Annotated in this window: 58 protein-coding genes, 1 pseudogene and 1 riboswitch (1 of these 60 cut by a window edge); of the genes and pseudogenes, 34 read left to right on the top strand and 25 right to left on the bottom strand. The window is 53.6% G+C overall.

What is annotated here, in order from left to right:
- The 4 genes from T260_RS132390 to T260_RS132395 all read left to right on the top strand — a co-directional run.
- Positions 1 to 152 carry the 3' end of a PX domain-containing protein gene (locus T260_RS132390; protein WP_021321838.1) on the top strand. 418 nt of this gene lie to the left of the window's left edge, so only the last 152 of its 570 coding nucleotides appear in the window; the start codon falls outside the window, past its left edge; the stop codon is at positions 150 to 152.
- 205 nt (positions 153 to 357) lie between these two features.
- A complete protein-coding gene (locus T260_RS0119960; protein ID WP_031206072.1) occupies positions 358 to 999 on the top strand; it encodes a precorrin-2 dehydrogenase/sirohydrochlorin ferrochelatase family protein in 642 nt (213 codons plus the stop codon).
- Between the two features lie 315 nt (positions 1,000 to 1,314).
- Positions 1,315 to 2,628, top strand: coding sequence for an RNA-guided endonuclease TnpB family protein (locus T260_RS1000000140210; protein WP_050582925.1), 1,314 nt, complete (start codon positions 1,315 to 1,317; stop codon positions 2,626 to 2,628).
- A 147-nt stretch (positions 2,629 to 2,775) separates the two neighbouring features.
- Positions 2,776 to 3,423, top strand: a complete 648-nt coding sequence (locus T260_RS132395) for a PhzF family phenazine biosynthesis protein (RefSeq protein ID WP_069304004.1) — start codon at positions 2,776 to 2,778, stop codon at positions 3,421 to 3,423.
- Between the two features lie 182 nt (positions 3,424 to 3,605).
- Here T260_RS132395 and bshB2 read toward each other — a convergent pair whose 3' ends face one another.
- Both bshB2 and T260_RS132405 read right to left on the bottom strand, forming a co-directional pair.
- The gene (gene bshB2, locus T260_RS132400; RefSeq protein WP_023633711.1) at positions 3,606 to 4,259 is read right to left on the bottom strand and encodes a bacillithiol biosynthesis deacetylase BshB2; all 654 of its coding nucleotides are present in this window, start codon (positions 4,257 to 4,259) and stop codon (positions 3,606 to 3,608) included.
- Between the two features lie 13 nt (positions 4,260 to 4,272).
- Positions 4,273 to 4,620, bottom strand: coding sequence for a YojF family protein (locus T260_RS132405; protein ID WP_011229912.1), 348 nt, complete (start codon positions 4,618 to 4,620; stop codon positions 4,273 to 4,275).
- Positions 4,621 to 4,785: 165 nt separating this feature from the next.
- Here T260_RS132405 and T260_RS132410 point away from each other — a divergent pair, with 165 nt between their 5' ends.
- Positions 4,786 to 5,553: an arginase family protein gene (locus T260_RS132410; RefSeq protein ID WP_021321836.1), complete on the top strand. Its 768-nt coding sequence runs from the start codon at positions 4,786 to 4,788 to the stop codon at positions 5,551 to 5,553.
- 162 nt (positions 5,554 to 5,715) lie between these two features.
- Here the strand turns inward: T260_RS132410 and T260_RS132415 are convergent, their stop codons facing one another.
- From T260_RS132415 to T260_RS132450, 7 genes are all read right to left on the bottom strand, one after another.
- Complete coding sequence (locus T260_RS132415) at positions 5,716 to 6,000, bottom strand: acylphosphatase (protein ID WP_011229915.1); 285 nt, start codon at positions 5,998 to 6,000, stop codon at positions 5,716 to 5,718.
- Between the two features lie 88 nt (positions 6,001 to 6,088).
- Positions 6,089 to 6,835, bottom strand: coding sequence for a sirohydrochlorin chelatase (locus T260_RS132420; RefSeq protein WP_013146355.1), 747 nt, complete (start codon positions 6,833 to 6,835; stop codon positions 6,089 to 6,091).
- A 10-nt stretch (positions 6,836 to 6,845) separates the two neighbouring features.
- Positions 6,846 to 7,622, bottom strand: a complete 777-nt coding sequence (gene cobA, locus T260_RS132425) for a uroporphyrinogen-III C-methyltransferase (RefSeq protein WP_011229917.1) — start codon at positions 7,620 to 7,622, stop codon at positions 6,846 to 6,848.
- 148 nt (positions 7,623 to 7,770) lie between these two features.
- A complete protein-coding gene (cysC, locus tag T260_RS132430; RefSeq protein ID WP_011229918.1) occupies positions 7,771 to 8,382 on the bottom strand; it encodes an adenylyl-sulfate kinase in 612 nt (203 codons plus the stop codon).
- Between the two features lie 12 nt (positions 8,383 to 8,394).
- Positions 8,395 to 9,555 (bottom strand): sulfate adenylyltransferase, encoded by a 1,161-nt coding sequence (gene sat, locus T260_RS132435; RefSeq protein ID WP_011229919.1) that lies wholly within the window; start codon positions 9,553 to 9,555, stop codon positions 8,395 to 8,397.
- A gap of 273 nt (positions 9,556 to 9,828) precedes the next feature.
- Positions 9,829 to 10,536: a phosphoadenylyl-sulfate reductase gene (locus T260_RS132445; RefSeq protein WP_023633710.1), complete on the bottom strand. Its 708-nt coding sequence runs from the start codon at positions 10,534 to 10,536 to the stop codon at positions 9,829 to 9,831.
- Positions 10,537 to 10,661: 125 nt separating this feature from the next.
- Positions 10,662 to 10,766: riboswitch (SAM riboswitch) on the bottom strand.
- Between the two features lie 129 nt (positions 10,767 to 10,895).
- Positions 10,896 to 11,120 carry a DUF1128 domain-containing protein gene (locus tag T260_RS132450; RefSeq protein WP_011229922.1) on the bottom strand — a complete coding sequence of 75 codons (225 nt, stop codon included), beginning with the start codon at positions 11,118 to 11,120 and terminating at the stop codon, positions 10,896 to 10,898.
- 349 nt (positions 11,121 to 11,469) lie between these two features.
- Between T260_RS132450 and T260_RS132455 the strand changes: the two genes are divergently transcribed.
- Positions 11,470 to 11,958 (top strand): low molecular weight protein-tyrosine-phosphatase, encoded by a 489-nt coding sequence (locus T260_RS132455; protein ID WP_013146347.1) that lies wholly within the window; start codon positions 11,470 to 11,472, stop codon positions 11,956 to 11,958.
- 51 nt (positions 11,959 to 12,009) lie between these two features.
- On the top strand, positions 12,010 to 12,843 hold the full coding sequence (locus tag T260_RS132460; RefSeq protein WP_011229924.1) for a YihY/virulence factor BrkB family protein: 834 nt from the start codon (positions 12,010 to 12,012) through the stop codon (positions 12,841 to 12,843).
- A 345-nt stretch (positions 12,844 to 13,188) separates the two neighbouring features.
- Here the strand turns inward: T260_RS132460 and T260_RS11215 are convergent, their stop codons facing one another.
- Both T260_RS11215 and T260_RS132465 read right to left on the bottom strand, forming a co-directional pair.
- Positions 13,189 to 13,335 carry a BH0509 family protein gene (locus T260_RS11215; protein WP_011229925.1) on the bottom strand — a complete coding sequence of 49 codons (147 nt, stop codon included), beginning with the start codon at positions 13,333 to 13,335 and terminating at the stop codon, positions 13,189 to 13,191.
- 124 nt (positions 13,336 to 13,459) lie between these two features.
- Positions 13,460 to 14,593: an MFS transporter gene (locus T260_RS132465; RefSeq protein WP_011229926.1), complete on the bottom strand. Its 1,134-nt coding sequence runs from the start codon at positions 14,591 to 14,593 to the stop codon at positions 13,460 to 13,462.
- A 146-nt stretch (positions 14,594 to 14,739) separates the two neighbouring features.
- Between T260_RS132465 and cax the strand changes: the two genes are divergently transcribed.
- Positions 14,740 to 15,792 carry a calcium/proton exchanger gene (gene cax / locus T260_RS132470; RefSeq protein ID WP_011229927.1) on the top strand — a complete coding sequence of 351 codons (1,053 nt, stop codon included), beginning with the start codon at positions 14,740 to 14,742 and terminating at the stop codon, positions 15,790 to 15,792.
- Between the two features lie 152 nt (positions 15,793 to 15,944).
- Positions 15,945 to 16,733 (top strand): YfkD famly protein, encoded by a 789-nt coding sequence (locus tag T260_RS132475; protein ID WP_011229928.1) that lies wholly within the window; start codon positions 15,945 to 15,947, stop codon positions 16,731 to 16,733.
- A gap of 29 nt (positions 16,734 to 16,762) precedes the next feature.
- On the opposite strand, the gene yfkAB is transcribed toward T260_RS132475, so the two are convergent.
- Positions 16,763 to 17,887, bottom strand: a complete 1,125-nt coding sequence (gene yfkAB / locus T260_RS132480; protein ID WP_011229929.1) for a radical SAM/CxCxxxxC motif protein YfkAB — start codon at positions 17,885 to 17,887, stop codon at positions 16,763 to 16,765.
- 229 nt (positions 17,888 to 18,116) lie between these two features.
- Here yfkAB and T260_RS132485 point away from each other — a divergent pair, with 229 nt between their 5' ends.
- The 9 genes from T260_RS132485 to T260_RS132530 all read left to right on the top strand — a co-directional run bounded on the left by T260_RS132485 (position 18,117) and on the right by T260_RS132530 (position 27,187).
- Positions 18,117 to 19,664: a fumarate hydratase gene (locus T260_RS132485; RefSeq protein WP_020279477.1), complete on the top strand. Its 1,548-nt coding sequence runs from the start codon at positions 18,117 to 18,119 to the stop codon at positions 19,662 to 19,664.
- Between the two features lie 182 nt (positions 19,665 to 19,846).
- Positions 19,847 to 20,638 (top strand): delta-lactam-biosynthetic de-N-acetylase, encoded by a 792-nt coding sequence (pdaA, locus tag T260_RS132490; RefSeq protein ID WP_014194895.1) that lies wholly within the window; start codon positions 19,847 to 19,849, stop codon positions 20,636 to 20,638.
- Positions 20,639 to 20,816: 178 nt separating this feature from the next.
- A complete protein-coding gene (locus T260_RS132495; RefSeq protein ID WP_020279475.1) occupies positions 20,817 to 21,683 on the top strand; it encodes a DNA-3-methyladenine glycosylase family protein in 867 nt (288 codons plus the stop codon).
- Positions 21,680 to 23,083, top strand: a complete 1,404-nt coding sequence (gene rlmD, locus T260_RS132500; protein ID WP_031212499.1) for a 23S rRNA (uracil(1939)-C(5))-methyltransferase RlmD — start codon at positions 21,680 to 21,682, stop codon at positions 23,081 to 23,083. The genes T260_RS132495 and rlmD overlap by 4 nt, the downstream gene beginning before the upstream one ends.
- A 641-nt stretch (positions 23,084 to 23,724) precedes the next feature.
- Positions 23,725 to 24,084: a lmo0954 family membrane protein gene (locus T260_RS132510; protein ID WP_011229934.1), complete on the top strand. Its 360-nt coding sequence runs from the start codon at positions 23,725 to 23,727 to the stop codon at positions 24,082 to 24,084.
- A 27-nt stretch (positions 24,085 to 24,111) separates the two neighbouring features.
- On the top strand, positions 24,112 to 24,735 hold the full coding sequence (locus tag T260_RS132515; protein ID WP_011229935.1) for a PspA/IM30 family protein: 624 nt from the start codon (positions 24,112 to 24,114) through the stop codon (positions 24,733 to 24,735).
- Positions 24,736 to 24,799: 64 nt separating this feature from the next.
- Entirely contained in the window at positions 24,800 to 25,531 is a 732-nt protein-coding gene (gene liaF / locus T260_RS132520) for a cell wall-active antibiotics response protein LiaF (RefSeq protein WP_020279776.1), read from the top strand.
- The gene (locus tag T260_RS132525) at positions 25,528 to 26,562 is read left to right on the top strand and encodes a sensor histidine kinase (protein ID WP_011229937.1); all 1,035 of its coding nucleotides are present in this window, start codon (positions 25,528 to 25,530) and stop codon (positions 26,560 to 26,562) included. The genes liaF and T260_RS132525 overlap by 4 nt, the downstream gene beginning before the upstream one ends.
- Positions 26,555 to 27,187, top strand: coding sequence for a response regulator transcription factor (locus T260_RS132530; protein WP_013146334.1), 633 nt, complete (start codon positions 26,555 to 26,557; stop codon positions 27,185 to 27,187). Before T260_RS132525 ends, T260_RS132530 begins: the two co-directional genes overlap by 8 nt.
- A 192-nt stretch (positions 27,188 to 27,379) precedes the next feature.
- On the opposite strand, the gene T260_RS132535 is transcribed toward T260_RS132530, so the two are convergent.
- Complete coding sequence (locus T260_RS132535; protein WP_020279779.1) at positions 27,380 to 27,880, bottom strand: hypothetical protein; 501 nt, start codon at positions 27,878 to 27,880, stop codon at positions 27,380 to 27,382.
- 193 nt (positions 27,881 to 28,073) lie between these two features.
- Here T260_RS132535 and T260_RS132540 point away from each other — a divergent pair, with 193 nt between their 5' ends.
- From T260_RS132540 to T260_RS132575, 8 genes and pseudogenes are all read left to right on the top strand, one after another.
- A complete protein-coding gene (locus T260_RS132540; protein ID WP_021321826.1) occupies positions 28,074 to 29,531 on the top strand; it encodes a protein adenylyltransferase SelO in 1,458 nt (485 codons plus the stop codon).
- 80 nt (positions 29,532 to 29,611) lie between these two features.
- Positions 29,612 to 29,896, top strand: coding sequence for a hypothetical protein (locus T260_RS132545; protein WP_011229941.1), 285 nt, complete (start codon positions 29,612 to 29,614; stop codon positions 29,894 to 29,896).
- A 112-nt stretch (positions 29,897 to 30,008) separates the two neighbouring features.
- On the top strand, positions 30,009 to 30,797 hold the full coding sequence (locus T260_RS132550) for a MerR family transcriptional regulator (RefSeq protein ID WP_031206060.1): 789 nt from the start codon (positions 30,009 to 30,011) through the stop codon (positions 30,795 to 30,797).
- Between the two features lie 249 nt (positions 30,798 to 31,046).
- On the top strand, positions 31,047 to 32,753 hold the full coding sequence (locus T260_RS132555) for an ABC-ATPase domain-containing protein (RefSeq protein ID WP_011229943.1): 1,707 nt from the start codon (positions 31,047 to 31,049) through the stop codon (positions 32,751 to 32,753).
- 431 nt (positions 32,754 to 33,184) lie between these two features.
- Complete coding sequence (locus T260_RS132565) at positions 33,185 to 33,553, top strand: Na-translocating system protein MpsC family protein (protein ID WP_011229945.1); 369 nt, start codon at positions 33,185 to 33,187, stop codon at positions 33,551 to 33,553.
- A gap of 333 nt (positions 33,554 to 33,886) precedes the next feature.
- Positions 33,887 to 35,392 carry an NADH dehydrogenase subunit 5 gene (locus tag T260_RS132570; RefSeq protein ID WP_023633706.1) on the top strand — a complete coding sequence of 502 codons (1,506 nt, stop codon included), beginning with the start codon at positions 33,887 to 33,889 and terminating at the stop codon, positions 35,390 to 35,392.
- Positions 35,385 to 37,959, top strand: a pseudogene (locus T260_RS01000000137895) (DUF2309 domain-containing protein). The gene T260_RS132570 and the pseudogene T260_RS01000000137895 overlap by 8 nt, the downstream one beginning before the upstream one ends.
- A 151-nt stretch (positions 37,960 to 38,110) precedes the next feature.
- Entirely contained in the window at positions 38,111 to 38,428 is a 318-nt protein-coding gene (locus T260_RS132575) for a DUF3870 domain-containing protein (protein ID WP_011229948.1), read from the top strand.
- A gap of 84 nt (positions 38,429 to 38,512) precedes the next feature.
- Here the strand turns inward: T260_RS132575 and T260_RS132580 are convergent, their stop codons facing one another.
- Together T260_RS132580 and T260_RS132585 are read right to left on the bottom strand one after the other, a co-directional pair.
- Entirely contained in the window at positions 38,513 to 39,712 is a 1,200-nt protein-coding gene (locus T260_RS132580; protein WP_023633705.1) for an acyl-CoA dehydrogenase family protein, read from the bottom strand.
- 109 nt (positions 39,713 to 39,821) lie between these two features.
- Positions 39,822 to 41,006: a CaiB/BaiF CoA transferase family protein gene (locus T260_RS132585; protein WP_011229950.1), complete on the bottom strand. Its 1,185-nt coding sequence runs from the start codon at positions 41,004 to 41,006 to the stop codon at positions 39,822 to 39,824.
- 484 nt (positions 41,007 to 41,490) lie between these two features.
- On the opposite strand from T260_RS132585, the gene T260_RS132590 reads away from it, so the two are divergent.
- Positions 41,491 to 42,321, top strand: a complete 831-nt coding sequence (locus T260_RS132590) for a glycosyltransferase family 8 protein (protein WP_011229951.1) — start codon at positions 41,491 to 41,493, stop codon at positions 42,319 to 42,321.
- Positions 42,322 to 42,430: 109 nt separating this feature from the next.
- Here T260_RS132590 and T260_RS132595 read toward each other — a convergent pair whose 3' ends face one another.
- From T260_RS132595 to T260_RS132605, 4 genes are all read right to left on the bottom strand, one after another.
- Complete coding sequence (locus tag T260_RS132595; protein ID WP_011229952.1) at positions 42,431 to 42,616, bottom strand: YfhD family protein; 186 nt, start codon at positions 42,614 to 42,616, stop codon at positions 42,431 to 42,433.
- Between the two features lie 89 nt (positions 42,617 to 42,705).
- Positions 42,706 to 42,834, bottom strand: coding sequence for a YfhE family protein (locus T260_RS1000000138655; RefSeq protein WP_011229953.1), 129 nt, complete (start codon positions 42,832 to 42,834; stop codon positions 42,706 to 42,708).
- 130 nt (positions 42,835 to 42,964) lie between these two features.
- On the bottom strand, positions 42,965 to 43,519 hold the full coding sequence (locus T260_RS132600; RefSeq protein ID WP_011229954.1) for a GNAT family N-acetyltransferase: 555 nt from the start codon (positions 43,517 to 43,519) through the stop codon (positions 42,965 to 42,967).
- A 244-nt stretch (positions 43,520 to 43,763) separates the two neighbouring features.
- A complete protein-coding gene (locus T260_RS132605; RefSeq protein ID WP_014194913.1) occupies positions 43,764 to 44,681 on the bottom strand; it encodes a TIGR01777 family oxidoreductase in 918 nt (305 codons plus the stop codon).
- 93 nt (positions 44,682 to 44,774) lie between these two features.
- Here T260_RS132605 and recX point away from each other — a divergent pair, with 93 nt between their 5' ends.
- Positions 44,775 to 45,584 carry a recombination regulator RecX gene (recX, locus tag T260_RS132610; protein WP_011229956.1) on the top strand — a complete coding sequence of 270 codons (810 nt, stop codon included), beginning with the start codon at positions 44,775 to 44,777 and terminating at the stop codon, positions 45,582 to 45,584.
- 169 nt (positions 45,585 to 45,753) lie between these two features.
- Positions 45,754 to 46,095 (top strand): YfhH family protein, encoded by a 342-nt coding sequence (locus T260_RS132615; RefSeq protein WP_011229957.1) that lies wholly within the window; start codon positions 45,754 to 45,756, stop codon positions 46,093 to 46,095.
- 75 nt (positions 46,096 to 46,170) lie between these two features.
- Here the strand turns inward: T260_RS132615 and T260_RS1000000138650 are convergent, their stop codons facing one another.
- The 5 genes from T260_RS1000000138650 to fdhF all read right to left on the bottom strand — a co-directional run bounded on the left by T260_RS1000000138650 (position 46,171) and on the right by fdhF (position 51,609).
- A complete protein-coding gene (locus T260_RS1000000138650; protein ID WP_011229958.1) occupies positions 46,171 to 46,332 on the bottom strand; it encodes a YpzG family protein in 162 nt (53 codons plus the stop codon).
- Between the two features lie 67 nt (positions 46,333 to 46,399).
- On the bottom strand, positions 46,400 to 46,561 hold the full coding sequence (locus tag T260_RS132620) for a small, acid-soluble spore protein K (RefSeq protein ID WP_011229959.1): 162 nt from the start codon (positions 46,559 to 46,561) through the stop codon (positions 46,400 to 46,402).
- Positions 46,562 to 46,668: 107 nt separating this feature from the next.
- Positions 46,669 to 47,652, bottom strand: a complete 984-nt coding sequence (locus T260_RS132625; protein ID WP_011229960.1) for a metal-dependent hydrolase — start codon at positions 47,650 to 47,652, stop codon at positions 46,669 to 46,671.
- A 512-nt stretch (positions 47,653 to 48,164) separates the two neighbouring features.
- Positions 48,165 to 48,653 (bottom strand): helical membrane plugin domain-containing protein, encoded by a 489-nt coding sequence (locus T260_RS132630; RefSeq protein ID WP_011229962.1) that lies wholly within the window; start codon positions 48,651 to 48,653, stop codon positions 48,165 to 48,167.
- A complete protein-coding gene (gene fdhF, locus T260_RS132635; protein ID WP_020279371.1) occupies positions 48,646 to 51,609 on the bottom strand; it encodes a formate dehydrogenase subunit alpha in 2,964 nt (987 codons plus the stop codon). The genes T260_RS132630 and fdhF overlap by 8 nt, the downstream gene beginning before the upstream one ends.
- A gap of 266 nt (positions 51,610 to 51,875) precedes the next feature.
- Between fdhF and T260_RS132640 the strand changes: the two genes are divergently transcribed.
- The 4 genes from T260_RS132640 (at position 51,876) to mutY (ending at position 55,763) form a co-directional block, all read left to right on the top strand.
- Positions 51,876 to 52,223 carry a Na-translocating system protein MpsC family protein gene (locus T260_RS132640; RefSeq protein ID WP_011229964.1) on the top strand — a complete coding sequence of 116 codons (348 nt, stop codon included), beginning with the start codon at positions 51,876 to 51,878 and terminating at the stop codon, positions 52,221 to 52,223.
- A 260-nt stretch (positions 52,224 to 52,483) separates the two neighbouring features.
- On the top strand, positions 52,484 to 53,275 hold the full coding sequence (gene fdhD / locus T260_RS132645; protein WP_011229965.1) for a formate dehydrogenase accessory sulfurtransferase FdhD: 792 nt from the start codon (positions 52,484 to 52,486) through the stop codon (positions 53,273 to 53,275).
- Between the two features lie 16 nt (positions 53,276 to 53,291).
- Positions 53,292 to 54,557, top strand: a complete 1,266-nt coding sequence (locus T260_RS132650) for an L-lactate MFS transporter (RefSeq protein WP_023633704.1) — start codon at positions 53,292 to 53,294, stop codon at positions 54,555 to 54,557.
- A gap of 105 nt (positions 54,558 to 54,662) precedes the next feature.
- Entirely contained in the window at positions 54,663 to 55,763 is a 1,101-nt protein-coding gene (gene mutY, locus T260_RS132655; protein ID WP_020279373.1) for an A/G-specific adenine glycosylase, read from the top strand.
- Here mutY and yfhS read toward each other — a convergent pair.
- Positions 55,760 to 55,984 (bottom strand): mother cell protein YfhS, encoded by a 225-nt coding sequence (gene yfhS / locus T260_RS132660; protein WP_011229968.1) that lies wholly within the window; start codon positions 55,982 to 55,984, stop codon positions 55,760 to 55,762. The two genes, mutY and yfhS, sit on opposite strands and share 4 nt — an antisense overlap.
- Positions 55,985 to 56,044: 60 nt before the next feature.
- On the opposite strand from yfhS, the gene fabL reads away from it, so the two are divergent.
- The coding region (fabL, locus tag T260_RS132665) for an enoyl-[acyl-carrier-protein] reductase FabL (protein WP_023633703.1) at positions 56,045 to 56,626 on the top strand (582 nt) is incomplete at its 3' end.

Here is a 56,626-nt window from a genome sequence, read left to right as displayed (position 1 = left end):
AGCAGCTTCATCTGCTTCATGAACAAACGAGACAGGCTATGGAGAACAATGATCAGGAGGCCATGAAAAAACTGCTCCCTCAATGGCTCGATCATATGAAAAAGAAAAATGAACGGTTGGCGAAATGGCTTCAGGAAGTGAAACAAGGATGATATAATGAAGAAAAAGGCCGTGTTCGATGCACGGCTTCTTTTTTTCTTCATCTTGCTTTTCAGCGAACGTTGCGGCGGACAATGGCTTCGTCAACAGTTCACAGCTCGAGTGCAAGCGATCAAGGAAAAGAGCCGTGTTCGTTGGTCGAGAGGATCGGGCCCAAAACCGGCCAAAGGAGCGTCTGTATTGCGGGAGGAGAAAGCGATGGGATATCCAGTGATTCTTCAGCTTCGCGGCCGCCGGGCGGTCGTTGTCGGCGGCGGGAAGGTGGCGGCAAGGAAAATTCATGGATTGTTAGAGGCAGGGGCGAAAATCGTGATGATTGCGCCTGAAGCGGAGCCGGAGCTTCAAGCGTTGGCCGCGGGGGGGATGATCGTTTGGAAGAAAAAGCGGTTTGACCCAGACGATTTGGCGGGGGCCTTTTTGGTGATTGCCGCGACGAACGATCGCAAGGTGAATGAAGCGGTGACGCAAGCAGCATCATCCGGCCAACTCGTAAATGTCGTGGATGATCCGGAGCGGTGTGATTTTCACGTTCCCGCTGTCATCCGCCGCGGTCCGCTCACAATTGCCGTGTCGACCGGGGGGGCAAGTCCGGCGGTTGCCCGCCGCATTCGCCGCGAGCTTGAGGAGAAGTATGGCGAAGAGTACAGGCCGTATCTTGAGTTTTTGCAGCGGGCCCGCGGCATCGTATTGCGCGAAGTGGAGGACGCTGAGGGACGGAAGCGGCTGTTTCAGGCGCTCGCTGCCGACTCGTTCCGGCAAAGTGGGCGCTGGGAGGAGGAGTTTACCCGTTTGTTGGCGAAAGAAAAAGAGCGAAACAAGGAAGGAGAAAGAGGGCGATGAGCATCCCGATATACATTGTTGATGCGTTTACAGAAAAAGCCGTCTGAAAGCCACGGTTTCAATCGTGGGATGAAAGACGGCATGACTCGGTAATCCTTTAAGAGGATCGCTTAGAGCCACCATTTTTCTGTTTTATTGTGGCAGTATAATCATTAAACGGATACAATCTATCATATGGAACAAGAAGATCGAAGAACGAAAACAACTGAACGCATGTGGACTCTCAAAAGAAAAGGGGGTGAATCCATGCCTACGATTACGCTAAGACTGGAGCTGCACAACCCAACGAAAGTGAAACAGGGCATGTATGAACGGATGACAGAAGTGAATACCGCGTTTGCCAATTGGCTGTTGAANCTGGAGCTGCACAACCCAACGAAAGTGAAACAGGGCATGTATGAACGGATGACAGAAGTGAATACCGCGTTTGCCAATTGGCTGTTGAATCATCCCGAGCTGAATCAAGCGACGAGCAAAATTTTTAAGGAGTTTTCGTCGCAGCGGTTTCCTTCCGCCGTCGTGAATCAGACGATTCGAGAAGTGAAGGCCCAAAAGAAAAAACAAAAGGCAAAGAAGTTCCGAACATTCTGGTGCTGCTTTAACAATCAAAACGTAAAGGTGGAAAAGAAAGGAGTGTTCTACACGGTTTCCTTCCCCACGCTGGAGAAGCGAATTGGCGTGCCAGTGGTTACGCGCTCCTATCAAGAAGCGTGGCTGAATCGGCTGCTCAATGGAACCGTCAAACAAGGGGCTGCCAAGCTCTACAAAAAGAGAAAGAAATGGTACTTGGCTGTTGCGATCACAGTTGAAGTCCAACAACGGGAAGAAACGAAGGTAATGGGCGTTGATTTGGGACTTCGTTATATCGCCGTTGCCAGCGTGGGAACGAAATCACTGTTNGCCAAGCTCTACAAAAAGAGAAAGAAATGGTACTTGGCTGTTGCGATCACAGTTGAAGTCCAACAACGGGAAGAAACGAAGGTAATGGGCGTTGATTTGGGACTTCGTTATATCGCCGTTGCCAGCGTGGGAACGAAATCACTGTTTTTCAAAGGGAACCAATGCGCCTTTGTACGCCGACGATATGCGGCTTTGCGAAGGAGATTAGGAAAAGCCAAGAAGCTCCATATGATTCGCAAAATCGGCCGTAAAGAGTCCCGCTGGATGAAGGATCAAAATCACAAAATCAGCCGTCAAATCGTNGCCAAGAAGCTCCATATGATTCGCAAAATCGGCCGTAAAGAGTCCCGCTGGATGAAGGATCAAAATCACAAAATCAGCCGTCAAATCGTCCGTTTTGCCGTCGCCAACGGTGTTGGCGTGATTCGGATGGAAGCGTTGACGGGGATTCGCAAGCGGGCAACATCGGCCAAAGAAGCGGGGCGAAGCCTTCATGCTTGGGCGTTCCACCAACTGCAAACGATGATCGCCTATAAGGCGGAAATGGCGGGCATTCGCGTTGAGTGGGTGAATCCAACCTACACGAGCCAAACGTGTAAATGTGGTCATCGAGAGAAAGCGAACCGAAACGGCATCCGCTTCCGATGCCAAAGGTGTGGATACACTCTCCACGCCGACTTGAATGGCGCCATCAACATCGCCAAAGCGATTTCGGGCTTCGCCTCCTAACCTAGCGCACTGGTCACAGGTGCGCCGCCCATCGGGGTACACTCTAACCCGATGGGATGGGGTGATGACACACCCCTAAACTTGGGCGTTGTCCGAACCAGAAATGGATGAGGACGCAAACGACCCAAGAATCCCACGGCTTTAGCCGTGTGGAGTGTCAACCCTAAAGCAGAGGTTGATTTGTGCGGCCATGCAACTTTGGCGAGTGCCCATGTGCTGTGGGAGCGAGGGGAACACCGCCGAGATGAAGCGATTGCCTTTTTCACGAACAGCGGAGTATTGACGGCTATAAACAACGATGGTTGGATTCGGCTCGATTTTCCGAACGAAACGCCAGTGCGGGTTGAGTCGCCTCCTGCTGCGCTTGTTGGTGCCTTGCCAGCTGAACCGCTGTTTATCGGGCGCAACCGGTTCGATTATTTGGTGGAAATCGGCTCAGAACAGGAGGTGCGCAGACTGACCCCGGATTTCCGCCTGCTTCAAGAAGTAGATGCGCGCGGCATCATTGTGACAAGCCGTTCAGCGGCAGAAGAAGTGGATTTTGTATCGCGGTCCTTTTTTCCAGCTCTCGGTGTGCCGGAAGACCCGGTTACCGGCTCCGCCCACTGTTGCCTCGGGCCGTATTGGGCGGACAAGCTTGGGAAAACGACGTTAGTCGGCTACCAAGCTTCAGCCCGCGGCGGCATTGTGCGGGTGATGGTGGCAGGCGAGAGGGTTCAGCTCGAAGGAAAAGCCGTCACCGTGCTGAAAGGGGATCTGGCCGCCGAGGCCGCTTTCGGATTGCAACCCATCTGAAACATTCCAGCGGAAACAATGCCTGTTCCGGATCCGGTTGGGCGGGCTGGTGTTTTCTTCACTGCCTATGCCAACGAAAAAGGCGCCCAAGCCTCACGTGAAAGGCGGGCTTCCTTTTTTCGGCGGCGGGCCGGCCGTGCCGGTTCAGCCAGCTTGGAGGTGCGGCCGGCGCCTGTATACGTTTAGTCATCCCACCGATACGTCCAAAACCGTTCTGTTTTGAGCCAAGCAAGTGCATCGCCGCGTTTGGATGCCGCTTGCATCAGTCCTTCGGTTTGCGAACGGTGGGCGCGAATGGCGGCCAGCTTCGTATCGATCACCGAGCTGACATCGCGCACGACATCCGGCTGGCCAAGGTCTTGTTCGCAGTTTTTCGCAAACGCAACGCAATGGACGGTTGGCCGTTCTTCTTTCGGCCAGCGCTTTAAGGCGCGGATGACAGCGGCTCCACACGCATCATGGTCGGGGTGGACGCTGTAGCCGGGGTAAAACGTAATGACAAGCGATGGATTCGTTTCTGCCACGATGGCGGCGATCCGGTCAGCCAGCTCTTCTTCATCCTCAAACTCGACCGTCTTGTCGCGATAGCCGAGCAGGCGCAAATCATGAATGCCAAGAATGCGGCATGCTTCCTCCAGTTCTTGCTTGCGGATGTGTGGAAGCGTTTCGCGGTTGGCAAACGGAGGCACGCCCATATTGCGCCCCATTTCTCCGAGCGTCAAGCAAGCGTACGTCACCGGCGTGCCGTTTTGCGCATGCTCGGCAATCGTTCCCGACACACCGAACGCTTCATCGTCCGGGTGGGGAAAAACAACGAGCACATGTCGTTCGTTCAACGGAACTCCCTCCTTACACAAACGGTTCGTTGCTCAGTTCGAGAGCCACGGCCAATTTCCCTTGATCATCATGGCCTGCTAGCAGCAACTGTCCTTTTTCTGTCCATTCCCAATGGGTCAGCCCTTCGGCGTACACCCAGCCAAGATCAAGCTTCAGTCCGACGCGATATGGCCCGGGGCCGGTGATCTTGCCGCGGGTGAAGCGGATGCAGGCATTGCGGATGTAGGCGCCGACGGAATAAAAACCTTCGTTATGATGGGAGGCGTATGCTCCGTTCGTCGTTTCCAAATGAATATATACGTCGCGATTGGCAAAACGATTCAGCGCCTCTTGTACAGCTGCCGTGTCGATCGGTTGCAAGCGGCTCCCTCCTTGCTGTTTGTTTTTCTATTATTGTACATGACCGAGGCGTGTGAGCGGAAATATTTCGACTCCTATTGTATAATAAAAAAAGAGACACATCTTGGACTCATCCGCACCTACAAAGCGTTGAATGCTGATTCAACGAAAGAAGGGTGATGATCGATGGGGGTTCAAGGCAATGGTGTCACGATGCTGAATTTTGACGGCGTGTACCGACCGCAAAAGCGGCTGTTTCAGTTTCCGCACGAATGGGTCGATCTTGCCGACGTGCCGGAGACGAATTTGTATTGCAGCGAAGCGGCGCTTGCTGAAATTGAGCGGCGGCTTGAGCGGCGGCGGAAGCGCGGGGCGGTGCTGATCGGCAGCGGCAACTATCATTATGTCACGTATTTATTGCTTAAAGAAATCAACGAACCGTTTACGCTTGTGCTTTTTGACCGCCATACGGATGCTGAAGGAGGGGATGATGTCATTTCGTGCGGCTCATGGGTCTCCTATGCACTTAAGCATCCGCGGCTGCAAAAAGTCGTTATCGTTGGCCCAACTGCTTCTTCGCATCAACTCCGTTTATCTCCGAACATGACTGTTCTTCCATTTGATGATCATGATGAATGGCCAAAAGCGCTCATCGAGGCCATCCCGACCGGAAGCATCTATATCAGCATCGATAAAGACGCTCTTCGCCGCGAAGACGCGGTCACGAACTGGGATCAAGGAGTGATTCCGCTATCCCAGCTGCTCGCCTGCCTGCGGTTGCTCTTATTCCATAAAAAAGTGCTCGGCGTGGACATATGCGGCGAATACCCGCCCTCCGCTGTCGACATGTTCGACCCGCTTTGTCGCGAAGCGCGGGGAAAAAATGAGCAGGCGAACATGGCCATCTTGGAGACATATTTCCACTATGCGGCGCCGCATTTGCGGCCGGCGTGAGCGGCGAGAAGCGCGGGAAAGGCAGAACCGCTTTTGGTTTGGCGATCAGAAAAGCAAGGAAGACGCTGTCCCTTCGGATTTTGGCCATCGGGCCGGCGCTTCTGCCGGCCCGATGGCCGAAAAAGCCGGGAAGGCCGCTGCTTGAGGGGATGAGCCTAGTTGTCAAAAGCCGCTCCCGTACATAATGCGAAATTGTTTTTCATCGGAGCGGACATCGCGCGGCTCGATGTGCATGCGGGCGACTTTGGCAAACATCGTTCCGGCTTCAATGGTGTCCAAAAAGAGTTGAAGGGCGCTTTCATTCCCCTGAACTTCCATTTCCACTGTTCCGTCATCATTGTTTTTCACCCAACCGGTCAGCTGCCGTTTTAGCGCTTCGTGTTGGACGAAGTATCGAAACCCGACGCCTTGCACGCGCCCTTCCACGATGACATGAACTCTTTTCACGCCGATGAGTCCTCCTTCATCACGGTTGTTCTGCTTCCATCATATAATAGATGAGGCGGAAAATACATGAAAAAAGGAGCTTGATGGTTCAAGCTCCTTTTTTTACGGATGATAGCGATAATACTTGTTGTTGAATGAGCAACACAAGCCGCGGGTGATCGCCTAGGTAAGAGCATAAATGCCACTGCTTGTCGGAAACAGAGAACCCCTGCAACTTCCGTTCGATCGTTTTCATTAAGACGCCGGTAAACAATAAGTACGGGACGACAAACACACGCCGATACGCCGATGCGTGGGCCCGTTCGAGCCCTTCATCAAGCGTCGGGCGGATGGCAGCGAGAAAACAAACGTCCACGTGCGGCACGTTCGTTTTTTCTTTTAAAAGCGCAGCGATGGCGGACATGTCGCGCTTCGTGTCTGGATCACTGCTGCCGCGGCCGACAAGAAGGATCATCGATTCACCGTCAAGCGGTGCGGACTGTTCGCTGATGCGGTCGATCATGATGTCGATCATTGCTTCATGGACGCCGAACGGAGCGCCACAGAGGATATCAACGGACGGATGGCGCCGTCTCGCGATGTCCAATGCTGCTGGAATATCGTGTTTGGCATGCCCTGCAGAAAGAAGGAGAAGCGGAACGACGATGACGCGTGTCGCCCCTTGGGCGACACAACGGTCAACGCCGGTGACAATGTCCGGTTCCGCGAGCTCGACAAAGCATAGCTCTTGAATCGGAATATCGATGGCCCTCCGGCACTGTTCGACGAAACGCGCCGCTTCATGGCGCGCGGCGGCAATGCGGCTGCCGTGGCTGACATATAAAACAGCTTCCATCACCATCGCCTCACGATGTTGCGCCAGCGGCTGCGGATGACGCAAGCAACGGCTCAAACCATTGAATGTTGGCGCGCAGCCGGACGACGTCTCCGATCATGATCATGCTCGGATTTTGGATGTTTTCCTTGGCGGCGATTCCGGCGATCGTCGCGAGCGTGCCGGTGACGGTGCGTTGAGCAGTTGTCGTTCCCCATTCGATGACCGCCGCCGGCGTCTCCGGCGCTTTGCCGTATTTCATCAGCTGGCCGCAAATGTATGGCAAGTGATGAACCCCCATGTAAATGGCGATCGTATCGATGCCTTTGGCGAGGCTTTCCCATTTGATCTCGTCACGACTTCCGTCGCGCCGATGCCCGGTGACAAAGGCGACGCTTGAGCTGAACGCGCGATGGGTGACAGGGATGCCGGCATAAGCCGCCGCCGCGATGGCGGAGGTGATGCCGGGAACGATCTCAAATTCGATCCCATGTTTGGCCAGCGCCTCGGCCTCTTCGCCGCCGCGCCCGAACACGAACGGATCGCCGCCCTTTAAGCGGACGACCGTTTTTCCTTTTTTGGCATGCCAGACGAGCGCATGGTTGATCGTTTCCTGCTGCATGGCATGAAAGCCGGGCAGCTTGCCGCAAAAGATGAGTTCGGCGTCCGGCTTGGCATATGAAAGCAACTCTTCATTGATGAGACGGTCGTACAAAATGACATCCGCTTGCTGGATGCATTTTAATCCTTTGACGGTAATGAGTTCCGGGTCGCCGGGGCCGGCGCCGACAAGATATACTTTGCCCATCGTTGTTTCAGCCCCTTCGTGCATGATTCAGCCAGCCGCTGGAAAGCGGCATGGATGCTCGGCTGCTTTTATTGTAAATGGTCTGCCTTGGGATGAAAACGACCTTGTCAAATGACCTCCCGTTCTTTTTTGGCAGAGGACGGGGGAATCAGTCTGTTTTCGCGGCCGGGATCATTCCTCGCTCGCGCAGGTAGGCGAGCACTTGCTCGGCACATTCGTCAACCGAATAACGGTGTGTTTCGATCGTCAGCTCCGGTGCTTCCGGCGCCTCGTACGGCGAGTCGATGCCCGTAAATTCACGGATTTCCCCGCGGCGAGCTTTTTGATACAGCCCTTTCGGATCGCGCTTTTCGCATTCTTCAAGCGGGCAGTTGACGTAAATTTCGATAAACTCGTCTTCTTCGACTAAGCGGCGGACGAGCGCCCGGTCTTCGGCAAACGGCGAGATGAACGCCGTCAGCACAAACTGGCCGCTGTCGACAAACAGCTTTGCCACTTCGCCGATGCGGCGGATGTTTTCCGTCCGGTCGGCGGCGGAAAAGCCGAGATCTTTATTGAGCCCGTGCCGGATGTTGTCGCCGTCTAAGACATAATTCTGAATGCCGAGCTCAAACAGTCGTCTGGAGACAGCGTTGGCCACCGTCGATTTGCCGGAGCCGGACAGCCCGGTGAACCAAAGGATGGCGCTATGATGGCCGTTGCGCTTGCGACGATCTTCTTTTGTGACCGATGTGTGATGCCAAACGATGTTCGTGCTCATCGCGATCCTCCTTTAGCGCGCTGACGGGGCGACCGTTTCGCGTTCTTGCAGCCCTTTGATCAAGACGGCTGCCACTTCCGGGCGGCTGAACGTGCTCGGCGGCACTTGGCCGTTGCGCAGCATTTCACGAACTTTCGTGCCGGAAAGGACGACATGGTATTTCGCGTCATGCGGACACGTTTTTGTCGATGCCATCCCTTCGCATTTCGTGCAGTAAAAGCTATGTTCGAAAAAGAGCGGCGTAATGCCAAGCTCTTCAGCCGTAAAGTTCAAGAAGATTTTTTGCGCATCATACGTACCGTAATAATTGCCGACACCAGCGTGGTCGCGGCCGACGATGAAGTGCGTGCAGCCGAAATTTTTGCGCACCATCGCGTGGAAAATGGCTTCACGCGGACCGGCATAGCGCATCGCAGCTTGGAAGACGCCGAGGAAAACGCGGTCTTTCGGGTAATAGTTTTCCAGCAGCACTTGATAGCTTTCCATCCGGATGTCAGCCGGAATATCGTCCGCTTTCGTTTCGCCGACGAGTGGGTTTAAAAACAAGCCATCAACGATCTCGAGCGCGCATTTTTGAATGTATTCATGGGCGCGGTGAACCGGATTGCGCGTTTGGAAGCCGACAACGGTGTTCCAGCCAAACTCAGCAAACTTTTTCCGCGTTTCTGCTGGATCAAAATAAAACGAGGCGAATTGGCCTTTGTCGGTCCGTTTGACAAGCGTAATCTCCCCGCCGACATACACATCCGGTTTTTCAAACAGTTTGCGCACGCCTGGGTGAGCAAGTTCATCCGTTTTATAAACGAGCTTCGCTTCTTTCGTTTTGTCTGGGCGGTAAATGTCAGCGATCTCAATGACGCCGTAGACGTCGCCACGATAAACGAGTTTCGCCTTATCGCCGACGGCGAGCTCTTTCGCTTTTTCTTCTGTTACCGCGAGCGTGATCGGAATGCTCCAGACGGTGCCGTCAGACAGACGCATTGTTTCAACAACCGCGTCGTAATCCGTTTTCGTTAAAAAACCAGTGAGAGGGCTGTAGGCGCCCGTTCCGATCAGCTCCAAGTCGCTCAGTTCGGCTTTGGAGAGCTCGATCGTTTTGGTCGCCTCATCAAGCGGATAGTCCGGATTCCAACGATTGATCAATGTGCCGCCATGCGGGATGCTTACGCTCATGTTCATAACCTCCTAGATTGATAGATGTTGTGAAATGCCGCTGCCATGTTCATGAGGCAAGCGTTCTTTTTTCAGGCTAATGACGCCAAGCAGACGCTCAAGATGGCGATGACCGTATAGACGTCGCTGTCAAACAGCAGCTTGACGATTCGGAATGGCGTCCGATTCATCAGCGACGCCTATCGAGGCCGCCGCGCCGCTCGCCTCGATGTTCATGGCGAAGAAAAAGGATGCGATCAAAGCAATGGCAAGGAGCATATCGTTTTTCTCTCCTTAAGCGAGATGGAGACCGCATTCCGTCTTTCCTTGGCCGGCCCAGCGCCCGGAGCGCAAGTCGTTCGGATCTGTAGCCGGAGTGGTGCACGGGGCGCAACCGATGCTCGGGTAGCCGCGGTCGTGGAGCACATTGTACGGGAGATGGCGTTTGTACACGTAATTCCATACGTCTTTCCACGTCCAGTGAATGAGCGGACAGACTTTAATAGAACGGAACTTGTCGTCTTTGTTAATGTACTCGACATGCCGCCGCGTCGGCGATTGCTCGCGGCGCAAGCCGGAAATCCACGCCGTCACCCCGGTCAGCACCTCGCGCAGCGGAATGACTTTGCGCAGCTCACAGCATTTGTTCGGGTCGCGTTTCCATAACTCGTCGCCAAACTGCGCCTTCTGTTCTTCCAACGTCAAGCGCGGCTGCTTCATCACGATGCGAAGCGACGGATATTTTTCTTTCACTTTCGCGATCGTATCGTACGTCTCTGGAAAATGCAGGCCGGTATCCAAAAAGACGATTTCGGCGTCCGGTTTGATTTGGGAGATGAGATCAATCAGCACAATCCCCTCGATGCCGAAGCTGCACGCGTATACGATCTCATCGCCGTATTCGCGATACGCCCAAGCAAGGACGTCAAGCGCCCCTTTTGTTTCATTATCGGACGGAAAAGACGGTTTTTCCGCCTTTTCCCACTGATCATACGTGAGCATCGGTTTCTCCTCCTCACAAAATCAAAGAAAATCCACGTAATTAGTCGGATATATAGCGGCCAAACGGCAATTCGGCGGCGAAAATCCTTCCTTGCATGAATCAGAAAGAGCGGGAGAAAGGGTGCCCCTTATTTTACTAAAGATCTTCTTTAGCTGGAATTGGCACTTTGCTATAGGCGGCAGGTTGACGGAGTTCATTGAGCCAATTCCTCCCTCACTCCCGAGCAACGTATGCAACGCATGTCATTTAATTGATTAAAATTTTAGCACAATTGACGATAATGTCAATCATAGTTTTTCGATAGGAATTGTTTTTATACGAAACAGCTGCATTGCCTGCCTAGCAGCAGATGGGAGCGTTATTTTTTGCGCAGGCTTCCGAGCTCTTCGACAATCGCCTGCATTTCGCTTGGGCTGAACGTCTCGCGTTTCATCACCATCTCGTAAATGTCTCTCAACTCATCGTACCATTCCTCGGAAAAATGGGACGGCTTGATGGCATCCAAGTTCAGCACTTTCAACTTTTGCTTCAACTGTTCGATCATGTAGGCGACGTTTTCCGCCGACCGTTTTGATAAATCCATTCGTTTACTCCTTTCATGGCAAGTTACTATGTATTGTACCATAGGTGCAGGAAGAATGGGGAGAGATTGCCTGGCTTGCTTTTCTGATGAAAAACGGATGATGTGGTAAAATGTAGGTGCACATGCATAGTGCCAGTCTAAAAGGTTGGTGAAACACCTCGTTTTCTTCAAAATGGTTGTCGTGAACGCGCACAAAAGTTGTTGGCCCATTCGCACACGCTCCCCCGCTGGAGTTGTTTTTTCGTTACATCCCCGTCCTTCTAGGGACAAAAAGGGCTAGATGAAAAGAAATGAAGGAAAACTAACGGTGGAAAGCACCGTGGACATAGAGAGAGGGGTGGCTGTTTGGATGATTAAAGTGCTGTTTGTTTGTCTTGGAAACATTTGTCGCTCGCCGATGGCGGAAGCGGTCTTCCGTCATTTGGTGAAAGAGCGGGGGCTTGACGGTCTGATTGCCGTTGATTCGGCGGGAACAGGCAGCTGGCATGTCGGTGAGCCGCCGCATGTGGGGACAAGAAGGGTTTTGACTGAAAATAAGATCGACTACTCCGGCATCCGCGCCCGGCAAGTGAATCATCGTGACTTGGAAGAATTTGATTACATCATCGCCATGGACGCAGCCAACTTGAACGATTTGCGCCGATTGGCTGGCTCCCGTTCGAAAGCGGTGCTCGCCCGGTTGCTTGACTTTGTTCCCGACCGGGAAAAAGACGATGTGCCTGATCCGTATTATACCGGGAATTTTGCCGAAGTGTATCGCCTCGTCCGCTCAGGGTGCGAGCATTTGCTTGAGAGGATCATCCGCGACCATCGACTTGGTGTGGAGGAAACAAAATGACTTTGAGGGCGGCGCACCCGTCTAGGGAAAAACGGGGAAGGAGGGCAGCCGATGGTCGTAAATTTGGCGTTCATCCGTGAGTTGGCCCGCCGTTTTACGGAAGATGAAATCCCGCGTTTGTCGGCGGAATTGGCGTATTACTTTCTTCTGTCGCTCTTTCCGTTTTTGTTGTTTTTAATGACGCTGTTGGCGTATTTGCCGATTCCGCATGAAGATGTGCTTGCGCTCGTGCGGCAATACGCCCCGAAAGAGGCGCTTCACCTCATCGAGACGAACGTTTATCGTCTCATGAATGAGCAAAATGGGGGATTGTTGTCGTTTAGCATCATCGCAGCTATTTGGTCAGCGTCTAATGGCATGAGTGCCATTATGAGGGCATTCAACCGCGCTTATGATGTGCAAGAAGACCGGCCGTTTTGGATCGTACGCGGGCTGTCGATTGTGTTGACGCTCGGCATGATCGTTGTCATCATCGTTGCCCTCGTGCTTCCGGTCTTCGGGCGGATAATCGGGCTGTTTTTGTTCTCTGCTCTCGGGTTGTCGCAACAGTTTTTGGAGGTTTGGAACGCGTTTCGTTGGGTGACGAGTTCGCTGTTATTGTTTGCTGTCTTTACTGCCCTTTATTATTTCGCGCCGAACAAACAGCTTCGCTGCGTCAACGTCGTGCGCGGCGCGCTGTTTGCCACCGCCGGCTGGATTGCGGCGTCGCTGGCGTTCGCGTATTATGTCAACAACTTTGCCGATTACACGGCGATGTATGGCAGCCTTGGCGGGATGATCGTGTTGATGGTTTGGTTTTATTTGTCCGGCATGATTCTTGTCTTGGGCGGGGAACTCAACGCCATGTTTGACTGTGAGCGCGAAGGGAAAAGACGGCAGCGTTAGCGTGCATAAACGGTGCCGAGGCGGGATATCGTAACAATGCAGGGGATCTTGGCATAGGGGGGATCAAGATGACGAAACATACGAAAAAAGACGGGGGCACGAAGCAAAAAGGAAAAAACAGACCAAAGCATAAGACGAGTGGCAGTGCCAACGGCCAAAACGGCTATCATTGAAAGAAGCTGCCTCAAAAGGTGGTTCTTCGTTCAACATAGCACAACATATTGTAATATTGTGCCCCGGCGGTCGTTTTATGTGTATAGATGGAAATCAAAAAAAGGTGCCCTTCCCTTTTTGGAGGGCACCTTTCCTTTCATGCAAACACAGGCGCATCGAGCCGCCGCCGCTTTATTCAACGATTTCTTCGTGATGGTGGTAATAGCGCTCATAAATGTATTCAATTTCTGCATCGGTCATATAGGCGAGTTCCTCGCGCGACAATCCCCGCACTTTTTCGATAAACTCGATCATATTTTTCCGTTCCGTTCTGCTCATGATCGCCACTCCTTTATACTGTTTTAAAACAGAAACTTGATATCTTGGTTTTATTATATAACAGAGGGAACAAAATGGTCAACGATTTTTTTGAAAAAAATAAAAAATAAAAAACAAAAAACGGTCAAGCCGCTGTTTCCTGTTCCCGGCGGCTGACGAGGCAAATGGCCGGAACGAGGAGGACAGCGCTGACCGCAAGGAAAAAGGCGCGAGCAGAGAGATCAACCACGCTGCCGGCAAGCGGCGGGCCCGTCATGCTGCCGAGACTGTATAGCATCCCGCACAACAAATTGCCGGCGGGAAGCAGCTCTTTCGGCAACAGGTCGGTCATATAGGCGATGCCGAGCGAGAAGAGCGAGCCGGTAAACATGCCAGCGGTGAACAAACAAGCAGCCAACCCAACCGTGGACGCACCGACAGTGAGGGCAATCAAAAAACAACCGGCGCCGGCCAAGAGTGCACCGGTGATGATCTCGCGCCGCCCGAACCGGTCGCTGAGCGCTCCGAGCGGAAGCTGAAAGATGATGCCCCCAAGCGAGAAGCATGGCAAGATGAAGGCGATCTGCTCAGCGCTCATCCGCTCACGCAAGGCGTACAGCGGGAAGATGGAATGGACAGCCGCTTCTAAAAAACCGTAGGCAAACGGCAACAAAAGCGCTGGCCATGCCTGTTTCCAAGCGCCAATAAACCGACCGGCCGCCGACGAAGAACGTTCAAGCGGCTTTGGTTTTTCGTTCGGCAGCCAAAAGACGCCGATCCAACCGGCGAAACTAAGGAGAGCAGCTAAATAAAACGGAAGCGCCTTCTCGACCGAAGCGAGTGAAGCCAACAGCGGGCCGATGGTGAAGCCGAGGCCGAACGCCCACCCATACAGCGACAATCGCCGTCCGCGTTCAGTCGGCAGCGAAAAGTCCGTAATCCACGTTTGTGTCGCAAAATGAAGCATATGATCGCCGATGCCGATGGCAAAGCGAAGAACAAGCCAAAAGAAAAGAGAAGGAAAAAGTGGAAAAAGAATAAGCGAACATATTACAATGAAACCACCAAGGAGAATGAGGAGCCGATAGCCATAGCGTCTCAGCGGCCGTTCCAAAAATGGCGAAATGGTCAAGACACCGATATACAGGGCGGCGGCGTGCGCCCCGTTAACGGACGAAGAGACGCCGTTTTCATCAAGAAGCATCGCCAAAAGCGGCAGCAACATCCCTTGCGATAGACCAGAGACGGCGACAATCCCGGTTAAGATGGCAAAACGCATCGTGCATCCCCATTTCAGTTGAAATCGCAGGCCAATCAAACAAGCGAGGCCGGATGTTTCCTAGGGCGAATGAATGCCCTTATCCATCGTACATAGAAACGGCGGTCAATGCAACGAAAACAATCAAGAGGAAAGGTGGAAGAGAAATGAACAAGGTGTTTGCTTGGATGACATGGATCGGCGTGCCGGTGTCGGTCATCGGCGGGTTTCTTCATTGGCCGACTGTCTTGATGTTTGTGCTGTACTGTTTGACGATCATTGCGCTCGCCAGCTATATGGGGCGAGCGACGGAAAGCTTGGCGATCGTCGCCGGACCGCGCATTGGCGGGCTGTTGAACGCGACGTTTGGCAACGCGGTCGAGCTGATCATTTCCATTTTTGCCTTGCAGGCTGGACTCGTTGACGTCGTGCTCGCTTCCTTAACCGGTTCGGTGCTCGGGAACTTGCTTTTGGTGGCTGGGCTATCGTTTTTTGTCGGCGGACTAAAATATAAGCGGCAAGAATTCAACATTTATGATGCTCGTCATAATGCCGGGCTGCTGACTTTTGCTATCTTCATCGCTTTTGTCATTCCGGAAGTGTTTACCATGCATATGAATCACAGCGAACAAGTCGCGTTGAGCGTTGGCATTTCGATCATCATGATCTTGCTTTACGCCGCTGCCCTTTATTTCCGGCTTGTCACCCATCGCGGCGTATATCAGCATAAATCAGAAGAAGTGGAAGAACATGAAGAGCCCGAATGGGGCAAAGGGAAAGCGACCGCCATTTTGGCGCTGGCGACGGTTGCGGTCGCCTATTTATCGGAACGGCTCGTTCATACGTTTGAAACGGTCGCCGAGTCATTCGGCTGGAGCGAGCTGTTTATCGGGATCATCATCGTGGCCATCGTCGGCAATGCGGCGGAGCACGCTTCCGCGGTGATTATGGCGTACAAAAACAAAATGAATGTCGCGGTGGAAATTGCCGTCGGCTCGACATTGCAAATCGCCATGTTCGTTGCGCCGGTGCTTGTGCTCGTTTCGCTTTTGTTTCCGGAAAAAATGCCGCTTGTCTTTTCACTTCCTGAGCTGGTGGCGATGGCTGCTTCCGTCCTTTTGATGATCGTGCTGTCAAATGATGGTGATACGAACTGGTTTGAAGGAGCAACATTGCTCGCTGCCTATACGATCATGGGCATCGGTTTTTACTTGCTGTAAGTGACTGCATCCGGGTATTCGACGTCCGGGTGTTTTTTTGGCGGGTGCGGGAAGTGGGGCGCCAAACGGGGAAAATTTTCGCCGCCGCGGATAAACGGCGCATTTTGAAAGAAACTAACAGTGAATAACGTGGGAAGAAAGGAGTGAAGACGATGAAAAAGTGGGCTGTTTCGCTGTTCGTGAGCGTGCTTCTTCTTTATGCGGCGGCGTTTTCGGCGCTGGCGGCTGCCGGCAAACCGGCGCCCGGTGCGGTGATTGATATATCGAAAGAAAATACGTATCCGAACCCGACGCAAGATTTGCCGCATTTGGAACCGAGCTCGTTTACAAAACAGCTGTTAAGATCGGCGAATGTGAAAATTGAGAATCCCGAATTGATCCATCTCTTTAATGAATCTTCGGCGACCGACACGCCATGGGCCGTTGGCTATCGAGCGACGATTTATTTAGGCCAATGGCCGCTCAATTACCAGTCGATCGAAACGTCGACGAACTGGGAATATCAAAAGGTCAACACGAATTTCCTTGATAACCGCGGCGGCGATACGGCGCAAAAGTTGTACTATAAACAAGAAATGCAAAAATACGTCCGCGGCGGGTTGACGGTGAAAGTGCCGAATGAAGACGCGGTTAAGCGGATGATGTTAAACAAAGCGATGGAAAAGACGAACTTGCCGCTCTCTTTCAGCACGGTTGTCGGCCTTGGCACGAAAAAAGACCAACCGTACAACGTACCGGCGAAAAAAATAGGTTATTTGTACGCGTACGCTCCGGCGGTGAATGAAAAAGGGAAAGTAACATACGGGGAAGTGTACGTCGTGCTCAAAGGAAACAAAAAGAAAATTGTCGTCAAAAACGTGACGACAAGAGGGGTTGGGGCGTGGATTCCGGTGCAGGATCGCCTGTACATGTCATATGTGGTGAGTGAACAGCCAAGATAAAACGTCAAGGAAAAGCTCCTTGACGTTTTTTATCGGCCAATGCGCGCGGACCGCTTCGTAAAATCGACGCCGCGGTAATACGTCTGCTTCACAAGGACGTTCGGTCCGAGGCAGCGTGCCGACGGGCAGTGGCAAAGAAGCTCCCTAGCAAGCTTTGAGCGCCGCCATTTGTCATACACGTCTGGCAGCGAATCGTGAATGATGTTGCCAAGCGGCGGTTCATCACCGAAATCGGTGACGATGACATCGCCGGTGAAAATATTGACATTGAGCCGTGAACGTCCGTCTGGATCGTTGCGCACGGTGACGTTTTTGCTTTCATACAGCCGCTTCAATAGGCGCACATCTTCTTCGTTGTCGCTGCACGGGTAAAACGGCAGCGTGCCAAACAGCATCCAGACGTTTTCGTCGCGAATGTCAAGCAAATGGTGAATCGCTTCGCGCAATTCGTCCAAGCTCAACGTCTCCAAAGCGCTGGCAAAATCGCTCGGATACATCGGATGGATTTCATGGCGCCGGCAGCCCATTGCCTCGACAACTTGGCGGTGGATCGTTTCCAAGTGGCGGACGGTTCGTTTGTTTAACATCGTTTCCGCCGATACCATCACGCCGGCATTTGCCAGCGCTTTTGCATTGTCAAGCATGCGCTGGAAGTATTTCTCGCGTTGGGCGCGCGTCGGCTTCCGCTCCATCATGGCAAAACCACCTTCGACAAAGTCGTCGATCGTCCCCCAGTTGTGCGAGATATGGAGCACATCCAAATACGGAATGACTGGTTCATAGCGAGACAAATCCAACGTCAAGTTCGAATTGAGCTGCGTCCGCACCCCGCGCTCGTGCGCGTAGCGGAGAAGGGGAACGACGTATTGTTCGACGGATTTTAATGACAGCATCGGCTCGCCGCCGGTGATGCTTAATGACCGCAAATGCGGAATTTCCTCGAGCCGGCGGAGCAACATATCAAGCGGCAGCGCCTCGGGATCTTTCATTGTCAACGTATAGCCAACAGCACAATGCTCACAGCGCATATTGCAAAGCGTCGTTGTGGTAAACTCAATATTCGTCAGTTGTAGTTTTCCATATTCTTCAATATCGACGTACGCTTCCCAAGGGTCATACGCCGGTGTAATGGCTGGCATGGTGGATGAGCGCATGGTCTTCTCCTCTTTCCATTCAAAGTCCCAACGTTCATTATCGGCAACAGTCACTCCGCTTGTCAATCGTTTTGGCCGCTGATCCTCTATCCCATTCCTATGAGGCGGGCGGGGGACTGATGAGACAGAAAAGAAAGATTTTTTCCATAACCGAGAAAAAGCAGTATAATAGAAGAAGATGAGACAACTGCCAATAGGGCGATCCAAAAGGAAAGGGCGTGGAATCAGCATGGAAAAATTCCAGCAAAGCATGTATGACTTGATCGTTGAGACATCAACGAAGCTGCCGAAGGACGTTCGCCGAGCGATCGCTCGGGCGAAAGCGCGCGAAAACGCCGGCACGCGGGCGGCCATGGCGCTCAATACGATCGTCGAGAACATTCAGATGGCGGATGAAAACGTGTCGCCGATCTGTCAGGACACCGGCTTGCCGACGTTTAAAATCAAAGTGCCGGTCGGCGTGAATCAAATCGAAATGAAAAAAGCGATCCGCGCCGCCATTGTCGAAGCGACGAAAAACGGCAAGCTGCGTCCGAACTCGGTCGACTCGCTCACCGGCAAAAACAGCGGCGACAACTTAGGGGAAGGCGTGCCGGTCATTAAATTCGAACAATGGGAAAACGATTACATTGACGTTCGCCTTATTTTAAAAGGCGGCGGTTGTGAAAACAAAAACATTCAATACAGCCTTCCGTGTGAACTCGAGGGGCTCGGCCGCGCCGGCCGCGACCTTGACGGCATCCGCAAATGCATTTTGCATGCGGTGTACCAAGCGCAAGGGCAAGGATGCAGCGCCGGCTTTATCGGCGTCGGCATCGGCGGCGACCGCTCATCGGGCTATGAGTTGGCGAAAGAGCAGCTGTTCCGTCCGGTCGATGATGTCAATCCGATTGAAGAATTGCGCCAACTCGAAGAATACATTATGGAAAACGCCAACAAACTTGGCATCGGCACGATGGGCTTTGGCGGCGAATCGACGCTGCTTGGCTGTAAAATCGGCGTTATGCACCGCATCCCGGCGAGCTTCTTCGTTTCGGTCGCCTACAACTGCTGGGCGTTTCGGCGCATGGGCGTGAAAATCGACCCGGCGACCGGTGAGATCATCGAATGGCTGTACCAAGACGGCGAAGACGTCGATTTTGCAAAAGAGTTGGAAAAAGCGGAAGCAGCCGCGGCGCTTGAACAAGGCGACACACGCGTCATCGACCTTGTTCCGCCGCTGTCGGAAGAACAAGTGCGCCAGCTTCGCGTCGGCGACGTCGTCCGCATCAGCGGCGTCATTTACACCGGCCGCGATGCCATTCATAAATATTTGATGGACCATGACGCGCCGGTCGACTTGAACGGGCAAATCATTTATCATTGCGGCCCGGTCATGTTAAAAGATGAAGAAGGCCGCTGGCACGCCAAAGCTGCCGGCCCGACGACAAGCATCCGTGAAGAGCCGTACCAAGGCGACATCATGAAAAAATTCGGTGTCCGCGCTGTCATCGGCAAAGGCGGCATGGGCGCGAAGACGCTGCAAGCGTTAAAAGAACACGGCGGCGTGTATTTGAACGCCATCGGCGGCGCGGCGCAATATTACGCCGATTGCATCAAATCCGTGGAAGGCGTTGATTTGCTGGAGTTTGGCATCCCCGAAGCGATGTGGCATTTGCGCGTCGAAAACTTCACTGCTGTTGTCACGATGGATTCGCACGGCAACAGCTTGCATGAAGATGTGGAAAAATCGTCGCTTGAAAAGCTGGCTCAGTTCAAAGAGCCGGTGTTCAAGTAAGAAGGAGAGCTGAATTTCAAGCACATGGCTATTGGTATTCAAACAAGCTGATCCCGTTTTCTTCTCTGTCCCCAAAGCGCTTGCTTTTGGGGCCTTTTTTTGCAAAAAATGGCGCGCGTAAAGCGGTCAGGGGTGAAAACAATAAGAAAGAGGAAAAGATGGCGGCCAAGGAGGAACTAGGCATGAGATGGCTCATTTCTCTCGTTTTAGCGCTCTCGCTTTTTCCCGCCCCTGCTTTTGCCATAAGCAATGCGCCGATCCATTGGGGATTTAAGAGAAGCGAAAACCACGAGCCCCCATCGGCGGGAAAAGAGCTCGATGAACTGCTCGCCAAATATGACGCCTTTTATTTAGGCGACACGAGCGAAAAAACGATCTATTTAACATTTGACAACGGGTATGAAAACGGCTATACGGCGCAAATTTTGGACGTGTTAAAGGAAAAACATGTGCCAGCCGCCTTTTTTGTCACTGGTCATTATTTGCAAACAGCGCCCGATTTAGTCAAACGGATGGCGGCGGAAGGGCATATCATCGGCAACCATTCATGGCACCATCCCGATTTGACGGCGGCAAGCGAAGAGCGGTTCCGTGAAGAGCTGGAAAAAGTAAAAGAAAAGACCGAGGAATTGACCGGGCAAAAAGGGATGGCGTACCTTCGCCCGCCGCGCGGCATTTTCAGCGAACGGACGTTATCTCTCGCCCGCGACCTTGGCTATTATCACGTCTTTTGGTCGCTTGCGTTCGTCGACTGGCAAACTGACCGCCAGCGCGGCTGGCAATATGCTTACGACCAAATCATGAAACAAATCCATCCGGGGGCGATTTTGCTGTTGCATTCCGTGTCCAAAGACAATGCCGAAGCGCTGCCGAAGGTGATCGACGACTTGCGCAAACAAGGGTATACGTTTGCCAGCTTAGATGAGTTGATGGTGAAAAAGATGGGCCTCCATCCGCGGCTGTTTCGCCCATAAGCCGCTTTCATCACTTGAGCGCAAAAGTGGTACGAAACGTTGTGTGTTGGACCATTCGAAAACCCGCCTCGTTCTGTCAACCGAACCATATGCCGCTGCCTCGTCCTGCCAACAAGTTGGTTCGACGGGGCGTTTTTCGTTATAATAGGGGCACGGACAAATGAGAAAGGTGAGAACGATGTGGAAGCAAACGATTACCGTGCCCGCGCCGTACGATTTTGCGCATGCGTTGGAGCGATTGGCGCTCGATCCGCTGCTGGCGGTTGATCTAGAGCGGCAGCGCGTCACCGTGCCGCTTCATCTCGATGACGTAAAGGTGCCTGTCGTGGTGGAAAGCATCGGCGCGAAAGACGCCCCGCGCTTTATCGTGTCGGGGCCGCATCCCGAGCGGCAACAGGAGATCATCGAACGGATTTCTCATCTGTTTCAATGGCGGACGCCCCTTGCCTCGGTGCACGGCCACTTTCAGGCGACCGAGCTGGCGCCGCTGTTTGCCCGTTATGAGGGGCTGCCGTTGGTGCTTGATTTTGATTTGTATTTTTGCCTCGTCAAATGTTTGATCCACCAACAGCTTCATCTCAAAGTCGGCTATCGGCTCACAGAGCGGTTTGTGAAAACGTTCGGCGAGGAGCGGGACGGCGTTTGGTTTTACCCGCGCCCAGAAGAGATCGCGGCCCGCTCGTACGAGGACTTGCGCGCCTTGCAGCTGAGCGGGCGGAAAGCCGAATATATCGTCGATGTGTCGCGCCTCATTGCCGAGGGGAAGCTGCGGCTTGATGAAATCGAGCAGATGGAAGACGGCGAGGTGATGGAGAGGCTGACCGCCGTGCGCGGCATCGGTCCGTGGACCGTGCAAAATTTCCTCCTCTTCGGCCTCGGCCGCCCAAACGTCTTCCCGCCGGCGGATATCGGTTTGCAGCGGGCGGTCGAAAAATGGTTCGGGCTTCCGAAGCGGCCGACCACAAAAGAGATGGCGGCGCTTGGCGAACGATGGAAGCCGTACGCCAGCTATGCGGCGCTTTATTTATGGCGAAGCATTGAATGAGAGGGACCGATATGGCAAAGCAACAAATGAACATCAAAATCAAAAAAGGCGAGCAATTTCCCGTGACGATTCAACGGATCGGCATTAACGGCGAAGGGGTCGGTTATTTCCAAAAACAAGTCGTCTTCGTCCCCGGCGCCTTGCCGGGTGAAGAAGTCATCGTTGAGGCGACGGACATCCACCCAACCTACGCCGAGGCGAAAATCAAGCGCATCCGCAAGCGCTCGCCAAACCGCATCAAGCCGCCCTGTCCGCTCTATGACCAGTGCGGCGGCTGCCAGTTGCAGCACTTGGCGTACGAGGCGCAGCTCGAGGCGAAGCGCGACATTGTCATCCAGGCGCTCCGCCGCCATGCCCGGCGCCTCGATGTCGACAAGCTTGACATCCGCCCGACGATCGGCATGGACAACCCGTGGCATTACCGAAACAAAAGCCAGTTTCAAGTTGGAATGAAGGAAGGGAAGGTGCTCGCCGGCCTGTACGGCCTCAACTCCCACCGGCTCATCGATTTATCGGAATGCCGCGTCCAGCATCCGCAAACGACGCGCGTCACGAACATCGTGAAAACGATTTTGCAAGACTTGCACATCCCGATTTACAACGAGCGGACAAGAATGGGCGTCGTGCGGACGATCGTCGCCCGCGTCGGCTTTCATACCGGCGACATCCAGCTTGTGCTTGTGACAGCGACAAAAGACATTCCGCGCAAAGAGCTGTTGATCGAGGAAATCCGCCGCCGTCTTCCAGAAGTGAAATCGATCGTGCAAAACATCAACGGCGAAAAAACGTCGCTTATTTTCGGCGACGAGACAGAAGTGCTCGCCGGCGACGAATACATTCAAGAAACGCTCGGCGATTTGTCGTTTGAACTGTCGGCGCGCGCCTTTTTCCAGCTCAACCCGTTGCAGACGGTGAAATTGTACGACGAAGTGAAAAAAGCGGCCGCCCTCACCGGAACGGAGCGGATCGTTGACGCTTACTGCGGCGTCGGCACGATCGGTTTGTGGCTTGCTCGCGATGCCAAAGAAGTGCGCGGCATGGACACGATTCCGGAAGCGATCGAAGACGCGCAAAACAACGCCAAAAAGCATGGGTTCACCAACACGCACTATGTCGTCGGCAAAGCCGAATATTGGCTGCCAAAATGGGTGAAAGAAGGCTGGAAGCCGGACGTCATCATCGTCGACCCGCCCCGCGTCGGCTGCGACCGGGCGTTGCTTGAAACGATTCTCCACGTCCGCCCGAAAACGGTCGTCTACGTCTCGTGCAACCCATCCAGCCTCGCCCGCGATCTCGATGCCTTGGCCGCACAATACCGCATCGACTACATCCAGCCGGTGGACATGTTTCCGCACACGGCGCATGTGGAAGCGGTGGCGAAATTAACGCTGCAATTTTGACACTCCACGCGTCTTCAGCCGTGTGGAGTGTCAATGGAAAATGAAATCGGGTTCTTCCACTCCTTTTTGGGAGAAAGAAGAGAGGAAGAAAAAGTGGGGGAACCCTTGGAAAAGCAAGGAAAAAAGATCGAAATGAGAGAAAAATGAATTAAGCCAGAGGCAATAAAATATCTGTTCGTGACACACTTCCATCCTGATCATGCCAGCATGGTAGAAAACATTAAGAAATTCGGAACTTCCTTTATTTTGTTTGAACATACAGATGTCCATGAGCAATTTTTGCTCTCCCTCCATCATGAAAATGGCAACTCAAGGAGCGCACATTCTCATAGAAAACCAGAGCAAGGCTGAGCGCGCATTTTTCAATCACGGCCATGATGTGGAGGAGGGTCATGCCATCAAGTGAAACGTTTGCCTCACCTATTGCATCAACAAGAAATTCCTTCTAACAGGGCTCGCCGTTAGAAGGGATTTTTTATTTGGAAAAATAAGACGCTGGCCGCTTCGAATTCAGCAAAAGGGAAGCTGAGGCATTATATCTTAGCAAAAATACGCCTCGAGTCGTAGACAAAATATATCTTTGGAACATGATGGGATTCGGGTTGTCTGCGGTACGATGGAAGACGAAAGGAGGCGAAAGGATGGCAAAAAAGATCGGGCTGTTCGTTGCCGGCGCGGTGGCGTTGCTTGTGCTGCTGTTTCATCTTGGGCCGCTTGTCGGGTTGGCAATCACGCTGGCGGTGCTGTACTATGCGTTCAAGAAATGTTTGAAAGCCCCGTCGACGTTCGGGAAAATCGTGTGGGCATTGATTGGCTGTGCAGCGTTAGTTGTCAGCGCTTCGAATGTGCCAGCGCTCATCGCGCTTGTCGCGGCGTATGTGTTGTATGTCGTGTATAAAAAATGGAATGGAGTGAAAGACGAGCGCGTCGTTCCAGAAGCAGACGACCCGTTTGTCAACTTTGAAAAACAATGGGCGGAGCTGCAAAAGCATTATTCATGAAATCAATGGAAAAGGAGCGAATCGATGATGAGTGTGTTCTCACGTTTGAAAACGATCATTGAAGCCGATCTCCATGAATGGCTTGACGAAAAAGAAAAGAAAAACCCGATCGCGCTTCTCAATCACTATTTGCGCCAATGTGAACAGGAAGTCGAGCGGGTGCGGCAGCTGCTCGAGCGCCAATATGTGCTGAAAGAGCAATTTGCCCGCGAACATCGCGAAGCCGAACAGATGGTGGAAAAACGAAGCAAGCAGGCGGAGGTGGCGGCGCAAGCCGGGGAAATGGAGCTGGCCGAATTTGCGCGGCGCGAACAAGCGCAATACGCGGAGCGGGCGGCCCGCTTAAAACAGCTGCTCGAGCAAGCGAGCCGTGAGCTGTTTGAGTTAGAAGCGAAATATGAAGAAATGAAGCATAAGCTGAAAGATATGCAAATGCGGCGCATGGAGCTGATGGGGCGGGAGAATGCGGCTCGGGCGCACTACCGCATCCATCGGGTGGTCAACGGGGACGCCGGCCCGGCGTTGGCGGCGTTTGCTGATGCGGAAGTCTACCTTGACCGCCTTGAGCGGCAAGTTCGTTCCGATTATTACCGAAGCACGATCGATGCGCGCATCGCTCAGCTGGAAAAGCAGTTGCAGGAAGGAAAATAACCGGATATGCTAAAGGCGTACATGGTTACGCCTTTTTCATTTTGGACAACAGGGGGCTCCCCACATGCTTGATCAACGGAAGAAAACTGACTATGTCAGTTGGGTTGTTTTGGTGACACTGCTCCTTTTTGCAATCGAAATTTCGTTTTTTCGCCCGGGCGTGCTGTTTTCGTTAAGTATATCGGTCTGTTTGATTTATGTTGGAAGGAAAAAATGGCATCGGCGGAAAGGAAAATGGCTGTTTTGGCTTGGCTGCATCATGTTGGCCATTCATGTGTTAACGATGATGGCCGCTCGTTTTGTCATGGTCGCGCTGTTGGGTTATGCCCTTTGGCAATTGTTTCAGTCGAAGCGGCATCCGACGGTGATCCGCCCGACTATGGCTGAGAACTCGTATGGGGGAGAGGAAATCGTGCGCCGTCAACCACTGTTTCAAAATGTATGGGTTGGCCGGCAAGCGACCCCAGAACGGGTGTATGAGTGGAATGATGTCAATATCCAAACGGGGATCGGGGATACGGTCATTGATGTCAGCTATACTGTGCTTCCGAAAGGGGAAGCGGTCATTATCGTGAGAGGGTTGATCGGCAACATTCGAATTCTCGTTCCGTACGAAATTGAAACACGGCTCGTTCATTCCGCCATTTTTGGTGTTGCCTCGCTGTTTGGCAAGGAACAGGAGAAAATGTTCAACGAGACGCTCATTTATCAAACTTCTTCGTATGATCAAGCGGAGCAAAAGCTAAAAATCGTCACCTCGATGATCATTGGCAATGTCGAGGTGACACGCGTATGAGCCGACCGATGCTCGCTTCTGTTTTGCTTGCGCTTGCGCTTGCTGTGGCGTTGCTCATTTCCTTTCTCTATTTCCTTCCGCCTGGAATGTGGTCGTCTTTGTGGGATCAAACTGTGATGGGGTTGCCGTTTTTGTTGTTTGTGTTCGCTGTAAGCCTGTGTATGGGGATTGCTGTTGGACTTATGCTTGATTCCTTCTTTCGCCAGCAATGGCAAGCGGTTGTGCAGGCGCTTCGGCACATTGAACAAGGAGAGATGGGGGAGTTGCATCGGGAAGAGCCGCCGCCGGAACTGCAAGAGCTTTGGCGGCAAATCGTGAAGCTGCAAGCGCAATGGCGCGCGCAAACGAAACGCGTGCAAAAGTTAGCGGCGGAAAAGGCCGAACAGGAAGAACGGCTCGTTGAACGCATTCTTTCCGAAGAACGCACGCGGCTGGCGCGGGAACTGCATGATTCCGTAAGCCAACAATTGTTCGCCGCTTCGATGATGATGTCAGCCGTTATGGAAACGATGCCGCCCGATGATGAACGCCATCGGAAGCAACTGAAAATGGTCGAACAAATGATTCACCAGTCGCAATTGGAAATGCGGGCGCTGCTTCTGCACTTGCGGCCGGTGCAGCTGAAAGGCAAATCGCTTCAAGAAGGGATGACCGAACTGCTCACGGAATTGGCGGGCAAAGTGCCGCTCGAGATGAAATGGAACATCGAAGACGTTCCGCTCGATAAAGGGGTGGAAGATCATCTGTTTCGCATTTTGCAAGAGTCGCTTTCCAACACGCTGCGCCATGCGAAAGCGAAGTCGTTGGAAGTATTGCTCATCGAACGGGACGGGTTTGCCATTTTGCGCGTCACCGACGATGGCGTTGGCTTTGATGTGGAACGTTCGAAAAGCGGCTCGTACGGGTTGCAGCACATGTATGAGCGGGCGGCGGAAATCGGTGGGATGTTGAAAATTGTCAGCTTAAAAGGTCAAGGAACGAGGTTGGAAGTGAAAGTGCCGCTTTTGCACAGGGGGGATGACCGTGATTAAGGTACTGCTTGTCGATGATCATGAAATGGTGCGGCTTGGCGTGTCGGCGTATTTATCCGCCCAACCAGATATGGAGGTGATTGGCGAGGCGGAAGATGGTAAAAAAGGGGTGGAGCTCGCCCTCCAGTTGCGTCCGGATGTCATTTTAATGGACCTCGTGATGGAACCGATGGACGGCATTGCGGCGACGCGCGAAATCATCGGCGCGTGGCCGGAGGCGAAAATCATTGTCGTGACGAGTTTTTTGGATGATGAAAACGTGTTTGCCGCGCTTGAAGCAGGGGCGACGAGCTATTTATTGAAAACATCGAAAGCGAGCGAAATTGCCGACGCCATTCGCGCCACGTTCCACGGGCAATCGGTGTTCGAACCGGAAGTGGCCGGAAAAGTGATGCGAAACTATCGGAAACAAGAAGAGCGCCTGCCGCATGAGCAGCTCACGAGCCGGGAGATGGAAGTGCTTTTGTTGATGGCGCAAGGGAAAACGAATCAAGAAATGGCCGATGAATTGTTCATTTCACTTAAAACGGTGAAAGTGCATGTAAGCAACATCCTCGCCAAACTCGGCGTCCAAGACCGGACGCAAGCGGTCATTTACGCGTTTCGGCATGGCTTGGTGAAATGAGGAGCGTGTGAGTGGCACAAGCGCTATGCATTGAGAGTATGCTATGTCGAACGCGATTCATTTTTTGATAGGGAGTAGGTGTTCTGTGAACACCAAAACCGCTCCGTTTCATCAAGATGAACATGGAAGATGAAACGGAAGCGGTTTTTGACGTGCGGTGGACAGGGAAAATGGCTGGCTAACTGAGAGGAGTTACGCTTGCTTGGTCAGTTGGCGAAGTTTTCGGTCGTGGTGGAGCACTTTTGTTGTCAACACTTCGACCGAGGCTTGAGTATCTGTTAATTCTTCTTCAAGGTGGTCGATTCGTTCGTTCAGTTGTCTGTTCATCTGTTGCATTTCCTCACGAAGGGAGTCGATTTTGGCCTCAAGCCGAGTCTCAACAGCGTGGATTTCTGCCCGAAGCTGTTGCCCCATTTCTTGCATCTCGCTGCGGAGTTGTTGTCCCATTTCTTGCATCTCGTTGCGGAGCTGTTGTCCCATCTCTTGCATTTCATTGCGGAGCTGTTGTCCCATCTCTTGCATTTCACTGCGGAGTCGTTGCTCCATTGTTTGCATTTCATGGTGAAGTCGCTGTTCCATCGTTTGCATTTCATGATGCAGTCGTTGCTCCATTTCCTGCATTTTCGAGCTAATTTTGTCAGAATGCTGTTCGAGCGCTTGAAGCACCGCTTGAATGATTGTTTTCTCTTCCACTTTTTCTCACCTCCTCACAGGTATTATACAAAGAAACGGGGCGAGAAAGAAAGAGAAAATATGGTGGTTTTCGTCGAACGTTGACGGTTCGGTTTTTGGTTTAGGATCGCGCGTTTTCGGTTTATCATGCCGCCCGCTTTGCCGTACAATAAACTCATATAAAAAGGCTGTTTTGGCCGCAAAGGAGATGACGATGTTGGACGCAGGATGGAAGTTCGACAACAGTTATGCAAGGCTGCCGGAGCGCTTTTTCAGCAAAGTCCTCCCCACGCCGGTGCGCGCGCCGAAGCTTGCGGTGCTCAATCGTTCGTTGGCAGTCAAGCTTGGGTTGAATGAGGAAGCGTTGCGAAGTGAAGATGGGGTGGCTGTGTTCGGTGGAAACCAAATTCCAGGCGGAGCTGAGCCGCTGGCGCAGGCGTATGCAGGGCATCAGTTCGGTTATTTTACGATGCTTGGCGACGGACGGGCGGTGTTGCTGGGCGAGCACGTCACCCCAAGCGGGGAGCGGGTGGACATCCAGCTGAAAGGCTCGGGCCGGACGCCGTATTCGCGCGGCGGCGATGGGCGGGCGGCGCTTGGGCCGATGCTGAGGGAGTACATTGTGAGCGAGGCGATGCACGCGCTTGGCATCCCGACAACGCGAAGTCTTGCGGTCGTCACAACGGGAGAGACCATTATGCGCGAAACGGAATTGCCTGGGGCGGTGTTGACCCGTGTCGCCTCGAGCCATCTGCGCGTCGGGACGTTTCAATACGCGGCGCAATGGGGGACGATAGAGGAGTTGCGCGCTCTGGCCGATTATGCGCTCTGGCGCCATTTTCCTGGCTTTGAGGAAGCTGAGAACCGCTATTTGTTTTTGCTTGAACAAGTGATCGAACGCCAAGCGGAACTGATCGCGAAATGGCAGCTTGTCGGCTTTGTCCACGGGGTGATGAACACGGACAATATGACGATCAGCGGGGAAACGATCGACTATGGGCCGTGCGCGTTTATGGACACATACAGCCTGGAGACGGTGTTCAGTTCGATTGATACGGAAGGGCGGTATGCGTACGGAAACCAGCCGTACATCGGGGGCTGGAATTTGGCAAGGTTTGCGGAAAGCTTGTTGCCGTTGCTTGATGAGAATGAAGAAAAAGCGATCGCGCTTGCCCAAGGGGCGCTTGATGAGTATCCGAAGCGGTATCACCACCATTGGCTTAGCGGGATGCGGGCGAAGCTCGGCCTTGCCGAGGAGCAGGAAGGGGATCAGGAGCTTATTGCGGATTTATTGCGGCTGATGGAGGCGCATCGCGCTGATTACACGAACACGTTCCGGGCGTTGACGTTAGGCGAGTATACGGGAATGGCGCTGTTTGATTCCGCTGAGTTCCGGGAGTGGCAGGAGCGCTGGCAAACAAGGCTCAGCCAAGAATCGGTGTCAAGGGAAGAAGCGTATGAGCGGATGCGCCGCCATAATCCAGCTGTGATCCCGCGCAACCACCGGGTTGAAGAGGCGTTGGCCGCCGCGGTCCATGACGGCGACTACAGCGTGATGGAGCGTTTCCTTGAAGCGCTGTCTGACCCGTACGCCTACTCGCCGGAGCAAGAGAAATACGCGGAACTGCCTCCGCCGTCCGACCGCCCGTACCGGACGTTTTGCGGGACGTAATGGTGATGGCGTTTTCGTTTAGCGGCAAAGGAGAAACGAATCACCTTTTGCATCGTCTAATTTGGATAGAGGTGGTGTGAGTGAAGCGAAGTGTTCTTCTCTTTGCCGTGGTGGGAATGTTGTTTGTATGTGATGCCGTCTTTCCTTCGCAATTGGCTGAGACGGACAAAACAAAAGAACCATATGCGTCGTTTCGCCAGCGTATCATCATCCGCGATTCGGTTGATCAGCCGCTTTCTCCTCATGTGAAACAAGCAGGGGCGATGGAAACAACTAGCGAACCACAGCTGTTGCCTAACGTCGATTTGAACCATTCGATTGTGATAACGAAGATGCCGCATATCGAGGAAACGAGGAAAAATTGATGAAAGGCATCGCTTTTAACAAATGAAACAGCGATTGTTCAATGGGGGGCTGGGCTTGAGCCCTTTTTTCTTTTTTCCTCTTTACTTTTACGTTGCGTCAAGGTGTATCGTCATGAATAGGGAGGTGAGGGAAGTGGAGTACACGGTGCATGAGCTGGCGAAACTGGCGGGGATCACGAGTCGGACGCTTCGATATTATGATGAGATTGGCTTGCTGAAGCCGGCGCGATGGAGCGAAGCCGGTTATCGGCTGTACGGGCCGCGCGAAGTCGATCGTTTGCAGCAAATTCTCTTTTATCGTGAACTTGGCGTCGATTTGGAAACGATCAAACAAATCATTCATTCCCCGTCCTTTGATGAATTGAAAGCGCTAAGGGAGCACCGCCAACAGCTGTTGGAAAAAAGACGCCATCTGGATGCGTTGATTGCGAGCGTTGAAAAAACGATTGCCGCTAAAGAAGGAGGAATCATGATGAGCGACAAAGAAAAGTTTGCTGCGTTCAAGGAGCAGCTGATTGAAGAAAACGAACGGAAATATGGAGAAGAAATTCGCCAGAAGTATGGCGATGAACAGGTCGATCGTTCCAACGACAGACTGCGGAAGATGACGAAGGCACAGTTTGATGAAGCGGAACGGCTCAGTCAAGATGTGCTTGAGGCATTGAAAGAAGCGATGCAAGATGGCAACCCGGCTGGAGAGGCGGCGCAACGGGCGGCGGATTTGCACCGCCAGTGGCTTGGCCTCTGGTGGGATCATTATTCCAAGGAAGCGCATGCCGGACTGGCGCGTTTGTATGTCGAGGACGGACGGTTCAAAGCTTACTATGACCAAGTGCATCCGGGAGCGGCTGAGTTTTTCAAAGAAGCGATTTGGATCTATACGGGGATGAAAGACCGTTAGGCAGCAGGCGGCTCGCCCTAAGAATAGGCGGGCCGCTGTTTTTGCTGGTGATGGATGAAGAGGATGGGTTTGCGGTACAATCAAAATGGTGCATAGGGGTCGTTTTAGAACAAAGGCAAGGACTGAACATTGCTATGGAAGTGTCACGCAGAATCCATTAGGCATGGCTGGGCATTCTTGGAGTTGGATCCAATTCTGAAAGGTGTCTGTTAGAAGTAGGAGTCAAGGGAAAAAGAAAGGGATGGTTGGATGGAAACACTGAGACAACGGCTGCGGTCGATCGACCAAAAAGGCTATAAGGCATATAAAGCGATCGAAGGTACGTATCGGTTCCCAACGTTTACGCTTGCAATTGACCATGTGCAAGGCGATCCGTTTGCCGAACCGTCCAAGGTGCGGGTGATCGTGCCGCGGGCGAAAACGGCGCTGGCAGCGGAGTGGACCGATACGAAACCGCGCCGCATTCGCTGTGAGGATTTGCTTTTGCGCCGCGTCCACCGCGAATTGCGGCAATGGCCGCTGCGGGCGCGCGGGTCGGGAAAAAGTGGACTCGTCTTGATTGATGCGCCGGGGCAAAAAGTGCTCGAGCGGACGGCGGTGCAAGTGGCTGACGAGACGATTACGGTTTGTTTATCGGTCGGTTTGCCGGCGAATGGACGGCGCATTTTGGCGAAAGAAGCCGAGGCCATCTTTTTCGAGCAAATTCCATCCGTCATTGAGCGAGCGGTGTACGGCCTTCGGGAAGAAGACATCCGCCCGGCGGTGGAGCTGGCCGATCAGCAGCACGCCATTCGCCGTTATTTGCGCGAGCATGGTTTGGTGGCGTTTGTCAAAAACGGCGCGATTTTGCCGCGGGAGAGCGGAGTGAGCGACAAGCCGCTGCAATGCGAGGCCGTACCGTTTCAAAGCCCGCCAGAGCTGGAGATCGCGATCCCGATCCCGCACTGCACCGAGCCGGTGAAAGGCATGGGCATCCGAAAAGGCATTACGCTTATTGTCGGCGGCGGGTATCACGGCAAATCGACGCTGCTTCAGGCGTTAGAGCACGGCGTGTATGACCATATCGCCGGCGACGGGCGGGAGTTTGTCATCACCGACAGCGGGGCGGTGAAAATTCGCGCCGAAGACGGCCGGAGCGTCGCCAGTGTTGACATTTCGCCGCTCATTGGCGCGTTGCCGTACGGCAAAGAGACAACGCAGTTTTCGACGGAAAACGCGAGCGGCAGCACCTCACAGGCCGCGAGCATGATCGAAATGATTGAAGCGGGGGCATCGGCGTTTTTGATTGACGAAGATACAAGCGCAACGAACTTGCTCATCCGCGATGGACGCATGCAGGCGCTCGTGGCGAAAGAAGCCGAACCAATCACGCCGTATATCGACAAGGCGCGTCAACTATTTCGCGATTACGGCATTTCGACGGTTCTTGTCGTCGGCGGGTTGGGGGATTACTTGGATATCGCTGATTGCGTGATCAAAATGGAGCAGTACGTCCCGTTTGATGTGACCGGGGAGGCGAAGCGGATCGCTGCAGAGATGCCGTCGGGACGGAAAGCGGAAGGCGGAGAGTCGTTCGGCCGCATTCGCGAGCGCATTCCCCTGCCCGAAAGTTTGAACAGCCAAAAAGGAAAAAAAGCAAAAGCCGTCGCGCGCGGACGGCACGTTATTCAGTACGGGCAAACCGATCTATTGCTTTATGCGCTTGAGCAGCTGGTCGATGACAGCCAGACTCGGGCGATTGCCGCGGCGCTGCTGTATATGGAACGAAAAGGATGGCTCGACGGGAAGAAAACCATCCGCCAACTACTTGATGCGATCGAAGAACAATGGGACCGTCAAGGGCTAGGCTCAGTTTCGTTCCGAAAAGGGAATCCGGGTGAACTTGCTCGCCCGCGCCGCTTCGAGCTGGCGGCGGCGCTGAACCGGCTGCGGTCGCTCCGGTGTATCCAGCAGTAGCCAGCTTGGAAAGGAGAAAGCCGGTTTGCTTTTTCTTGGCGACGTTTCCGTGCAGGTTGGATTACAGGGTTATTGGGGAGGAGGAATGGGTTGGTTTTTGTTTTTCCCAGCTGCAACAAAAAATAGGGCCGCAGGATGTGAGGCAAGGGCGTTTGTTTTCCCTGCTGGCCAACGGAACAACGGACGCTCTTGTTTCAACAGGGGCGGCCGTGTGCCGGTATCGACCCAGGCGCGATCGGTGCGGGGCCGCTGCTCTTGTTCCAATAGACGATGCCTCATGCCTCAGGCAAAACGCGAATGAATCCGCTTTCTGTCGGCGCCTTGCCCATTTTGCTCTAGCGCTATCCACCAATTACGGCTATAATAATGTTTATCAGTGCAACGTGGCGGATGGCGGCGGGAAGCCGCGGGTTGGTTAGGGGGATCAGGGCATGAACAAGTCAAAAGGTTGGATGGAATCGGAAATCAGCAAAGCGTTGACGAAATGGGAAAAAGATTTTCTCGGCCGCGGCTCGGTGTCGGTGAAAACCGATATTTTGCGTGATATGATTATCGTTTCCCTGCATGGCATCTTGACACCTGCTGAGTACGCTCTTTGTGAATCGAAGGAAGGGATGCTGGCGGTGAAACGGTCGCGGACGAGTTTGGTGGAATCGGGCGTCGATGATTTGAAGAAGATGATTTTGGAAATCACGGGTGAAAAAGTAAAAAGCTTTCATACCGATTTAAGCACCCGAACGGGTGAGCGGATTATTGTCTTTAAGCTGTTCAACGATTTGGAGAAACAGTTGACAAAATAAATTTTTCCATGACAAATCAACAAAGTTATTGTATAATTGAAACAACTTTTGTATAGTAAGTATAGAATAAAATAGTGGACGATGCTGTCGGGAGCCCTTCAAAAAACCTACGTGGGCTTAGGTTCGTTGAAGGGAAACCGACCGTCGCCTGCCGCGCGACAACGAACGGGAGATCTTCAAACAATCGAGCGATGATTGGTTGAAGGTAAACCGGCTATGGGCAATCGATAGGCAATGGAACGGCCTTTTTCGGCCGTTTTGCCTGATTGACATAGCCGGTTTTTTCTTTTTTCTCTCGAACGATGTGCAAGCAGATGAGGGGAGGAGATGGCAATGGGGAACGAATGGTTCGCATGGGGATGGCTGGCGGCGATTGCGGTCGTTTTCCTAAGTGCGATCGTGTGGCTGTTTCCGCGCGTGTCGGAACGATATGTGCATGTGCACGTTTGGCTGTTGCTGTTGCCGGGGACGGCGGCGCTATTCGGATGGATCGGCGCCGGCGGCGCGGTCGACATCGGCCCGTGGCGGTTTGATGCGACGAGCTGGCTGTCCGCCGTTTATATTTCGCTTCTCAGCTGGGCGATTCAACGGTTTGCGGTTCGCTATTTGCACGGCGACCGCCGCTATCGGCTGTATTTCTCGCTCTTGACATGGACGTCATTTGCCGCTTCGCTCACGTGGGCGGCCGGCGACTTGCGGTTGATCGCAGTGTGCTGGGGGCTGCCGCTTGTGGGGCTTGTGGCGTTGACCGCGTTGAAAAAAGAATGGGAGCCGGCTCAGTTCGTTGCCTGGCAGATGGGCATGCTGTTTTTGGCAAGTTGGATTGCTGTGGCCCTCACCGCTGTTTGGCTTGGGGCGAGAGTCGGTGAATGGACGCTCGTCTCGGCGTTGTCGGCGGAACGTTTAGCTCGTCTCGCTCTATGGGAAAGGGCGGTGATGAGCGGATTGCTCATGTTGGCTGCCGTCATTCCAGCTGGGCAATGGCCGTTTCATCGCTGGCTGATGGAATCAGCCGTGACGCCGACGCCGGTGTCAGCGGTGATGCATGCCGGTCTTGTCAACGCTGGGGGGCTCTTGCTTTGGCGCTTTTCTCCGCTCTTTAACGAAACGTGGGCGCATGTGGCGCTGTTTCTGATCGCTTTTGCCTCGATTTTGATTGGCACGGGCGTTAGCTTTGTTCATGTTGACTATAAGCGCCAGCTCGTCGGTTCGACGATGGCGCAAATGGGCGTCATGCTTGTGCAATGCGCCCTGGGCGCTTACGGGGCCGCAGTAGTGCATTTAGTGTTGCACGGGTTGTTTAAAGCGACGCTCTTTTTGCAGTCCGGGTCCGTCGTGCCGCCAGTCGGTCGGGCAGGATTACGAAAAACAGGCAGTTCGTGGCCGGGCGGCATCATCCTCGGCGTGCTGTTTGGGTGGGGCTTTTGGCAGGCGGCTCCGCACGAACCGGCCCGGTTGTTGAGCGCGCTTTTGCTTGCGGCCTCGGCAACGGTTGCCTGGGGACGGCTTACGGATTTTCGCGAAGGCCGTTGGCTGGGCTTTGCGGTTGTCGTTGCTTTGGCGTTGGCGTCCGAAACGGTGCGCCATCAATTTATGGCGCTGCTTCATAACGGGATGCCGTCCGCGTTTCTGCCGCCCGCTTCGTTCGAATGGCTTGTCTGCGCTCTGTTTGTTGCCGCGGCGCTGGTTGCTGTATGGATCGCGAACCGGCGCAGTTCCATGCTTGCCATTCAGCTGTACATGTGGCTTGTTCACCTTGGTGAACCGCGTCCGGCGGCGACCGAAGCACACCCGCGTTATTTGGCGTCCTATCTAAAGGAGGGGATGGCTCATGAGTAGAAGCGTCATATCACTTGAACGGTCAACGGAGGCAAAAAAAGCAGCCGCTTGTCCGCTCGAGGCGATCGTCAGCGAAGCGGCGAAGGTGATCGCTCCGCTTTGGCCGATTTCCGCGTTTATCGCCCGCCATCCGTGGATGGGGATGGAAAACAAGTCGTTTGTCGACGCGGCTGACCGACTGCAAGAAGCTTACGGCATCGACTTGTATCCGCCAATGGCCGTTTTTCATGCGGCGCTATCCAAAGGGGAGATTGACGTTTCCTTCATCGAGCGGCGTCTGCAACGATGGTTGGATGACGAGCCGCTTCCTGCGCCGCGCCATGAAGCGGAACGGCTATGCCGCGCCCTCCTTTGGAACGATGCGGTGCCCGAAGAAGCGCTTCAGATGCCGAAACTGATCGAGTTGGCCGCCGCTATGCCGCTGCGCTCTGTTTCCATCCGCACGCGGTCTGTGCGCCTTGGTTTGGAAAAGCGGTTGGATCAACAAATGATCAAATGGTGCAAGCTGTTTTACGATCGGGGAGAGGCGGTGTGGGCGCTGCCGCATCGTGAACACGGCTTTTACGGGTCTTGGCGTCGTTTGGCGCCTCTTGATCCGTCCTTGTCCAAGGAGGAGCGGAAACGGCTTTTCGATTGGCCTCACCATCCAGAGGAGGCGCTGCAACGGGCGCTTGAGCAGCTTGGGGTGCAGGATGAGGAAGCCGTGGCCTATTTAGAAGCGCATTTATTAGCTCTGCCCGGCTGGGCGGGGATGATGGTCTGGCAATCGCGCCGTGCAGGTGACGAAATCGGCGGGCTGATCAACTACTTGGCCGTTCGTTTGTCGCTGGAGTGGGTGTTCACAGCGCCCCATCTGCCGCTGAAGGAGGAAGAAAACGAAGACGATCGTGCGGTTGGGCCGCTGTTGGCCGCCTGGATCCACTGGGGCGGCATGACGCTGGACGACTGGCGGCGCCTTCCGCTCGAAGACCGCCAAGCTCGTCTGGTGTTCGCCGATCGGTTCTGGCGAATTGGCCGCCGCCATCTTTGGCTTGAGGCGTGGGAAGATACGTATGAAGCGAAGCTGAAAGAAGCGGTTCTCACCCGTCAACCTGAGGAGCCAAAAGAGCAGGCGGCAGCGCAGCTATTGTTTTGCATTGATGTGCGCTCCGAGCCGTTCCGCCGTCATGTAGAGGCGGTCGGCCCGTTTGAAACGTACGGCTGCGCTGGCTTTTTCGGCTTGCCGATCCAAACGCGCGTGCTTGACAGCGATGACGCCCATCCGTCTTGCCCGGCGATCGTCGCGCCGCGGCATGAAATCAACGAAACCGCTTCTCCCGAAACGGCGGCGCCGTACCGCCGGCGGCGCGATCTGTTCCGCTTTGTCGGCCGGACGTTTAAAAAAATCAAGCAGCATCTGCTGGCTGGTTTGCTGCTTCCGGAAATGAGCGGCCCTTGGCTTGGTTTGCATACGATCGCCCGCAGCGCAGCGCCGGCTTGGGCCGGGCAAGCCATTCATCAGGCGGAAATGTCGGCGCAACAAAAACCGAAGACGACGCTGTCGCTTGATTGCCAAGGGCATGACGAAACGACTGGGCTGCCGATCGGGTTGACAAAAGAAGAGCAAGTGCAATACGTAAAACAGCTTCTCGTGAACATCGGCCTGACGTCCTCATTTGCCCCGCTTGTCGTCGTCTGCGGCCATGAGAGCGAGACGACAAATAACCCGTATGCGTCCGCGCTCGATTGCGGGGCGTGCGGCGGCGCGGCTGGGGCGTTCAACGCCCGCGTATTCGCCGCGTTGGCCAACTTGCCGCACGTGCGGGATGGATTGGCGAAAGAGGGAATCGTCATCCCGGATGAGACAGTGTTCGTCGCCGCTGAACATATCACGACCGTTGACGAGTTGCGTTGGGTGGAAGTGCCGCCGTTGTCCGAAGCGGCTGAGGCGGCGTTTCGACAGCTGAAACAGGCGCTTGCCGGCGTCAGCCGCCAAGCCAATGCTGAGCGGATGGCGAAGCTGCCGCATGTCGGCGCCATGCCGCGCGATTTTTCGGCAGGATTTTTATGGTATAATNAGATCACGAAAAAAAAGATGGCCGAAAAGGGCGTTGACAAAGGGCGTTCATTTAGACGGCCGGGTGTTTTTGCACAGCTACGATTGGCGCGAAGATCCGACCGGTGAGGCGCTGGCCGGCATCATCGCTGGGCCGGCCACGGTTGGGCAGTGGATCAACTTGCAATATTATGCTTCGACAGTGGCACCGAATTACTATGGAAGCGGCGACAAAACGACCCAGACGGTGACCGGCGGCATCGGCGTCATGCAAGGGAACGGAAGCGACTTGCTAGCCGGCTTGCCGTGGCAGTCCGTCGCCGCATCTGACCGTGAGTGGTTCCACTCTCCGCTTCGGTTGCTCGTCATCATTGAAGCGCCGTTTTCCTATATCGAGCGGTTGCTCGATGAAAACAGCGAATTTCGGCGCAAAGTCCAAAACGGCTGGCTCCGTCTCGCCTCGATTGACCCAGACAGCGGGGCGTGGGTGAACTGGGAGGCAGGCCGTCTTGCGTCGGTACAGCAGCGCTAAAAAGCAACGATATGCCGCTTGCCGGGTTTGTCTGGCCGGCGGCTTTTTTTCGTTGACTGCCAAATGAGGCAGGGAAAATGGATGCACGCCGCGAAATAAGATAGCAGCTGGTATAACAGCAACAGGAAAGACGAGGAAAGAGGGAAAGCGGATGAAAACGCAGTTTATCGCCGGTCATGCGCGGCTGCCGGCCGGAATGGCGGCGAAAAGCCTTTACGATACGCTGACGATCACAGCGGAAATTGATAAAAAATACGGGGTGATCGTGGAGGCATCATGCACACTGGCTACTGAACATGGGCGCGATTACGTGGCCCGCCTGCTTCGCGGCCATTCGCTGCGCGATGGCATCGACGGTCTGCTCGCCGAGCTTGACGAAGGGTATTTAGGGAAAGCCCATTCTGCTCTGTGCGCGGCGCTAAAAGATTTGTACAAACAATATTGCAAAATGGAGGAGAAAGAGCCATAAGCCGCTGCCCCTCATCGGTTGATGGGGGGCAGCGGCGTTTTGGTGCGGGTCAGCGGCTTGGCCGCCCATGATTTCGTTGGTGATTCAGTTTTCAGCCGGCCGCCATGCCGGCAGCGTTTTGCGCAGCGGTTTGTCTTGGCGGTAACCGAGCACATATTCGGCCTGCATGATCGTATGAATTTCCCGTGTTCCTTCGTAAATGACCGGCGCTTTCGAGTTGCGCAAGTAGCGCTCGACCGGGTATTCGTTCGAATAGCCGTAGGCGCCATGGATTTGCACGGCATCGTCGGCCGCCTGGTTCGCGTAGTCGCAGGCGATCCATTTGGCGAGCGATGTTTCTCTCGTGCAACGCCGGCCTTCGTTTTTGAGAAAGCCGACTTTGTAAACGAGCAGGCGGCTGATTTGCAAACCAGCTTCCATGCGGGCGATCATTTGCTGGACGAGCTGATGGCGGCCGATTTCTTTGCCGAATGTTTTTCGTTCGTGGCAGTATTTCACGCTCGCCTCAAGACATGCCATAATGAGACCGACCGCGCCGGCGGCGACGGTGAAGCGGCCGTTGTCAAGCGCTGACATGGCGATTTTGAATCCTTCGCCTTCTTCCCCGAGCAAGTTTTCTTTCGGGACGCGGACGTTGTCAAAAAACAGCTCGCCCGTATTGCCAGAGCGGATGCCAAGTTTCCCTTTAATCGGGCGCGACGAAAAGCCGGGCATCGTCCGTTCGACGATAAAGGCGGAAATGCCGCGGTGCTTTTTCGATTTGTCCGTATAGGCGAATACGAGAAAATGGTCAGCGATGTCAGCGAGGGAAATCCATGTTTTTTGTCCGTTTAAAATGTAGTCATCTCCGTCGCGGACGGCTGTCGTCTGGATGGAAGCGACGTCTGAGCCGGCATTCGGTTCGGTCAGGCCGAATGCGCCGATTTTTTCCCCGCGCGCTTGTGGGACGAGATATTTTTGCTTTTGTTCTTCAGTTCCCCACTGAAGGAGCGTCAAACTGTTCAGCCCGGTGTGAACCGATACGGCGGTGCGAAACGCCGTATCGCCGCGTTCGAGCTCTTCGCAGACGATGGCAAGCGAGTTGTAATCCATGCCCATGCCGCCATATTCTTCGGGAATGCAGACGCCCATTAAATTGAGCTCAGCGAGCCGCTTGAAAATGTTGCGGTCAAATTCGCCCCGCTCATCCCATTCTTTGATATAAGGCATAATTTCTTTATCGACGAATTTGCGCACCGTTTGCCGCAGCATTTCCTGTTCGGGTGTAAAGTCGAAGTTCATCATCGTTTCCATCCCCCTATGCAACTGTTTGTTTTTCATGGTTTTTTCGTGTCAACGTTCGTTTCCCTTGTTTCAGCGGGCGCTGAAGCGGTTGAGGAGAACAACGGTTTATTCATTGGCTTTTGTCGTGCGGACCGTTTTCAGCGGCCGGGTTGCCTTGCCATCCAGCTTCGACCTCGCGGTTATGCTCGCCGGCCAGCGGGGGCGGCAGCCGATAAGACACCGCCGTGTCAGACAGTTTCAGTGGGCTGGCGACAAGCGTTAACGGACCGACGATTGGATGGTGCACCGTGACTGTCATCTCGCGCGCCGCCGTTTGCGGATGGCGGAACAGTTCATCGAGCGTCTGCACCGGTCCGCATGGAATGCCTTTCTCGGCGAGAAGGCGCTGCCACTCGGCCCGCGTCCGCCGCTTGATTTCCTCGTTCAGCCGCCGGTTTAGCTCTTCGCGATGGGCGACTCGGCCGGGATTGGTTTGAAAGCGCGGATCGGTTCCAAGCGAGTGATCGGACAACAACGAGCAAAGCGCTTGAAATTGTCGGTCATTGCCGACGGCGATGACGATCGGACCGTCGCTTGCCATGTACGTTGAGTATGGCACGATGTTCGGGTGTTCATTGCCGAGCGGCTTCGGGACGTCGCCGGATAACAAATAATTGGCGGCGACATTGACAAGCGCACTCACGGCGCAGTCAAACAGTGCGAGATCAATTTTTTGCCCGCGCCCCGTTTTCTCGCGGGCCAAAAGCGCCGCTTCGATCGCGATGGCGGCATACAGGCCGGTGAACACATCCGTGACGGCGACGCCGACTTTGAGCGGGCCGGTGTCCGCAGTGCCGTTAATGCTCATCCAGCCGCTCATTGCCTGAATGATATAGTCGTAGCCGGCTAATGGAGCGAGTGGTCCTGTCTCGCCAAACCCGGTGATGGAGCAGTAGATGAGACGTGGGTTGAGGCGTGACAACGATTCATAGCCAAGTTCCCACTGTTCCATCGTTCCGGTCTTAAAATTGTGAATGAGGACATCAGCTGTTTCGGCGAGGCGGCGAATCGTCTCTTGTCCTTCTGCCGATTTTAAATTGACGGTGATGCTTCGTTTGTTTCGATTGACGGCGGTATAGTAAGCGCTCATGCCGTTTTGGAACGGCGGCCCCCAAAACCGGGTGTCATCCGACCCCCCGGGCGCTTCGACTTTGATGACATCAGCGCCTAAATCGCCTAAAATCATCGTCGCATACGGACCAGCCAACACGCGCGATAAGTCGAGCACGCGCACGCCATCGAGCGCTCCTGGCATCGATTTCCCTCCTTTCTGTTTACATGCAAAAAGCCGGTTCCTATACAGCGTGCAAGATAGGAACCGGCTTGAACGGACTGAGAAGGCATTCCGGCGCGGAGATGCCGTCAGGCCGTACAGTTCTTTTTGTGGTCGATGCATAAAAGCTGCCAACGCTGCCTGTCAGGCAACGGGGCTATCGGACAGATGGCAGGGGCCGTCCGGTCTGCACAAGCGGCCAAGCTGGCAGGAGACGGCTTATACGTTTATTATAGTGATTTGTTTGATAATTGTAAATAGTCGAACAAGAAATTCGCCAGCGAAAGCCGGCTGGCGAGGAGAAGATGCACGTAGCCGCGTGAATAGCTCTTCGATACAAATGAATGAAAAGAAATCGATCGCGCGGTCGGACAATTTGGCATGAAAAGAGCGCAACATTCACCTAAATTTCTATATAATTGTAGAGAAAGGGGAATCGATGACGCAAAAAAGGAAGTGATGGTGCGTGTTCCATGTGTTAGTGACGACAGACGCCAATTATCTTCCGCCGCTGAGAGTCTTGATGCATTCGCTGTTTTGCAACAACCGGCGCCCGTTTACGTTTTACTTGCTTTACTCGCGCATTGCCGAGGAAGAGATTCAGGCGCTTGGCGAGTTTGTTCGCCGGCAGGGGCATGAGCTCGTGCCGATTTACGTTGATCCGCAACTGTTTCATGATGCGCCTGTTTTCCGCCACTATACGGTGGAGATGTATTACCGTCTGGCGGCGCATTTGTTTTTGCCGCCAGACGTCGACCGTGTCTTGTACCTTGATCCGGATATTGTGGCGATCAACCCGATGGATGAGCTGTATGACATGGATTTCGAAGGGAACTTGTTCATTGCGGCTGAGCATACCCATTCGACGAAGGTGGCAAACTTGTTCAACAAGTTGCGGTTAAAAACGCCGAACGCGAAAGGGTATTTCAACACGGGTGTGATGATGATGAACATTGCGATGATGCGCGAACACGTTCGGCTTGCGGACATTTACCAGTTCATTCGCGACAACCGGTTCAAGCTTGTTCTTCCTGACCAAGACGTGTTAAATGGGTTGTACTGGGACAAAATTAAACCGGTCGACTGCTACCGCTACAACTACGACGCGCGCTATTATGACTTTTTGCAGCTTTTGCCCAACCCGAAACACGATTTAGCTTGGATTGAGGAAAACACCGTTTTTATCCATTATTGCGGCAAGGAAAAACCGTGGAAAGACAATTACAAAGGGGAGTTGGGGCGGTTTTACAAACGGTACAGCCAAGTGTTGGAGCTCGAGGGCGAGGCGACGGTGTAGCGCGGCTTGAGAGACGCGTTTCACAAAGAAAGTCTCTCACTCCAAGCAAAGCGAAGTGGAAGCGGTTCACAGGAAAAAGGCGCCCCATCAAAGCGGGCGCCATGTTCGATTACTGTTTGCGCTCTTGCCGGCGGATGCCGGCTGCCGCAGCGCGCGCCTGTGCTTCAAGGTCTTCATGGTCGGCAAATTCTGCCGAGTATTCCACATCGATGCCGTCAGATTTCAGCTGTTTCGGCACTTGCGGCAAAGTCGCCTTGTTTTTGTCGCGCGTCCGTTGTCCGCGAGAACGGCCCATCATCCATGCCCCCTATCCAAAAGTGTGAATCGTACGATTCAATCATTAGGATGGCATGGACGGCGCCAGCGTATAAATAGCAATCGTTTCTAGTGGCGCGCCTTTTTGGCCGTATAGCCGCCCGCTTGGTCCGCCATTTTAAAATCCCGGGCATAGCTTACTTCTTGGGCGCTTGTCAGCGTATGCTTCGATTTTTCGCGTTTTCGTTTTTCCGCCATCGCTTGTTCCCTCGCTTTGCATCAATATTCCTTTAGTTCCATTTTGCGCAAAACCAGCCGTTTTTATGCGTAAAAAAGAGGATGTCCGTTTGGACAGCCTCTTTTTGCATCAGATGCGCTCTTGCGCGGCTTATGCCTCTTTGCGCTGTTCTTCATTGTGGGCAAAGGAAGGATGGCGCATTGTATAGAGCGTGTAGTTGTCTTTTGTAATTTCGTACAAATTGTATACATCCGCGCCGATTTGCTCGAGCAACGCCCGCCGCGTTTCATTGGCCGGCGTGACGTACGGCAGTTTTTCCGCCGCTTTGATCGAGCGGACGTTGACTTTGCGAATGCGCAAAAACACGGTCTCGATCGACAGCTCATAAAACAGCTCATGGAAAAACGCTTCTTTGGCGCGCCGATTGTAACCGAGCCCGTGATACGGCTTGCCGAGCCACGTGCCTAAAAAGCCGGCGCCATCTTGGATATCAAAGAGGCTGATTGTGCCGATCGGGTTTCCCCATTCGTCTAAAATCGTGCGCGAAATCAATTCGCCGCGTTCTTCCGCCTCCATGAGCTGTTTTGTCATGAATAAAAACTCTTCGTACGAGCTGGCTTTTTGGCGCACGAAAGGGAAGACGTCCGGATGCACCATCAGCTCGTACAGCGCATGGCAGTCTTGCAGCTCGCGTTTTTTCAACATGGCCAATCCCTCCTTTGGATGCCGAGGGCAGCCTCCCAGCGGGAACCCACCCTCGAAATTTTTTTATTAAAACTTCATTAAAAAAATTTCGGGGTGGGAATCGAACCCACTAGGACCAGCGCGAGCGCTGGTGACGCACCATTTGCCTTCCCCTTGTTCCTGTCCGTATGCGATTATGACGACAACTAGCCTAAGGTCTCCTTTATCATACACGATCGGAAGAAAAAAGGGAATTGTTTTTTTGTTAATTTTTTTTGGATATTTTTTGTCGGTCATGGGGCAAAAGCAAATCGGTGAGACAGCCTTCCAACGTTGGAAACGAAAAGCGGAAGCCGTCTTGCAATAGCTTCTCTGGAATGACGCGTTGCCCTTCGGTGACAAGCATGCTCATTTCGCCAAGGAGAAGGCGAAGCGCCCAAGCGGGAACCGGAAGCCAATGCGGGCGGTGAAGAAGCCGGGCGGCGGTCAGTCCAAATTCTTCCATTTGTACTGGATGGGGCGCGGTGAAATTGATGGGGCCGGACAATTCCTCGTGTTCGATGATGTACGAGACCGCGCGCACGACGTCTTCAAGATGAATCCACGACAGCCATTGCCGTCCGCTGCCGATTGGGCCGCCGACAAACAGCAGATACGGCTTGATCATCATCGGCAAGGCGCCGCCATGTCGGGCAAACACGACGCCAAAGCGAGCGTAGACGGTGCGGATGCCAAGCTGCTCAATCGGACGGGCCGATGCTTCCCATGCTTGGACGGTCTGGGCTAGAAAGTCGCCGCCGTAATCGGTCGTTTGCTCGGTAAATGTTGCGGAGTCCGAAGTGCCGTAAATGCCGATGGCGCTGGCGTTGATAAACAACGACGGGGGGCGGGACAGTGAATCGATGCAGCGGCCCATCGCTTCGGTGGCGCGAAGGCGGCTGTCAAGGATGATCTCTTTTTGCTTCGCCGTCCAACGTTTTCGATTGAGCGGCTCCCCGGCTAAATTAATGGCGACATCGACAGCTTCAGGCTTTCGGTGGTTGTCGAAGGAAAGGTAATGAATGTTGCCTTCGGAAGGTTTGGGAGAGCGGGTGAAAATGTAGATCTCATGTCCTTGTTTGGAAAAATGGCGGGCGAGCGCCTGGCCGATCAGCCCAGTGCCGCCGTTGATGGCGATGCGCATCTTGATTCCCCTTCCATTGGTTTATTTTATGACTTCGCTTTTGGTGTCAGAAGTTCCTGCTTATGATACGATAAAAGATAAGGGGGACAAACAATGGGAACGATTGCCGACATTGCCGCAACCGAACAAAATGCTGAACGATTTTGGATTGTCGTGCACCGTGACGGCGCACCGTCGTTGAGATTGACAGTTGATCAAGATGTATTGCTTCAATTCCGCTTGAAAAAAGGGATGGAGATCAGCGACGACCTGCTTCAACATATTGTGTATGCCGATGAGGTGAAAAAGGCGTATCAACAGGCGCTTTACTTTTTGGCGCACCGGATGCGTTCGGAGCATGAGGTCGCCGCACACTTGCGAAAAAAAGGCGCTCCGGATTCGGTGATTGATGAAGTGCTCAAAAAACTTCGCGCCGAGCGGTATGTCGATGACGAGGCGTTTGCCGCCGCTTATGTGCGCACGCAAAAAAAGACGGCGGCGAAAGGGCCGCTTCTTGTGCGCGCCGAACTGGAACGGCTCGGCGTTCCCGACCGCTTGATCGAGCAGAGTTTGGCGGAGTATACGTTGGATGAACAGATGGCCATCGCCCGCTCGCTTTACGAAAAAGCGAAAAAACAGCGCCGGGATGAATCGGCTCGCGCGTTTTTGGAACGGGTGCGGCAGCAGCTGATGCGCAAAGGATTTCCGCATGAGGTGATTGCCGCCGTTTTGGCGGATGGCGGCACTCATACTGAACAAGAAGAACGGGAGGCGCTCAGTGTTCAGGCGGAGAAAGCGCACCGCCGTTATGCGCACCACCCGCGGCCGCTTTATGAGCAAAAGATGCGCCAAGCCCTGTACCGAAAAGGATTCGCACTTGACTTGATCAATGAATGGCTGCGCATGCACGGTAATGACGAGTGATCTCGAATGAAAGGATTTGAAAAAAATGGGATATATTATCAGTTTTGTTGTTAAATGTTGATCACAAAATCGTTCCAGTTCCATAAATCAAGAGATGTTCTGAGCCTTTTGCCGAGTTCCATGTGGATGAAAACGATCCATCGGGAATGCTCAAAAAGGAGGCTTGCCTATGATCAAAGGAGAACAAAAACGGTACAGCGAAATGACGAAAGAAGAACTGCAACAAGAAATCGCCATGTTGACGGAAAAGGCACGCAAGGCGGAGCAGATGGGGATGGTGAACGAATACGCCGTCTACGAGCGGAAAATCGCCATGGCGAAGGCGTATATGCTTAATCCAGCTGATTTTCATCCTGGGGAGATTTATGAAATTGAAGGGGCGCCTGGAGAGTATTTTAAAGTGCGCTATTTAAAAGGAGTGTTTGCCTGGGGATGGCGGTTGAAAGGAAACGGAGAGGAGGAGGCGCTGCCGATTTCACTGCTTCGTAAACCGAATTTGCCTCAATCATGACGGGCGGGACAAGTTCACAGTCGGACGGAAAGCGAGCCTAAAAACCTAGGGAGGGTGTCTCCCTAGGTTGTTCCGCTACGACTGCTTGCGCGTCTGCCGCTCTAAAATGATGAGGTCAAGCGTTTGCTGCGTTTCGCCGTTCACTTGCGAGTGGGCGTGTTTTGGATTGGCCCACGGCTGCTGAAACGGGTTCGAATAAAAGTTGTCATAAAATTTTTTGTGCCGATGGTGACCCATGATTGTTCACCTCGCTGCGGAATGTGCCGGGGGAGTGCGGCGAACGATGCCGCGCTCCCCCTTCATGTTAAAAGAAATCGCTTCGTTCGCCGGAGGCGCGCATCCGTTCTTGCGGGTGGGTGTTGGTCGTGCCGTCGGCCCGCTTCGAGGCGTACTCGGCCTTGGCGCGCGGTTCGCCTTCGAGCTTGTTGTTGTTTTGGTTCGGGAAGTTGTGCGCTTTGTTCCGCACGGCACATTCCCTCCTTAACGGCGTGCTCGTGTTGGATGGCCAACACGTATTTTTATTATGGGACACCCTGTAGCGCTTATGTGTGGCAATGATTGGGGCGGAGCCCATCAGCCGTTTGGAGCAAGTTCGAGCTTTTTGCGCAGTTTGCCTTCGCTGAAAATCCAGCCGGTGTATGAGCTGACAATATTGAGATCGCGGTCGAGCTGGACGACAGCGACAAACGGGTAATACCCTTTGCTTCGATAGCGTAAATCAGTAAAGCGCACTTCGTAGTAATCATCGTATTCGTTCATTTCCCAACGGTAAACCGGGGAAAAAGATAAGAAAGCGGCGATATTTTCGTCGCGTTTGGCGGCGTTCATCACCGGATGGTCGGGAAGCGCACGCTTTTGGAAGCGGTCAAGGATGATGAGCTCGCCGCGTTTGACGCGGGCGACGTAAAATTTGTCGCAGGTTGAAATGGCTAAATGCCATTCGCGCGGCCGCCATGTCGGTACGGTGATGATCTCGGTCACCCCGGCGATCGAGGCGTGCACGAGCCGTTTGATGTTGGCCTGCTGGCGGAAGCGAAGCCCATAATACGCAGCGATAAGCACGTAGACGACAAGAAACGTATAACCGGGATGGGCGCCGAGAAACAAGCCGCCGACGCCGACCAAATGAAGCCCAAAAATGACCGGATCAAACGTATGAATCACGCCAAGGGCGATCCATTTTTTTGTAAACGGACGCAACGCCTGGGTTCCGTAAGAGTTAAAAATGTCAACAAATACGTGCAAGGCGACGGCAACAAACGTCCAAAGCCAAACGCGAAGCCAATCCGTTTTCGGATAGATGGCAGCCATCACGCTGACGATGAGCAACGGCCAAAGAACGACGGCGGGAATCGAATGGGTGATGCCGCGATGGTTGCGAATATATTGGGCGTTGTTGCGCAATTTGAAAATCGTGTCGATATCCGGCGCTTGCGAGCCAGCGAGCGCGCCGATCAACACAGCGTGGGATAAGAGCGGATCATGGGCGATCGCAGGGTCAAGTGAAGCAAGACTGCCGAGCGCCACCCCCATCAAAACATGTGTGCCTGTATCCAACGTGAAGGCGCCTCCTTCTTGCAGCATCGTTGCATGTTCGGATGGAAACTGTCTGTTGTCTCTCGGCCGGAGCACATCTTTCTTTTTCATGCAACTATTAGTATGCCCCACCTTGTGTTCAGCCAATAACCGTTTGAGGCATTGGCCGAAAGGAGGCGAGAGACAAACAAGGTTATGGCTAGTGTATCATAGAGCGACAATCGTTGGCGAGAGGCGGAACGACCAATTTCACAACGATTCAAAAAAGGAAACGATTGATAGACAGTGGAGTGAGAAAAAGAAACAGGAAGCAAGCCGTTCGTCAGACGAAAAGGGAAGCGCTTCAACCAAAAACGAAAAGCGCCCCGCATGAGGCGGGACGTTTTGTTGATCATCTCGGACCGAGAAGCTCCCCACTTCAACGTCTATATAGGTGTAAGTGGGGAGCATTCCATGCTGATGGAAGATCGGTTCACCATCCGTTCTTTTGGCGGCTCATTGGTCAACTGTCCTTTTCTCTGCAAGCCGATCGATTAGCCGTCATTTCTGAACCGTTTGCCGATCGCTTTGAGAGCGGACAGGAAAAAGCGGATCGCGCGGTTGATGTCCGGGTCATTGAGCGCTTTAAGCAAATCAAACAACCCGATTTTTTTTGTTTCGGCGGAGTTTTGTTCGTACGCCTCCAGCGCGCCGGCGGCGATGTGCTCAAGCAGTTTCGCCGTTTTCTCCGGATCAAGTGAAGCAACAAGGCCAGCTATGGCGAACGCATGGTTGATCATCGTTGTCACCGGTTTTTGGTTGAGCTGGCCGACGACGATTTTCGCCACGTCTTCCCGCGCTTTTAACAAGGCGTTGGCCGCTTCGAGCAGGCCGCTTTCATGGAGCTGCTCGATGAACGCCAAGAGCTCGCGAACTGCCTCTTCACTGTCGCCGACAGCGGCTTTTAGCTTGGCCAGCGCTTCAGTTCGTTTTTCTTCCTCCGTCATTTGGCGCTTTTGAATGGTGGTAATCGGCTTAGCCACCGATCGTCACCCCCTTGTTTTCCTCGGTGAGCGGCACGTAGTCGCTTCGCCGCCACTTCCGCTCCACCTCGACGCCGTTTTGCGGATGCCGCTTTTTAAAGCGCGGATTTGTGCGCGGCAGCGGCGTCTTGCCGGACCGTTCAATGACTTCCATGCGCACTCGGGCTTGTTTGTAAGCCGGCGTGTTCGTGCGATGGTCGGTTTGCGGGCCGGTCAGCATGTTAATGGCGCTCTCATTGGCTGTGGAGTGCATCGGCAAGAACAGTTCATTGCCTCTGACTCGATCGGTGACGAGCACGCGCACTTTGACGCGGCCGTACGGCGAGATGAGCCGAACGAGCGCCCCATCTTCAATGCCGCGTTCTTTGGCGAGTTCAGGGGATACTTCGACAAACACTTCTGGGAATTTATGCTCGATGCCTTTGGATTTGTACGTCAAGTTTCCTTCATGGAAATGTTCGAGCAATCGGCCGTTGTTCACAAGCAAATCGTACTCTTCCGGATATTGCACCGGTTCGACCCAATCGGCTAACGCAAAGCGGGCTTTGCCGTCCGGGAAGTTGAACCGCTCTTTGTACAACAGCGGCGTGTCAGCCCCGTCATGGCTGCCCCAGCATAAGCTGTTCCAGCCCTCGAGCCGGTCGTAATGCGCTTGTGAGTACAGTGGGGCGAGGCTGGCGATTTCATCCATGATTTCTTTCGGGCCAGCGTAATTCCAATCGGCGCCAAGCCGCTTCGCGATTTCTTGAATGATCCACCAGTCTGGCTTGGAGTCGCCAAGAGGCTCCAGCGCTTGGTAAAACCGTTGGATGCGGCGCTCGGTATTCGTGAAAGTTCCTTCCTTTTCCAAACTTGGCGCTGCTGGCAAGATGACATCAGCAAATTGCGCTGTTTTTGACAAGAAAATGTCTTGAACGACAACAAAGTCAAGCTTCGCCAACGTCTCTTGCACATGGTTGGCGTTGCAGTCGACAAGCGCCATATCTTCGCCGATGATATACATCGCTTTCAGCTCGCCGCGCTCGGCCGCTTCGAGCATTTGGATGTTGTCAAGGCCTGGTTTCGCATCGATGCGGACGCCGTACGCTTTTTCAAACTTCGCTCGCGCCTCATCATCGGTGACATGTTGGTAGCCAGGCAGCCAGGCAGGAAGCGAACCCATGTCGCAGGCGCCTTGGACGTTGTTATGGCCGCGCAATGGGAACGCGCCCGCCCCCGGACGACCGTAGTTGCCGGTTGCCAAAAGCAAGTTGGAAATCGCCGCCGATGTATCGCTGCCGCCCGTGTTTTGCGTGACCCCCATGCCCCAGAGGACGCACGTGCCGTCCGCTTCGTGGATCATCTCGGCGATGCGGATGAGATCGGCTTTGGCGACGCCGGTGACTTGTTCGGCATAATCAAGCGTATATTTTTCCAGCAATTGTTTAAACTCTTCAAAGAAATGGACGCGCTCGCGAATGAATGCCTCATCGTGCCAGCCTTGGTCGATGATGTATTTTGTCACGGCCATCAGCCATACTTGGTCGGTGCCTTGTTTCGGGCGGATGAACAAATCGGCGCGCTCCGCCATTTCGTTGCGGCGCAAGTCGGCGACGATCAGTTTTTGCCCGAATAGTTTATGCGCCCGTTTGACGCGGGTGGCGATGACCGGATGCCCTTCCGCTGGGTTGGCGCCGATGATGATGACAAGGCCGGCTGAAGCGATGTCATGAATCGTGCCGGAATCGCCGCCCATGCCGACCGTGCGGAACAGGCCGTCCGTCGCCGGTGACTGGCAGTAGCGCGAACAGTTGTCGACATTGTTCGTTTCAAATACTTGCCGTGCGAGTTTTTGCATTAAATAGTTTTCTTCGTTGGAAATTTTTGATGATGAAATAAAACCGATGGCGTTGCCGCCGTATTGCCGCTTGATCGCCCCGAGCTTTTCCGCGACCAAGTCGAGTGCTTCGTCCCATGTCGACTCGACGAATACGTCGCCTTTGCGAATGAGCGGTTTCGTTAGGCGCTCTTCGCTGTTGACGAAATCCCAGCCGAATTTTCCTTTGACGCATGTGGAAATGGCGTTGACCGGAGCTTCGGATACCGGCTGGATTTTTAAAATTTTCCGCCCTTTCGTCCACACTTCAAACGAACAGCCGACGCCGCAGAACGTGCAAACCGTTTTCGTCTTTTTGATCCGTTGTTCGCGCATGGCGGCCTCGATTTCAGAAATGGCGAAAATACTCGTATAGTTTGGCTCGACTTCCTTGACAAAATCGATCATCGGGTTGAGGACGTCTTTGTCCAAGCCGGTGAGAAAGCCCGCTTCGCCAAGCATCGATTTTTCCATTAACGCGTTGCACGGACAGACGGTGACGCAATGCCCGCAGCTGACGCACGACGATTCGTTGATCGGCACCCCACCGTCCCAAACGACGCGCGGCCGTTCCGCTTCCCAATCGATCGAAAGCGTTTCGTTCACTTGCAAGTTTTGGCAGGCTTCGACGCATTGCCCGCAGGCGATGCATTGATTCGGGTCGTAGCGGTAGAACGGATGCGACATGTCCACCTCGGACGGGTCGACTTTCGGCCGGTACGGATATGTTTGATGTTCAATTTGCATCATTTCCGCCGTGTTGTGCAGCTTGCAGTTGCCGTTGTTGTTGTCGCACACCGTACAGTACAAGAGATGATTTTCCAACAGGCGGTCCATCGCTTCTTTTTGCGCTGCCTTTGCCCGCGGCGAGCCGAGTTCGACGACCATGCCGTCCTCAACCGGCGTCGCACAGGCGCGAAGCAGCGTTCCGTTGACTTCAGCGATGCACGTGTCGCATGTCTGAATGGCGCCAAGCTCCGGCGTATAACAAACTTGCGGATGCGGAAGACCGTGTTCATTGACGACTTCCAAAATCGTCATCCCGGGCTTGGCGCGGTAGGCACGCCCGTTGATGGTTACCGTCACCATTTGCGCTTCCATCGTCGCTCCCCCTTTGTCAAAATAAAAAACTCCACCAGCGACGAGACGAATGCTTCATCGTGGGTGGAGTAGTTCTTTAGCATAACGATACTAAACAACCAATCCAAACTTTTTATATTTAGTAGAAAAATAACAAGGCCGCTTCTTGCCTTATTATTTTTCCACTATGTATACATTTGCTATAGTTTATTATAGTACGGCAAAACGAAGAACACAACGGATGGGCTGGAACTTTTTCTGGTGGCTTTCGGAAAGGGGGAAGAAAAATGTCCAAAAAAGAAGCCGCTTTCAACGATATTGTGCGCAAAGTGCGCAAACAGCTGTTTGGCAAAGGGCCGGAACGGATTAAAACGTATTTCGTCGACAATTTGGCAATTACGATTTTGCACGGCAATTTAACGCCGACGGAAAAATTTATCGCCCGCACCCCGGAAGGCCGAGAGATGGTGCATGCAGCGAGAACGAAAATGATCCAAGATGTGTACGCCCAACATGTGCCGGACGGCATGGAAGAGCTCATCGGTTCGAAGCTTCTTTATTTGTTCAGCGACATTAAAGTGGAAGAAGATATGGCCGTATCGGTGTTCGTGTTTGAAAAACCGATTGAATTGTGACGATTTTGTGAACAGAAACAATTGTTTTTCGTTACTGTTCGTGGTATGCTTATGAATAGTTAGCACGATGAAAATAGTAGAAGCCTTGCCGGCTAAACGGTTTCGCCGCTTGGCAGGCAGGTTTCGGAAACGGATGTGCGTTGGTTTCGCTGCAGAAGTGCTGGGCGCAAACTACCGCCGCTTTTCGCTGACAGGGGCGAGTTTGTCCTCTTGTCCGGAAGGCGGCGGTTTTATTTTGCATGGAAAGGGGGAATGGCAAGGTGAGCGGGTTTGCGGCGAAACGGCGACCGATTGCGAAATACCGGAACGGGCGCTTTGTTGAGGAAGAGGACGAGATCGCGCTCGAGTTTCCGTTGACCATAACGGTCAATGGCGAGGAGTTTGCGACGATCGTTTGCACGCCGGCGCATCTAGATGAATTGGTAATCGGATTTTTGGCTTCGGAAGGAGCCATTCGGACGTGCAGCGACATCAAAGGGATGACCATTGATGGTGAGCGGGGCTTTGCTTATGTCGAACTCGCCGCAGGCGGACTGCCGGCCAAACAGTTTTATGCCAAGCGGTTCATCGGCTCGTGCTGCGGAAAAAGCCGGCAATTTTATTTTTACAATGACATGAAGACGGCGAAAACGATCGTCGGCGGCATCACGGTGAAGGCGGATGACTGCATTCGCCTCATGAAAGCGCTGCACGAGCGGTCGACGGACTTTGCGGCGACGGGCGGTCTTCACAACGCCGCGCTCGCCACACCGGATGAGATGGTCGTGATTCGTTCTGACATCGGGCGTCACAACGCGCTCGATAAGCTGTATGGCTATTGCCTGCGTCATCAAGTTGCGATGAAAGACAAGCTCATTGTATTCAGCGGCCGCGTTTCATCGGAAGTGCTGTTAAAGGCGGCGAAAATGGGAGTGAGCGTCCTGCTCTCAAAATCGGCGCCGACGACGCTGGCCTTGGATTTGGCGGATGAACTCGGCATAACCGTCGTTGGCTTTTTGCGCGGGCAGGCGTTTAACGTGTATACGCATGAGAGTCGGATCATCATCGGGTAAAAGGGGAGGAGAGGCTGTGAAAAACCGTTGGCTCATTGCGCTATCGGCCGTCGGCATTCATATTTCGATTGGGTCTGTTTATGCGTGGAGCAATTTTACCAATCCATTAAAACAATTGTTTGGATGGTCGGACCAGGAAGTGGCGCTCACGTTCAGCATTGCGATCTTGTTTTTAGGATTGTCGGCTGCGTTCCTTGGCCATTTTGTTGAAAAGCACGGACCGCGGAAATCCGGACTATTGGCCGCCATCTTCTTTGGCCTCGGGGTGACGGGGTCCGGTTTGGCCGTGGCGCTTGGTTCGAAATACTTGCTGTATTTGTTTTACGGGGTGTTGGGAGGAATTGGGCTCGGAGTCGGGTATATTGCGCCAGTGTCAACGCTTGTCAAATGGTTTCCAGACCGGCGCGGGTTGGCTACAGGGCTGGCGATTATGGGATTCGGTTTTGCCGCAGCGATCGCGAGTCCGGTGATGAACAGTTTGATTGCCTCCGTCGGCGTCCAAAATACGTTTTTCATTTTAGGCATTACGTATTTTGTCATTATGACGTTATCTTCTCTTTATTTAGAAAAACCGCCAGAAGGATGGCTGCCGGAAGGATTTCAGGAAAAAGTGAAGGCCGGAAAAGCCAAACCTTCGCTTGATTTGGCGCAGTTGACGGCCAATGAGGCGATTAAAACAAGACGTTTTTGGTATTTATGGTTCATGTTGTTTATTAACGTGACGTGCGGCATTGCCGTTTTAGCGGTGGCCAAACCGTTGGCGGTGGAAAGCATCGGCATCAGCCAAACGGCCGCGGCGGCATTAGTTGGCGCCATTGGGGTGTTTAACGGGTTAGGGCGCATCGGTTGGGCATCGGCTTCTGATTATATTGGGCGGCCGAATACGTATACGACGTTTTTCGTTTTGCAAATCTTGATTTTCTTCCTGTTGCCGAACGTGTCCATCAAATGGCTGTTTGTTGTGATGCTGACGATTGTGTATACGTGCTACGGCGGCGGATTCGCCTGTATCCCGGCGTATATCGGCGATTTGTTCGGCACGAAGCAGCTTGGCGCCATCCATGGTTATATTTTGACCGCTTGGGCCGCGGCTGGTCTCGTCGGACCGATGTTTGCTGCGTATATTAAAGACACGACCGGTTCTTATGAAGGAAGTTTGGCCTTTTTTGGCGGATTGTTTGTCATCGCTTTCATCATCTCGTTGCTCGTGCGCATCGATATTCGCCGATTGCGCGCCCAGCATGAACAAATCGCCTATGTTTCGGCGGCTAAGGAAAGTTGAGAACGATTTCCTTCCGTCTTCCCTCGGCGTGCGGCAAGCCACGCCGGGGGTTTTTTGATATAATAAGGTGGGTATGGATCATAGGCATCATGGGGGAAACGTTGAATGACAAGAGAAACAGAGCGATTTCCAGCGCGCGAGTTTCAGCGCGATTTGCTTGACTGGTTCGCCCGCGAGCGCCGCGACCTGCCGTGGCGGAAAGGCCGCGACCCATATAAAGTATGGGTGTCGGAAGTGATGCTGCAGCAAACGCGCGTCGAGACGGTCATTCCGTATTTTGAACAGTTTATCGATCGGTTTCCGACGCTGGAGGCGCTTGCTGACGCTGATGAGGACGAGGTGCTGAAGGCGTGGGAAGGGCTCGGCTATTACTCGCGCGTGCGCAATTTGCACGCGGCGGTGAAAGAAGTGAAAACGCGCTATGGCGGCAAAGTGCCGGACGATCCAGATGAATTTTCTAGGCTGAAAGGAGTCGGACCGTATACGGTCGGGGCGGTGTTGAGCCTCGCTTATGGCGTCCCGGAGCCGGCTGTTGACGGCAACGTAATGCGTGTCTTGTCGCGTCTGTTTCTCGTGACAGACGATATTGCCAAACCGTCGACGAGAAAACGATTTGAACAAATCGTCCGCGAAATTATGGCGTACGAAAACCCGGGAGCGTTTAACGAGGCGCTGATTGAGCTTGGCGCTCTTGTTTGCACACCGCGCCGCCCGTCGTGCCTTCTTTGTCCGGTGCAAGTCTACTGCCAAGCGTTCGCCGAAGGGGTGGCGGAAGAGCTGCCGGTGAAAACGAAAAAAACAGCGGTCAAACAAGTGCCGCTCGCAGTAGCGGTGCTGGCCGATGATGAAGGCCGCGTTCTCATTCGCAAGCGCGACAACACCGGTTTGCTTGCGAATTTATGGGAGTTCCCCAGCTGCGAAACGGACGGTGCAGATGGAAAAGAGAAGCTCGAGCAAATGGTTGGGGAGCAATACGGTTTGCAAGTAGAGCTTACAGAACCGATCGTTTCGTTTGAGCATGCGTTTTCCCATTTAGTCTGGCAGTTGACCGTGTTTCCCGGCCGCCTGATCAGCAGCGAGTCCACCAAGGAGCCTTTTCGGCTTGTGTCTGAAGATGAGCTCGAAGCGTACGCCTTTCCGGTGTCCCATCAACGTGTTTGGCGCGAATATAAAGAATGGGCGGGCGGAGTACGCCGCCCCGATTAATCAGGCACCGGCATCGTGCCGTGTGTATACGTTGCTTCACGGCGCCCAAGGCCGCCGCGCGCTTCGATTTCCTCGATGATTTCACGGTGAATCGTCTGCCCTTCGACGTTTAAATATGGAGCGATTTGTTGGAACGAATGATGAAAATAAGCGAGTTCGTCATCGGTCCATTCCGTTTTCGGAATCATCGACAGCTCAGTCATATCGCGGCCGACGTACATAGGCAGCCCCTCCCTCATCTATGGAATTCGGCTATATTATATGTATAAGGAGTGAAAAACATGAGCGGAAAAGTAGCAGTGGTCACCGGCAGCAGCCGCGGCATTGGCAAAGCGATCGCCTTGCGGCTGGCCAAGGAAGGATACGATATCGTGGTCAACTACGCCCGCAGCAAAACAGCTGCCGAAGAAACGGCGCGCGAAATTGAAGCGCTCGGGAGAAAAGCGCTCGTCGTCAAAGCGAACGTCGGCGACGTTGAGAAAATTCACGCCATGTTTGCCCAAATCGATGAGGTGTTCGGGCGGGTCGACGTGCTCGTGAACAACGCCGCATCCGGCGTCTTGCGCCCGGCGATGGAATTGGAAGAAACGCATTGGAACTGGACGATGAACATCAACAGCAAAGCGCTTTTGTTTTGCGCCCAGGAAGCGGCCAAAAGAATGGAGCAAGTCGGCGGCGGGAAAATTGTGAGCATCAGCTCGCTCGGGTCGATCCGCTATTTGGAAAACTATACGGCGGTCGGCGTCTCGAAGGCCGCGCTTGAAGCGCTGACCCGCTACTTGGCTGTCGAGCTGGCGCCGAAAAACATCGCCGTCAACGCCGTCTCCGGCGGGGCTTTTCGGCCGAATTTTGCAGCACAATTT

This window comes from Geobacillus thermopakistaniensis (assembly GCF_000498995.1).
GTDB lineage: Bacteria > Bacillota > Bacilli > Bacillales > Anoxybacillaceae > Geobacillus > Geobacillus thermoleovorans.
The sequence above is the reverse complement of the archived record's forward strand: the minus strand, read 5'-3'. Positions and strand labels throughout refer to the sequence as shown.

Excerpts from the sequence above, each read along its gene's own strand:
- T260_RS132450 (WP_011229922.1), bottom strand. The coding sequence starts at position 11,120 with ATGGATTTATCAAAACGGTCGGCGGAAAACGTCGCCTACATGATCGAA.
- T260_RS132410 (WP_021321836.1), top strand. The coding sequence starts at position 4,786 with ATGGGGGTTCAAGGCAATGGTGTCACGATGCTGAATTTTGACGGCGTG.
- T260_RS132420 (WP_013146355.1), bottom strand. The coding sequence starts at position 6,835 with ATGGAAGCTGTTTTATATGTCAGCCACGGCAGCCGCATTGCCGCCGCG.
- cobA (WP_011229917.1), bottom strand. The coding sequence starts at position 7,622 with ATGGGCAAAGTATATCTTGTCGGCGCCGGCCCCGGCGACCCGGAACTC.
- yfhS (WP_011229968.1), bottom strand. The coding sequence starts at position 55,984 with ATGTACGTCGGCCGCGATATGACTGAGCTGTCGATGATTCCGAAAACG.
- T260_RS1000000138650 (WP_011229958.1), bottom strand. The coding sequence starts at position 46,332 with ATGGGTCACCATCGGCACAAAAAATTTTATGACAACTTTTATTCGAAC.
- T260_RS132525 (WP_011229937.1), top strand. The coding sequence starts at position 25,528 with ATGAGCCGACCGATGCTCGCTTCTGTTTTGCTTGCGCTTGCGCTTGCT.
- T260_RS132565 (WP_011229945.1), top strand. The coding sequence starts at position 33,185 with ATGAACAAGTCAAAAGGTTGGATGGAATCGGAAATCAGCAAAGCGTTG.
- T260_RS132615 (WP_011229957.1), top strand. The coding sequence starts at position 45,754 with ATGATCAAAGGAGAACAAAAACGGTACAGCGAAATGACGAAAGAAGAA.
- T260_RS132510 (WP_011229934.1), top strand. The coding sequence starts at position 23,725 with ATGGCAAAAAAGATCGGGCTGTTCGTTGCCGGCGCGGTGGCGTTGCTT.
- T260_RS132605 (WP_014194913.1), bottom strand. The coding sequence starts at position 44,681 with ATGCGCATCGCCATCAACGGCGGCACTGGGCTGATCGGCCAGGCGCTC.
- pdaA (WP_014194895.1), top strand. The coding sequence starts at position 19,847 with ATGAGATGGCTCATTTCTCTCGTTTTAGCGCTCTCGCTTTTTCCCGCC.
- T260_RS132465 (WP_011229926.1), bottom strand. The coding sequence starts at position 14,593 with ATGCGTTTTGCCATCTTAACCGGGATTGTCGCCGTCTCTGGTCTATCG.
- T260_RS132640 (WP_011229964.1), top strand. The coding sequence starts at position 51,876 with ATGTCCAAAAAAGAAGCCGCTTTCAACGATATTGTGCGCAAAGTGCGC.
- T260_RS132585 (WP_011229950.1), bottom strand. The coding sequence starts at position 41,006 with ATGCCAGGAGCGCTCGATGGCGTGCGCGTGCTCGACTTATCGCGCGTG.
- fdhF (WP_020279371.1), bottom strand. The coding sequence starts at position 51,609 with ATGGAAGCGCAAATGGTGACGGTAACCATCAACGGGCGTGCCTACCGC.
- T260_RS132460 (WP_011229924.1), top strand. The coding sequence starts at position 12,010 with ATGGTCGTAAATTTGGCGTTCATCCGTGAGTTGGCCCGCCGTTTTACG.
- T260_RS132580 (WP_023633705.1), bottom strand. The coding sequence starts at position 39,712 with ATGATGAACTTCGACTTTACACCCGAACAGGAAATGCTGCGGCAAACG.
- T260_RS1000000138655 (WP_011229953.1), bottom strand. The coding sequence starts at position 42,834 with ATGGCGGAAAAACGAAAACGCGAAAAATCGAAGCATACGCTGACAAGC.
- T260_RS132445 (WP_023633710.1), bottom strand. The coding sequence starts at position 10,536 with ATGCTCACGTATGATCAGTGGGAAAAGGCGGAAAAACCGTCTTTTCCG.
- T260_RS132515 (WP_011229935.1), top strand. The coding sequence starts at position 24,112 with ATGAGTGTGTTCTCACGTTTGAAAACGATCATTGAAGCCGATCTCCAT.
- cax (WP_011229927.1), top strand. The coding sequence starts at position 14,740 with ATGAACAAGGTGTTTGCTTGGATGACATGGATCGGCGTGCCGGTGTCG.
- yfkAB (WP_011229929.1), bottom strand. The coding sequence starts at position 17,887 with ATGCGCTCATCCACCATGCCAGCCATTACACCGGCGTATGACCCTTGG.
- T260_RS132595 (WP_011229952.1), bottom strand. The coding sequence starts at position 42,616 with ATGGGCCGTTCTCGCGGACAACGGACGCGCGACAAAAACAAGGCGACT.
- rlmD (WP_031212499.1), top strand. The coding sequence starts at position 21,680 with ATGAGAGGGACCGATATGGCAAAGCAACAAATGAACATCAAAATCAAA.
- T260_RS132600 (WP_011229954.1), bottom strand. The coding sequence starts at position 43,519 with ATGTTGAAAAAACGCGAGCTGCAAGACTGCCATGCGCTGTACGAGCTG.
- T260_RS11215 (WP_011229925.1), bottom strand. The coding sequence starts at position 13,335 with ATGAGCAGAACGGAACGGAAAAATATGATCGAGTTTATCGAAAAAGTG.
- T260_RS132540 (WP_021321826.1), top strand. The coding sequence starts at position 28,074 with ATGTTGGACGCAGGATGGAAGTTCGACAACAGTTATGCAAGGCTGCCG.
- T260_RS132555 (WP_011229943.1), top strand. The coding sequence starts at position 31,047 with ATGGAAACACTGAGACAACGGCTGCGGTCGATCGACCAAAAAGGCTAT.
- liaF (WP_020279776.1), top strand. The coding sequence starts at position 24,800 with ATGCTTGATCAACGGAAGAAAACTGACTATGTCAGTTGGGTTGTTTTG.
- recX (WP_011229956.1), top strand. The coding sequence starts at position 44,775 with ATGGGAACGATTGCCGACATTGCCGCAACCGAACAAAATGCTGAACGA.
- T260_RS132570 (WP_023633706.1), top strand. The coding sequence starts at position 33,887 with ATGGGGAACGAATGGTTCGCATGGGGATGGCTGGCGGCGATTGCGGTC.
- mutY (WP_020279373.1), top strand. The coding sequence starts at position 54,663 with ATGACAAGAGAAACAGAGCGATTTCCAGCGCGCGAGTTTCAGCGCGAT.
- cysC (WP_011229918.1), bottom strand. The coding sequence starts at position 8,382 with ATGAGCACGAACATCGTTTGGCATCACACATCGGTCACAAAAGAAGAT.
- T260_RS132550 (WP_031206060.1), top strand. The coding sequence starts at position 30,009 with ATGAATAGGGAGGTGAGGGAAGTGGAGTACACGGTGCATGAGCTGGCG.
- T260_RS0119960 (WP_031206072.1), top strand. The coding sequence starts at position 358 with ATGGGATATCCAGTGATTCTTCAGCTTCGCGGCCGCCGGGCGGTCGTT.
- T260_RS132475 (WP_011229928.1), top strand. The coding sequence starts at position 15,945 with ATGAAAAAGTGGGCTGTTTCGCTGTTCGTGAGCGTGCTTCTTCTTTAT.
- sat (WP_011229919.1), bottom strand. The coding sequence starts at position 9,555 with ATGAGCGTAAGCATCCCGCATGGCGGCACATTGATCAATCGTTGGAAT.
- T260_RS132575 (WP_011229948.1), top strand. The coding sequence starts at position 38,111 with ATGAAAACGCAGTTTATCGCCGGTCATGCGCGGCTGCCGGCCGGAATG.
- T260_RS132455 (WP_013146347.1), top strand. The coding sequence starts at position 11,470 with ATGATTAAAGTGCTGTTTGTTTGTCTTGGAAACATTTGTCGCTCGCCG.
- T260_RS132485 (WP_020279477.1), top strand. The coding sequence starts at position 18,117 with ATGGAAAAATTCCAGCAAAGCATGTATGACTTGATCGTTGAGACATCA.
- T260_RS132495 (WP_020279475.1), top strand. The coding sequence starts at position 20,817 with ATGTGGAAGCAAACGATTACCGTGCCCGCGCCGTACGATTTTGCGCAT.